At 70.1% G+C, this 57,671-nt stretch carries 40 protein-coding genes and 3 pseudogenes (1 of these 43 running past the window's edge); 25 read left to right on the top strand and 18 right to left on the bottom strand.

The window, feature by feature from the left end:
- Nucleotides 1–329: the 3' portion of a L,D-transpeptidase family protein gene (locus AB0L45_RS21895; RefSeq protein ID WP_365842321.1), read on the top strand. The gene continues 406 nt to the left of window position 1, outside the view; only the last 329 of its 735 coding nucleotides appear in the window; its start codon lies off the left edge, out of view; the stop codon is at nt 327–329.
- Between the two features lie 93 nt (nt 330–422).
- On the opposite strand, the gene AB0L45_RS21890 is transcribed toward AB0L45_RS21895, so the two are convergent.
- The 3 genes from AB0L45_RS21890 to AB0L45_RS21880 all read right to left on the bottom strand — a co-directional run bounded on the left by AB0L45_RS21890 (nt 423) and on the right by AB0L45_RS21880 (nt 6,035).
- Nucleotides 423–1,907, bottom strand: a complete 1,485-nt coding sequence (locus tag AB0L45_RS21890) for a Gfo/Idh/MocA family oxidoreductase (RefSeq protein ID WP_365842319.1) — start codon at nt 1,905–1,907, stop codon at nt 423–425.
- A gap of 632 nt (nt 1,908–2,539) precedes the next feature.
- On the bottom strand, nt 2,540–5,497 hold the full coding sequence (locus AB0L45_RS21885) for an FAD-binding and (Fe-S)-binding domain-containing protein (RefSeq protein WP_365842317.1): 2,958 nt from the start codon (nt 5,495–5,497) through the stop codon (nt 2,540–2,542).
- Between the two features lie 76 nt (nt 5,498–5,573).
- Nucleotides 5,574–6,035, bottom strand: coding sequence for a MarR family transcriptional regulator (locus AB0L45_RS21880; RefSeq protein WP_365842315.1), 462 nt, complete (start codon nt 6,033–6,035; stop codon nt 5,574–5,576).
- A 96-nt stretch (nt 6,036–6,131) separates the two neighbouring features.
- On the opposite strand from AB0L45_RS21880, the gene AB0L45_RS21875 reads away from it, so the two are divergent.
- The 3 genes from AB0L45_RS21875 (at nt 6,132) to AB0L45_RS21865 (ending at nt 8,960) form a co-directional block, all read left to right on the top strand.
- On the top strand, nt 6,132–8,051 hold the full coding sequence (locus AB0L45_RS21875; RefSeq protein ID WP_365842313.1) for an ABC transporter ATP-binding protein: 1,920 nt from the start codon (nt 6,132–6,134) through the stop codon (nt 8,049–8,051).
- Nucleotides 8,052–8,133: 82 nt separating this feature from the next.
- Entirely contained in the window at nt 8,134–8,493 is a 360-nt protein-coding gene (locus tag AB0L45_RS21870; RefSeq protein ID WP_365842586.1) for a hypothetical protein, read from the top strand.
- Between the two features lie 44 nt (nt 8,494–8,537).
- Nucleotides 8,538–8,960 (top strand): ASCH domain-containing protein, encoded by a 423-nt coding sequence (locus tag AB0L45_RS21865; RefSeq protein WP_365842311.1) that lies wholly within the window; start codon nt 8,538–8,540, stop codon nt 8,958–8,960.
- Nucleotides 8,961–9,024: 64 nt separating this feature from the next.
- Here AB0L45_RS21865 and AB0L45_RS21860 read toward each other — a convergent pair whose 3' ends face one another.
- Nucleotides 9,025–10,200, bottom strand: a complete 1,176-nt coding sequence (locus AB0L45_RS21860; protein ID WP_365842309.1) for an SGNH/GDSL hydrolase family protein — start codon at nt 10,198–10,200, stop codon at nt 9,025–9,027.
- Between the two features lie 291 nt (nt 10,201–10,491).
- Here AB0L45_RS21860 and AB0L45_RS21855 point away from each other — a divergent pair, with 291 nt between their 5' ends.
- A complete protein-coding gene (locus AB0L45_RS21855) occupies nt 10,492–11,481 on the top strand; it encodes a hypothetical protein (RefSeq protein WP_365842307.1) in 990 nt (329 codons plus the stop codon).
- 60 nt (nt 11,482–11,541) lie between these two features.
- On the opposite strand, the gene AB0L45_RS21850 is transcribed toward AB0L45_RS21855, so the two are convergent.
- The 4 genes from AB0L45_RS21850 to AB0L45_RS21835 form a co-directional block, all read right to left on the bottom strand.
- The gene (locus AB0L45_RS21850) at nt 11,542–14,724 is read right to left on the bottom strand and encodes a glycoside hydrolase family 2 TIM barrel-domain containing protein (RefSeq protein WP_365842305.1); all 3,183 of its coding nucleotides are present in this window, start codon (nt 14,722–14,724) and stop codon (nt 11,542–11,544) included.
- A gap of 118 nt (nt 14,725–14,842) precedes the next feature.
- On the bottom strand, nt 14,843–15,487 hold the full coding sequence (locus AB0L45_RS21845) for an LUD domain-containing protein (RefSeq protein WP_365842303.1): 645 nt from the start codon (nt 15,485–15,487) through the stop codon (nt 14,843–14,845).
- On the bottom strand, nt 15,484–16,959 hold the full coding sequence (locus AB0L45_RS21840; protein WP_365842301.1) for a lactate utilization protein B: 1,476 nt from the start codon (nt 16,957–16,959) through the stop codon (nt 15,484–15,486). Before AB0L45_RS21840 ends, AB0L45_RS21845 begins: the two co-directional genes overlap by 4 nt.
- Complete coding sequence (locus AB0L45_RS21835) at nt 16,956–17,750, bottom strand: (Fe-S)-binding protein (RefSeq protein ID WP_365842299.1); 795 nt, start codon at nt 17,748–17,750, stop codon at nt 16,956–16,958. Before AB0L45_RS21835 ends, AB0L45_RS21840 begins: the two co-directional genes overlap by 4 nt.
- 122 nt (nt 17,751–17,872) lie before the next feature.
- Between AB0L45_RS21835 and AB0L45_RS21830 the strand changes: the two genes are divergently transcribed.
- Nucleotides 17,873–18,073 carry a hypothetical protein gene (locus tag AB0L45_RS21830; RefSeq protein WP_365842297.1) on the top strand — a complete coding sequence of 67 codons (201 nt, stop codon included), beginning with the start codon at nt 17,873–17,875 and terminating at the stop codon, nt 18,071–18,073.
- A gap of 353 nt (nt 18,074–18,426) precedes the next feature.
- The gene (locus AB0L45_RS21825) at nt 18,427–19,689 is read left to right on the top strand and encodes an MFS transporter (protein WP_365842295.1); all 1,263 of its coding nucleotides are present in this window, start codon (nt 18,427–18,429) and stop codon (nt 19,687–19,689) included.
- A gap of 42 nt (nt 19,690–19,731) precedes the next feature.
- Here the strand turns inward: AB0L45_RS21825 and AB0L45_RS21820 are convergent, their stop codons facing one another.
- Entirely contained in the window at nt 19,732–23,061 is a 3,330-nt protein-coding gene (locus tag AB0L45_RS21820) for a hypothetical protein (protein WP_365842293.1), read from the bottom strand.
- Nucleotides 23,062–23,574: 513 nt separating this feature from the next.
- On the opposite strand from AB0L45_RS21820, the gene AB0L45_RS21815 reads away from it, so the two are divergent.
- From AB0L45_RS21815 to AB0L45_RS21790, 6 genes and pseudogenes are all read left to right on the top strand, one after another.
- Entirely contained in the window at nt 23,575–23,910 is a 336-nt protein-coding gene (locus AB0L45_RS21815) for a metalloregulator ArsR/SmtB family transcription factor (protein WP_365842291.1), read from the top strand.
- 2 nt (nt 23,911–23,912) lie between these two features.
- Nucleotides 23,913–24,613, top strand: a pseudogene (locus AB0L45_RS21810) (cation transporter).
- A gap of 173 nt (nt 24,614–24,786) precedes the next feature.
- Nucleotides 24,787–26,049, top strand: coding sequence for a hypothetical protein (locus AB0L45_RS21805; protein ID WP_365842289.1), 1,263 nt, complete (start codon nt 24,787–24,789; stop codon nt 26,047–26,049).
- A gap of 453 nt (nt 26,050–26,502) precedes the next feature.
- Nucleotides 26,503–27,666, top strand: coding sequence for a hypothetical protein (locus AB0L45_RS21800; protein ID WP_365842287.1), 1,164 nt, complete (start codon nt 26,503–26,505; stop codon nt 27,664–27,666).
- A complete protein-coding gene (locus AB0L45_RS21795) occupies nt 27,663–31,010 on the top strand; it encodes a hypothetical protein (RefSeq protein ID WP_365842285.1) in 3,348 nt (1,115 codons plus the stop codon). The genes AB0L45_RS21800 and AB0L45_RS21795 overlap by 4 nt, the downstream gene beginning before the upstream one ends.
- Nucleotides 31,004–33,667, top strand: coding sequence for an RNaseH domain-containing protein (locus tag AB0L45_RS21790; protein ID WP_365842283.1), 2,664 nt, complete (start codon nt 31,004–31,006; stop codon nt 33,665–33,667). Before AB0L45_RS21795 ends, AB0L45_RS21790 begins: the two co-directional genes overlap by 7 nt.
- Nucleotides 33,668–34,139: 472 nt before the next feature.
- Here the strand turns inward: AB0L45_RS21790 and AB0L45_RS21785 are convergent, their stop codons facing one another.
- Together AB0L45_RS21785 and AB0L45_RS21780 are read right to left on the bottom strand one after the other, a co-directional pair.
- Nucleotides 34,140–34,502, bottom strand: coding sequence for a tyrosine-type recombinase/integrase (locus AB0L45_RS21785; RefSeq protein ID WP_365842281.1), 363 nt, complete (start codon nt 34,500–34,502; stop codon nt 34,140–34,142).
- Nucleotides 34,403–35,263, bottom strand: a complete 861-nt coding sequence (locus AB0L45_RS21780; RefSeq protein ID WP_365842279.1) for a site-specific integrase — start codon at nt 35,261–35,263, stop codon at nt 34,403–34,405. The genes AB0L45_RS21785 and AB0L45_RS21780 overlap by 100 nt, the downstream gene beginning before the upstream one ends.
- Nucleotides 35,264–35,379: 116 nt before the next feature.
- Here AB0L45_RS21780 and AB0L45_RS21775 point away from each other — a divergent pair.
- Nucleotides 35,380–36,582: pseudogene (locus tag AB0L45_RS21775) on the top strand (MFS transporter); the annotation flags it as partial.
- A gap of 91 nt (nt 36,583–36,673) precedes the next feature.
- Here the strand turns inward: AB0L45_RS21775 and AB0L45_RS21770 are convergent.
- The 4 genes from AB0L45_RS21770 to AB0L45_RS21755 all read right to left on the bottom strand — a co-directional run bounded on the left by AB0L45_RS21770 (nt 36,674) and on the right by AB0L45_RS21755 (nt 40,556).
- Nucleotides 36,674–37,717 (bottom strand): methyltransferase, encoded by a 1,044-nt coding sequence (locus AB0L45_RS21770; RefSeq protein WP_365842277.1) that lies wholly within the window; start codon nt 37,715–37,717, stop codon nt 36,674–36,676.
- 224 nt (nt 37,718–37,941) lie between these two features.
- Nucleotides 37,942–38,403: a hypothetical protein gene (locus tag AB0L45_RS21765; protein ID WP_365842275.1), complete on the bottom strand. Its 462-nt coding sequence runs from the start codon at nt 38,401–38,403 to the stop codon at nt 37,942–37,944.
- A gap of 18 nt (nt 38,404–38,421) precedes the next feature.
- Entirely contained in the window at nt 38,422–39,741 is a 1,320-nt protein-coding gene (locus tag AB0L45_RS21760) for a DUF1996 domain-containing protein (RefSeq protein ID WP_365842273.1), read from the bottom strand.
- A gap of 98 nt (nt 39,742–39,839) precedes the next feature.
- Nucleotides 39,840–40,556: a DUF4142 domain-containing protein gene (locus tag AB0L45_RS21755; protein WP_365842271.1), complete on the bottom strand. Its 717-nt coding sequence runs from the start codon at nt 40,554–40,556 to the stop codon at nt 39,840–39,842.
- A gap of 334 nt (nt 40,557–40,890) precedes the next feature.
- Between AB0L45_RS21755 and AB0L45_RS21750 the strand changes: the two genes are divergently transcribed.
- Nucleotides 40,891–41,574 carry a hypothetical protein gene (locus AB0L45_RS21750; protein ID WP_365842269.1) on the top strand — a complete coding sequence of 228 codons (684 nt, stop codon included), beginning with the start codon at nt 40,891–40,893 and terminating at the stop codon, nt 41,572–41,574.
- A 113-nt stretch (nt 41,575–41,687) separates the two neighbouring features.
- Here AB0L45_RS21750 and AB0L45_RS21745 read toward each other — a convergent pair whose 3' ends face one another.
- Nucleotides 41,688–42,545 (bottom strand): maleylpyruvate isomerase family mycothiol-dependent enzyme, encoded by an 858-nt coding sequence (locus AB0L45_RS21745; protein WP_365842267.1) that lies wholly within the window; start codon nt 42,543–42,545, stop codon nt 41,688–41,690.
- 351 nt (nt 42,546–42,896) lie between these two features.
- Here AB0L45_RS21745 and AB0L45_RS21740 point away from each other — a divergent pair, with 351 nt between their 5' ends.
- The 5 genes from AB0L45_RS21740 (at nt 42,897) to AB0L45_RS21720 (ending at nt 50,693) form a co-directional block, all read left to right on the top strand.
- Nucleotides 42,897–43,793 carry an oxygenase MpaB family protein gene (locus tag AB0L45_RS21740; RefSeq protein WP_365842265.1) on the top strand — a complete coding sequence of 299 codons (897 nt, stop codon included), beginning with the start codon at nt 42,897–42,899 and terminating at the stop codon, nt 43,791–43,793.
- 128 nt (nt 43,794–43,921) lie between these two features.
- A complete protein-coding gene (locus AB0L45_RS21735) occupies nt 43,922–46,825 on the top strand; it encodes a non-ribosomal peptide synthetase (protein WP_365842263.1) in 2,904 nt (967 codons plus the stop codon).
- A 94-nt stretch (nt 46,826–46,919) separates the two neighbouring features.
- The gene (locus AB0L45_RS21730) at nt 46,920–47,846 is read left to right on the top strand and encodes an NAD(P)-dependent oxidoreductase (protein ID WP_365842584.1); all 927 of its coding nucleotides are present in this window, start codon (nt 46,920–46,922) and stop codon (nt 47,844–47,846) included.
- Nucleotides 47,847–47,872: 26 nt separating this feature from the next.
- Nucleotides 47,873–49,420, top strand: a complete 1,548-nt coding sequence (locus AB0L45_RS21725) for a methyltransferase (protein WP_365842261.1) — start codon at nt 47,873–47,875, stop codon at nt 49,418–49,420.
- 73 nt (nt 49,421–49,493) lie between these two features.
- Entirely contained in the window at nt 49,494–50,693 is a 1,200-nt protein-coding gene (locus AB0L45_RS21720; protein WP_365842259.1) for an FAD-dependent monooxygenase, read from the top strand.
- Between the two features lie 104 nt (nt 50,694–50,797).
- Here AB0L45_RS21720 and AB0L45_RS21715 read toward each other — a convergent pair whose 3' ends face one another.
- Nucleotides 50,798–51,340: a winged helix-turn-helix domain-containing protein gene (locus AB0L45_RS21715; RefSeq protein WP_365842257.1), complete on the bottom strand. Its 543-nt coding sequence runs from the start codon at nt 51,338–51,340 to the stop codon at nt 50,798–50,800.
- A gap of 57 nt (nt 51,341–51,397) precedes the next feature.
- Here AB0L45_RS21715 and AB0L45_RS21710 point away from each other — a divergent pair, with 57 nt between their 5' ends.
- The 3 genes from AB0L45_RS21710 (at nt 51,398) to AB0L45_RS21700 (ending at nt 54,085) form a co-directional block, all read left to right on the top strand.
- Nucleotides 51,398–52,303 carry a S41 family peptidase gene (locus AB0L45_RS21710; RefSeq protein WP_365842255.1) on the top strand — a complete coding sequence of 302 codons (906 nt, stop codon included), beginning with the start codon at nt 51,398–51,400 and terminating at the stop codon, nt 52,301–52,303.
- 232 nt (nt 52,304–52,535) lie between these two features.
- Nucleotides 52,536–53,423, top strand: a complete 888-nt coding sequence (locus tag AB0L45_RS21705) for a LysR family transcriptional regulator (protein WP_365842253.1) — start codon at nt 52,536–52,538, stop codon at nt 53,421–53,423.
- Nucleotides 53,424–53,455: 32 nt separating this feature from the next.
- Nucleotides 53,456–54,085 carry a LysE family transporter gene (locus AB0L45_RS21700; protein ID WP_365842251.1) on the top strand — a complete coding sequence of 210 codons (630 nt, stop codon included), beginning with the start codon at nt 53,456–53,458 and terminating at the stop codon, nt 54,083–54,085.
- A 104-nt stretch (nt 54,086–54,189) separates the two neighbouring features.
- Here the strand turns inward: AB0L45_RS21700 and AB0L45_RS21695 are convergent, their stop codons facing one another.
- Complete coding sequence (locus AB0L45_RS21695; RefSeq protein WP_365842249.1) at nt 54,190–55,524, bottom strand: alpha/beta hydrolase; 1,335 nt, start codon at nt 55,522–55,524, stop codon at nt 54,190–54,192.
- A 68-nt stretch (nt 55,525–55,592) separates the two neighbouring features.
- Here AB0L45_RS21695 and AB0L45_RS21690 point away from each other — a divergent pair, with 68 nt between their 5' ends.
- Both AB0L45_RS21690 and AB0L45_RS21685 read left to right on the top strand, forming a co-directional pair.
- Complete coding sequence (locus tag AB0L45_RS21690) at nt 55,593–56,192, top strand: TetR-like C-terminal domain-containing protein (protein WP_365842247.1); 600 nt, start codon at nt 55,593–55,595, stop codon at nt 56,190–56,192.
- Between the two features lie 44 nt (nt 56,193–56,236).
- A pseudogene (locus tag AB0L45_RS21685) lies at nt 56,237–57,132 on the top strand (aminoglycoside phosphotransferase family protein).
- The last annotated feature ends 539 nt before the right edge of the window (nt 57,133–57,671 follow it).

The following is a 57,671-nucleotide window of genomic DNA, read 5'->3' as shown; positions in this document are numbered from 1 at the left end:
GCGTGCTGCCCGACCCGGGCGCGAAGCTGCCGTACACCCATTCGTCGGCGTTCACCCCGCCGCCGTACTGGGAGAAGAAGACCCGGCACGACTTCGACCACGTCATCGCGATCGACTACAACCGGGTCAAGGGCACCACGCCCCTGGACCCGACCCGGCCGCAGGGTCGGGAGAAGGGCGGCGGCATCTGGCTGCACCTGGACCACGGCAGCGGCACGTCCGGCTGCGTGAGCATCTCCAAGGCGGGGATGGTCGCACTGCTGCGCACGCTCGACCCGCGGTCCCACCCCGTCATCGTCATGGGGGACACCGCACACCTCACGGCCTGAAACACCCGCTGCCGGGGCCGGACAGCACGTCACCTCGCGGGCCCGACCCCGCCCGGGGCCGGACGGCACACCACCCCGCCCGGCCCCGCTCCGTCACTCCGTCGGCTTCGGCGAGTCCACGCCCTGCCGCGACTTGCGCCACAGCCCCCGGGTGAAGTCCGGGATCTCCTGCGGCTCGCCCTTCGCCTTGATGGAGGCATGGCTCAGCGGTACGGGCGCGCTCCACGTCGCGGCGTCGTACACGTCGAAGTCCGGTACCAGCCCGAGGTGGAAGCACTGCATCAGCCGGTACAGCATGATGTAGTCCATGCCGCCGTGGCCGCCGGGCGGGTTGGCGTGCTCCTTCCACAGCCAGTGGTCCCACTCCGCGTACGCGCTGAAGTCCCCCCACTCGTCGTTGGTCTGGTCGGGCTCGATGTAGATCCGCTCCGGGTAGTCCTCGAAGACGCCCTTGGTGCCGCCGAGGCTGTTGATACGGCTGTACGGGTGCGGCGTGGACACGTCGTGCTCCAGCCGCAGCACCCGGCCCTTGGCGGTCTGGATGAGGCTGAAGGTGCGGTCGCTCTCGATGTACGTCTCCCGCCAGCTCGGGTCGCCCGGCGGCATGTGCGCCTCGCGGTACTCGGCGAGACCCAGCGCGGGGGTGCCGAAGCTGGATATCCGGACCACGCGGTCGCCGCGGTTGATGTCCATGTAGTTGGCGATCGGCCCGAAGCCGTGGGTGGGGTAGAGGTCGCCGCGCAGCCGGGTGTGCCACAGCCGCCGCCACGGGCCCTCGTAGTACGTCGGGTCGAACATGAGCTGGCGCAGGTCGTGGTTGTACGCCCCCGCGGCGTGCAGCAGCCTGCCGAAGCGGCCCGCGTGCGCCATCCGCAGGACGCGCATCTCGTTGCGGCCGTAACAGCAGTTCTCCACCTGCATGCAGTGGCGGCGGGTGCGCTCGGAGAGATCGACCAGGTCCCAGAGGTCGCGGAGATTCATGGCCACCGGGCACTCGACGCCGACGTGTTTGCCGCCGAGCAGCGCCGCCTTGGCCATCTCGAAGTGCCAGTCCCAGGGGGTGGCGACGTAGACGAAGTCGAGGTCGCCGCGCTCGCAGAGGTTCTCGAAGTCGTGGTCGCCCTTGGTGTAGACGGCCGGGGCCGGCTGTCCGGCCGCGGTGATGAGCTGTACCGCCTTCGCCGCCTTGTCCTTGACCGGGTCGCAGATTGCCACCACGCGCACGCCGGGGATGGCGAGGTAGAGGGGCAGCATGCCCATCCCGCGGTTGCCCAGGCCGATCATGCCGATCCGTACCGTGCTGCGTCTTTCGAACGGCACGCCGATCATGGTCTTGCGCCGGCCCTTCGGGTCCGCTGCCGCCTGTCCGGTGGCGGCCGTCGCCGCCGCGGCTCCCTGGCCGGTGCCGGCCGCGGCGGCGCTGCCCGTGCCCAGCGCGCCGATGCCGAGGCCGGCTCCCGCCGCTCCGGCGGTCCACAGGACGGAACGCCTGGTGGGTCCGGCTTCCTCGGGGCCCTGGCCGTCCTCGTGTCCGTGGTTCTCGTGGGGCTCGTGGCTCTGCGATCGTGCCTCGTTCATCGGTCCTCCAAAGGAACGGATGGTGCGTGGCGGAAGCGTGAACCTCGCTGAGGACCTTGACGGTTGTGCGGCTGGATGCACAAGAGGGCAGCCCGGTCTGATCTTTTGTACGGGAAGGGTGGGGCTGTCGGTCCGGACCATCAGCCGGACGACCCGCTTCCGGCGCACAGCGCCGGAGATGCTGGGACTCAAGGCGGGACCGACCGCTCGACGGGTCTTCCCGTTCCGGGCGCGAGCGCCCCGGTCCGTGCGGTTCCCGCCTCCCGGGCGCGGGTATGCCCCTGCCCGGGGAGGAGCGATCACGTTCGATTCGCCCCGTAGGCCGTCACCTCTCGGCCATACTTCAGCTATACCCCCTGCTCCAGGGCGAGAAGCGCCGAACGCCGTGGTTCCCGTTCCCCGAGCGCGGGTATCCCCCTACCGGGGGGATGATCACGTTCGATTTACCCCGTAGGCCGCCACATCCTGGCCGCGCCGCCCGCCGCGCCGCCGGTCACACCCCGGCCGCCCCCTGCCCCCCGCAGTCAACCCCTGCCCCTCCGCAGTCAACCCCTGTCAACCCCTGCCAACCCCTCAACCAAACCCTCACCCCCCACCTGCACCCCCCACCTACACCCCCACTCCACCCCCACCTACACCCCCACCCGCGTAACCCGCTCCAAAGCCAGCAGCGCCGAGTAGTAACCCCGGCCGCCGGTCGCGTGGTCCATTCCGACCTCGCACATCCGGTTCGCCGACAGGTGGGCGTCGAAGTGACGGGACGTCACCTCTGCCGCCTCCTTGGCGGTCGCCGCCTCCGTCAGCTCCTTGTGCAGCATGCCGCGGTCGCCCGCGAAGGCGCAGCAGCCCGCGTCGTCCGGCACGACCACCTCCGTGGCGCACGCCTCGGCGACCGCGCGCAACTGCGCCTCGTCGCCCAGGTGCCGCATGGAGCAGGTCGGGTGCAGCACGGCGGAACCGACCGTACGCAGCACCTCCAGGTGCGGCAGCAGTTCCTCGGCGGCCCACACCACCGAGTCGACCACGGTCAGCTCGGCGTGCAGCTCCCGGTTGTCCGGGGTCAGGTACGGCACGACCTCGTGGGCGATGCCCAGCGTGCACGAGGACGCGTCCACGACCAGCGGCAGCCGCCCGCCCGCGGTCCAGCCCCAGGCCGCCTCCACGATGCGGTTGGCCATCACCGCGTTGCCCGCGTCGTAGCCCTTGGAGTGCCAGATGGTGGCGCAGCAGGTGCCGGTCACGTCGTCGGGGATCCACACCGGTTTGCCCGCACGCGCGGACACCACCACGACCGCCTCGGGCAGGGAGGGCCCGTCGAAGCCGTCCGGTTCCCCGAAGATGCGGTTGACGCACGCCGGGTAGTAGACCGCGGCGGCGCCCACCCGCCGGGTGGCGGGCAGCTTGCGGGCCGCGGCGCCGGGGATCTGCGGCAGCCACTCGGGTACGAGATCGGGGCGTACGGCCTTGCGGGCCGCGCCGGTCAGGGACGTCAGCAGCCGGTCGGCGCGCCCCTCGCCGATCCGGTCGCCGATCTTCGCGGCAGCGGCCACCGCCAGCCGCGCCGACCGTTCCACCGCCTTGAAGTGCCGGGCCGTCAGGGCCGCCGCGCGTTCCTCGGCGGGGGAGTGGCGCCGGTGCCGGAAGTCCTTCATCATCGCGCCGGTGTCGATACCGACCGGGCAGGCCAGCTTGCAGGTCGAGTCGCCCGCGCAGGTGTCCACCGCGTCGTAGCCGTACGCGTCCAGCAGGGCGTCGGTGACCGGCGACGCCGGAGCCTGGCGCATCATCTCGCGGCGCAGCACGATGCGCTGGCGCGGCGTCGTGGTCAGGTCCTGGCTGGGGCAGGTCGGCTCGCAGAAGCCGCATTCGATGCAGGGGTCGGCGACCGCCTCGACCTGCGGGATGGTCTTCAGGCCGCGCAGGTGTGCCTTCGGGTCGCGGTCGAGCAGGACGCGCGGGGCCAGGATGCCGTGCGGGTCCACGGTCTGCTTGATCCGCCACATCAGCTCCGTGGCGCGCGGGCCCCACTCCAGTTCCAGGAAGGGCGCGATGTTCCGGCCGGTGGCGTGCTCGGCCTTCAGGGAGCCGTCGAAGCGCTCGACGGTCAGCGCGCAGAACGCGTCCATGAAGGCGGCGTAGCGCTCCACGTCGGCGGGACGGGCGGCGTCGAAGGCGAGCAGGAAGTGCAGGTTGCCGTGGGCGGCGTGGCCCGCGACCGCCGCGTCGAAGCCGTGCCGGTCCTGGAGTTCGAGCAGCGCCGTGCACGCCTCGGCGAGCCGGGACGGCGGTACGGCGAAGTCCTCGGTGATCAGTGTCGTACCGGACGGGCGGGAACCGCCGACCGCGGTGACGAACGCCTTGCGGGCCTTCCAGTACCCGGCGACGACCGCGGCGTCGCGGGTGAACGCGTTGGTGACGGACGCGACCGGCGCGACCAGCTCCAGTCCCGCCAGCACCTTCCGCGCGGCGTCCTCCTGTGCCTCCCGCGCCGCCTCGTCGGGCGCCCGGAACTCGACCAGCAGCGCGGTGGTCGTCTTCGGCAGCTCCGCCCAGTCGGCCGGCACCCCGGACACGCTCACCGAGGCGCGCAGCGTGTTCCCGTCCATCAGCTCGACGGCGATCGCACCCGCCTCGTTGAACAGCGGCACGGCGGCCGCCGCGGCGCTCAGGGTCGGGAAGAACAGCAGGGCGGTGGAGGTGTACCGGTTCAGCGGCAGCGTCTCGAAGACGGTCTCGGCGATGAAGCCGAGGGTGCCCTGGGAGCCCACCGCCAGCCCGCGCAGGATCTCGACGGGTGTGGTGCCGTCCAGGAAGGCGTCCAGGCGGTAACCGTTGGTGTTCTTGATCTCGTACTTGGCGCGGATCCTGGCCACCAGCTCCGGGTCCGCCTCGATCTCCGCCTTGAGCTCCAGCAGCCCGCGGCACAGTGCGGGTTCGGCGTGTGCCAGTTCCTCGTCCGCGGCCGGGTCGCCGGTGTCCACGATCGTCCCGGAGGGCAGGACGAGCGTGACCGAGGCGAGCGTCCGGTAGGAGTTGCGGGTGGTGCCCGCCGTCATGCCGGACGCGTTGTTGGCGACCACGCCGCCGAGCGTGCAGGCGATGGCGCTGGCCGGGTCCGGGCCGAGCAGCCGGCCGTACCGGGCGAGCGCGGCGTTGGCCCGTACGACCGTGGTGCCGGGCCGGATGCGGGCCCGGGCGCCGTCGTCCAGCACCTCGACGCCCGCCCAGTGCCGGCGCACGTCCACCAGGATGTCCTCGCCCTGCGCCTGTCCGTTGAGCGAGGTGCCGGCCGCCCGGAAGACGACGTCGCGGCCCTTGCCGTGGGCGTAGGAGAACACCGCGGAGATGTCGTCGACGTCCTCGGCCAGCACGACGACCTGCGGGACGAAGCGGTACGGGCTCGCGTCGGAGGCGTACCGGACCAGGTCGGAGACCTGGTGCAGCACCTTGTCCGGGCCGAGCAGCGCCGTCAGGTCGTCGCGCAGCCGCTCCGGCGTGCCGGACGCCTGCCGGTCGGTCACCCGGTCGTGGTACGGGCCTTCGGCGGCGGCCGGCCGCAGGGCCTCCGGCTCGGGTTCCAGCAGGGGCATGACGACGTACCTCCGGTCCGCTCGGCTCGCTCGGACGGCCGCTCCGGTGTCCGGAACGGCCACCCCGGCCAGTGTTTCAGCAGTGGGTGGCCGCCCCGTCGACGAGGGTGGACAACAGGCCGCCGAGCACGTCCCGCTCCTTCGCGGTCAGTGGGGCCAGGATGTCCCGTGCGGCGGCCCGGCGCGCGCCGCGCAACGCGCGCAGCGTCGAACGGCCGGTGTCGGTCAGCTCGATCCGTACGACCCGGCGGTTGGCGGGGTCGGGCACCCGGCGGACCGCGCCCTTCGCCTCCAGTGCGTCGACCAGCGTGGTCACCGCCCGCGGCACGACCTCCAGGCGCGCGGCCAGGTCGGCCATGCGGGGCGGCGCCTGGTCGGGGTAGTGGTCCACGATGCGCAGCAGCCGGGTCTGCGCGGGGGTCAGGGCGATGTCGAGGTCTTCCATGTGCCGCTGCTGCGCGCGGTGCATACGGCGGGTGAGCCGTACCAGCTGCTCCGCCAGGTCGGGTTCGGTGGTGGCCGGGTCGGGGGAGGACATGACCGGAGGATATCAGGACCATGTTCATTGTGAGTATAGGTAACAATGAACTATGCTCGGCGGGACCACGTTCCCGTACCGCCTCCGAAGGAGCCCATGCGCCCCGACGAACCCGAGTGGACCCCACCGCCCCGGGATCCGGCCCAGCCGGCCCAGGTGCGGCGCATCCTCGCCCTCTTCCGCCCCTACCGCGGCCGGCTGGCCACGGTCGGCCTGCTGGTGGCCGCCTCCTCCCTGGTCTCGGTCGCCTCCCCGTTCCTGCTCCGCGCCGTCCTGGACGTGGCGATCCCCCAGGGGCGGACCGGCCTGCTGACCCTGCTCGCCGCCGGTATGATCGTCACCGCCGTGCTGACCAGCGTCTTCGGCGTCCTGCAGACCCTGATCTCGACCACCGTCGGCCAGCGCGTCATGCACGACCTGCGCACCTCCGTCTACGCCAAGCTCCAGCGGATGCCGCTGGCGTTCTTCACCCGCACCCGCACCGGCGAGGTGCAGTCCCGCATCGCCAACGACATCGGCGGCATGCAGGCCACCGTCACCTCCACCGCGACCTCCCTGGTCTCCAACCTCACCTCCGTGGTCGCCACCGTCGTCGCCATGCTCGCCCTCGACTGGCGGCTGACCCTGGTCTCCCTGCTGCTGCTCCCGCTCTTCGTGTGGATCAGCCGCCGGGTCGGCAACGAGCGCAAACGGATCACCACCGCGCGGCAGAAGCAGATGGCCGCGATGTCCGCGATGGTCACCGAGTCGCTGTCGGTCAGCGGCATCCTGCTCGGCCGCACCATGGGCCGCGCCGACTCCCTCACGGCGAACTTCGCCACCGAGTCCGAGAAACTGGTCGGCCTGGAGGTCCGCGCCAACATGGCCGGACGCTGGCGGATGGCCACCATCGGCATCGTCATGGCCGCCATGCCCGCCGTCATCTACTGGTCGGCCGGACTCGTCCTCCAGCTCGGCGGCCCGGCCTTCTCCATCGGCACCCTCGTCGCCTTCGTCACCCTCCAGCAGGGCCTGCTGCGCCCCACCGTCTCGCTGCTGTCCACCGGCGTGCAGATGCAGACCTCCGTCGCACTCTTCCAGCGGATCTTCGAATACCTCGATCTGCCGGTCGCCATCACCGAGCCGGCGCGTCCGGTACGCCTGGCCGAGCCGCAGGGCGAGGTCCGCTTCGAGCACGTGACGTTCGCCTACGAGAATCCGGAACAGCAGTCCGGCGATCCGGAACAGCAGTCCGGCAAACCGGAACAGCGGCACGGCGATCCGGAACAGCAGAACGGTGCCGCGCCCGCCCCGGCGACCCTGCGCGACATCGACCTGACCGTCCCCGCCGGCAGCAGCCTGGCCGTCGTCGGGCCGACCGGCAGCGGCAAGAGCACCCTGAGCTACCTGGTGCCGCGGCTGTACGACGTGACGGCCGGCCGGGTCACGCTGGACGGCACCGACGTCCGCGACCTGGACTTCGACTCCCTGGCCCGCGCCGTCGGCGTGGTCTCCCAGGAGACGTACCTCTTCCACGCCTCCGTCGCCGACAACCTCCGCTTCGCCAAGCCGGACGCCACCGACGAGGAGATCGAGCGCGCCGCCCGCGCCGCCCAGATCCACGACCACATCGCGGGCCTCCCGGACGGCTACGACACCCTCGTGGGCGAACGCGGCCACCGCTTCTCCGGCGGCGAGAAGCAGCGCCTGGCCATCGCCCGGACGATCCTGCGCGACCCGCCCGTCCTCGTTCTCGACGAGGCCACCAGCGCGCTGGACACCCGTACCGAACACGCGGTGCAGCAGGCCATCGACGCGCTCTCCAAGGGGCGTACGACGATCACCATCGCGCACCGCCTGTCCACCATCCGCGACGCCGACCAGATCGTCGTGCTCGACGGCGGGCGGATCGCCGAGCGCGGCACCCACGGCGAACTCCTCGCCGCCGGCGGCCGCTACGCCTCCCTGGTCAAGCGTGACGCACACCTCGCCACCGACGGTGAGCAGCCGCTGTCCGCCGACCTGACCCACGGGTAAGGTCGGTGCCGACCGCACCGGACCGACCCTGGGAGCGCCCGTGGCAGCCGCCGACCGCACCGCAGACCGTTCCGCCTTGACGATGGCCCGGATGCTCGGCGGCATGGGGGCGCTCCACTTCCTTGCCCCCAAGCCGTTCGACGCGATCGTGCCCCGCGCGCTGCCGGGCTCCCCGCGCACCTGGACGTACGTCAGCGGTGCCGCGGAACTCGCCGTGGCCGCCGCGGTCGCCCTGCCGCGCACCCGCCGGGCCGGCGCGCTGGCCGCCGCGGGGCTGTTCGCCGCCGTCTTCCCCGCCAACATCAAGATGGCCCGCGACTGGCGCCACCGCCCCGCGCTCCTGAAGGCCGTCGCGTACGGCCGTCTGCCGCTGCAACTGCCCATGGTCGCCTGGGCGCTGCACACCGCACGCGCCGCCGGGCAGCGGGACGGCCGCCCCTGAAAAGCACGGGCGTCCCGCGCCGCCGCCCCCTTAGGGTGAGCCGCATGTCTGCCCACGAAGACCTGCCGCCCTTCGAGTTCGCCTTCCCCGGCCCGCTGCGGGACCGGCTCGTCGCCGCCGTCCTCTCCGGCGCCAAGACCACCACGACGGGCCTGCTGGCGGACTACGAGCACGAGGGCGACCCGCTGCCACGCGCCGGTGAGCGCTACCAGGTCCCCGACTCCGACGGCCGCCCCGTCGCCGTCATCGAGGTGACGGAGGTACGGGTGCTGCGGCTGGCCGACGTGGACCTGCGGCACGCCGTGGACGAGGGCGAGGGCAACGAGACCGTCGCGGACTGGCGGGCCGACCACGAGAGCTACTGGCACGGCCCGGAGATGCGCGCGGCGCTCGGCGACCCGGACTTCCGCGTCGACGACGACACGCAGGTCGTGGCCGAACGCTTCCGGGTCGTCGAGCGCCTGTAGGCGGGCCGGGCTGACCGCGGGGCTCCAAGGGGACGCCCGGTGCGCAGCGGGACGCCGGCGGTGCTCAGAGGGACGCCAGGTCCACCGCCGCGGCCATCGCCCGGTACCCGGCGTCGCCGGGGTGCTTGTGGTCGCCGCTGTCGTACGCGGGCAGCAGCGCTTCGGGGCGCGACGGATCGGCCAGCGCCGCCGCGAAGTCGGCGACCGCGTCGAACGCGCCGGAGGTACGGATCCAGGTGTTGATCTCGCGGCGCTTCGCCTCGGCTTGCGGGGTGTGGTACTCGGCGCCCTGGAACGGCATGATCGTTCCGCCGATGACCCGAATCCCGGCCGCGTGCGCCTGCGCGACCAGGTCGCGGTAACCGTCGACGAGCTGCGCGGCGGACAGCTGCGGGTTCGGCCGGTACGTCGGGAAGTCCGCCCCGTCCACCTCGCTGAACCCGATGTCGTTCAGGCCGACGAGCACGATCACCGTCCGTACCCCGGGCTTGTCCAGGACGTCCCGGCGGAAGCGCGCGCCGGCCCGTTCGCCGTACCAGGGCGCGTCGTTGAGCAGCAGGTTCCCGCCGATGCCGGCGTTGAGCACCGGGCGGGCCAGGCCCGCGGCGGCCAGCCGTGCGGCGAGCGCGTCCGGGTAGCGGCGGGCCGCGTCGGTGGTCGAGGCGAAGCCGTCGGTGATCGAGTCGCCGAACGCCACCACGGTGTCCTGCCGGGCCGGGCCGCCCGCCAGCTCGACATCGGCGAGGAAGTACCAGGACACCGAGGTGTCGCTGAAGACCGCCGGATCGGCAGCCGCCAGCTGGTCTCCCGCGGCGCGGTACGCGGTGGTGAACGCCTGGGCGTGGAAGGTCGCCGGGCCCGTCGGCCGGGCGAAGTACAGGCTCACCGTCAGCCGGTCGAACGGCGCCACGCGCAGCTCGGCCGCGTCGCTCCACACCTCGCCGCCCGCCGGGATCCGGACGGACGTGGCGCCCCCGAAGGTCAGCCGGCGCGTCGTCCCGTCCTGGACGGCGGCGCCCTGGTCCGTACGGGCGAGGGTGGCGCCGCCGACCTCCAGAGGAGCGCTGCCGAAGCGGTGGGAGAGGCGGATGCGGGCCGCCGTGCCGGAGCCGGTGAGCCGGACGACCTGACGTACCGTCTGGTCCGCGAAACCCTCCTCGGCCCAGTTCTTGTCGAAGCCGGTGCTGGGGCGCTGTACGGCGGTGCTCCAGCCGGCGTTCCACACGATGTCCTCGCTCATGGTGATCACGCTCTTCTCTCGTCGTTGCGGTGATCACGAGTCTGCTGAGCGCGCGGCAGGACACCCAGCCCTCCAGGAGGCGTACGCATCCGGTGCCTACCCACGCGAGGGTCACCCTGCGGGTCCGGCCGGGCCCCGCCCGGCGGTCGAAGTTGGCGCAATCCTGATCGCGCGGAGTCAGGAAGCGCGCCGAGTGGAGTTTCACCCGATCAGACCCGGCAAGGCGAACGGCACATACCCCACCAGAGATCACCCTGACCCCTGACACCCCTACGGACCCACGGAGGCGACGTGCTCGACAGCGCACCCGGACCGGGCCGCCGCAGCGCCCTGGCCACCACCGCCGCGGCCGGCCTCGGCCTCCTCACCGCCTGCGCCGGAGCGGCGGACCGCGGCACGGCGCCGCCCCGGGCGGCACCGCCCGACACCTCCGGCACCCCCGGCAACCGGTCGGGCAGCCCCTCGCCCAAGCCGACCAGGAAGCGGCCCCAGCTGCCGCGCGGCGGCCGCGAACTGTTCCCCCGCCACCAGCTCGCGGGCTACTGCGGCCTGCCCGGAGCCGCCGCGCTCGGCCGCCTCGGCACCGGCGACCTCGACCAGCGCGCCCGCGAGATCGAGAAACTCGCGCAGACCTACGCCGCCGACCGCGAACCGCTGCCCGTCCTGGAACTGCTGGCGACGGTCGCCAACTCCAGCGCCGGCCCCGACGGGACGTACCGCTCCCGCACCTCCGCCGACACCGTCCGCCGTTTCCACGAGGCGGCACGCAAGCACCGCGCGCTGCTGTTCCTGAACATCCAGCCGGGCCGGGCCTCGGCCCTCGGCGAGGTCAAGGCGCTGCACGAGTGGCTGGTGCACCCGGACGTGGGCGTCGCCCTGGACCCCGAATGGGAGATGGGCCCGGATGAGAAACCGGGCGACACCTACGGCAGCACCGACGGCCGCGAACTCACCGAGATCGCCCGCTACCTCTCCGGCCTGGTCCGCGAGCACGACCTGCCCGAGAAGGCGTTCGTCTTCCACCAGGTGGCCACCTCGGTCGTCGAGGACCAGGACGCGTTCCGGCCGCAGCCCGGCGTCGCCGCGATCAAGTGCGCCGACGGCATCGGTTCGCCGGGACTCAAGCGCGGCACCTGGGGCCAGCTGGTCAGAAACCTGCCCACGGGCCTGCACACCGGCTTCAAGCTCTTCTACGACGAGGACACCGAGGCCAGCCGCCTGATGACCCACCAGGAGGTCCTGGCGCTGCGGCCGCGCCCCGAATACGTCCTCTACGAGTGACGGCGGGCCGGCCCGCGTGCCCCCGCTCCGCGACCGACACCCGGAGCGGGGGCACCGGCGTCACACCGGCCGCAGCCGGTAGCCGTAGCGGTAGACCCGGTCGGCACGCAGCAGGTACTTCGCCAGCGGCGGAGCGCCCCACGAGTCGTTCCCGCCGACGCCCGACTGCCGGTGGTTGACACCGAGGACCGTCTCGGGGCGCCGCTTCAGCTCGTACGGATGCTCGTGCCGCTCGCTCTCCAGGTCGGACGGCGCGTGGTGCAGGGCGCTCAGCTCCAGCAGCGGCGCCCCGTCGCCGGGTTCCGCGCGTACGGCCAGCCCCGTACCGTCGCGGCCGGTGAGCGAGGCGCTGCGGACGTCGGTCACGTTGCCGGTCTGCTGCGGCCGGACGTAGTTGCCCAGCTGGGCGTCGACGCTGCTGCGGTAGCGCCCGACGAACGCCGCCGTGCGCCGGTCCCAGTAGTTCTCGTGCGGTCCGCGCCCGTACCAGCTGAACGTCTCCAGCCCGGCCGGTACGGTCAGCAGCGCGCCCACCATGGGCAGGTCGGGCAGCCCGGCGCCCGGCGTCAGGGTGTGCCGGATCCGCACCTCGCCGTCGCCGCGCACGGTGAGGACGGTGTCCCACCGGGAGGCGGCGGGCGTGGTGGGCAGGGTGGCCGAGACCTCGATGGTCACCTCGGAGGCGGACGGCTGCGCGGCCGCCACCCGCGTCACGGTGCGCCCGGCGCCCGCCCCGCGCCAGGTGCGCAGGGAGTTCTGCGCGCCCCGGCCGATGTCGTTGTCGGTGGGCCCGCGCCAGAAGTTGGGCACCGGCCCGGCGGTCAGCAGCGCCCGTCCGCGGTGGCGGTAGGCGGACAGGGTGCCGCTCGCCTTGTCGAGGACGAGTTCGAGGTCGCGCCCGCTCACGGTGACGGCGCGGTCCGTCTCGGTCAGGCGCAGGGGCGGCAGTCCGGCGGGGGAGGGCTCGGCGGGTGCGGGGGCGTGCCAGGGCAGCGCGAACTGTTCGGCGGCGACGCTGTGGCCCGCGTCGGCCCAGGCGGTGGCGTGCCGCAGGACGAAGGAGAGGTTGAGCCAGTACTCGGCGCCGGGCACGGGCCGTCCGGGCCGCCGGAAGGGGATCCGCACGGTCGCGTCCCGGCCCGGCGCGGCGGCCGGCGCGGGGAGGCTGCCGTGCTGGAGCCGTTCGCCGTCCCGGGTGACCTCCCAGCGCAGCTCGTAGGCGTCCAGGCCGAGGAAGAGCTGCCGGTTGGTGATCCGTACCGTGCCCGCGGTGAGATCGGCGGCGGCTGCCCGGACGGCCTGGTAGACCTTCTTGACCTCGTGGATGGCCGGGTGCGGCACGCGGTCGGCGGCGACGATGCCGTTGCAGCTGAAGTTCCAGTCGGTGGGGTAGCCGGGGTGCCAGTCGCCACCGTAGGACAGGTAGGTGCGCTGCGGGTCGCCGGGGACGGGCAGGCGGATGGCCTGGTCGACGAAGTCCCAGATGAAGCCGCCGTGCAGGTTGGGGTGGCGCTCGAAGACGTCCCAGTACTCCTGGAGGTTGCCCGTGCTGTTGCCCATGGAGTGCGCGTACTCGCACAGGATGAACGGCTTCGGGTTGCCGGACTTCCCGTACCGCTCCACCTCGTCCGGTGTGCTGTACATGCGGCTCTCGATGTCGGCGACCGCGTTCATGCCCTCGTAGTGCACCGGCCGGGACGGGTCACGGCGGCGCGTCCAGTCCGCCATCGCCACGAAGTTGAGCCCCTGGCCCGCCTCGTTGCCCAGCGACCAGACCACGACGGACGGGTGGTTCTTGTCCCGCTCGACCATCGACCGCATCCGGTCCAGGCACGCCCCGGTCCACGCGGGGAGGCTGCCGGGCAGCCAGTCACGGACGCCGTGCGACTCCAGATTGGCCTCGCCGATCACGTACAGGCCGTACTCGTCACACAGCTCCAGCCAGCGCGGGTCGGCGGGGTAGTGGGAGGTGCGGACGGCGTTGATGTTGTGCTGCTTCATGATGCGGATGTCCTGGAGCATCCGCTCCTCGGGCACGGCCTGCCCGTGGTCGGGGTCGGTCTCGTGCCGGTTGACGCCCCGGAAGACGACGGGCTGCCCGTTGACGGTGAGCTTGCCGGGCCCGTACGCGACGGAGCGGAAGCCGACCCGGGTGCTCTGTACGTCGACGGTGCGGCCCGCCGGGTCGGTGAGGGTCAGGACGAGCGTGTAGAGGTGCGGGACCTCGGCGGACCACAGGTCCGGGGCCCGTACGGTGGCCTTCGGCGTGACCGTGGCGTCCGGCCCGCCGGTGAAGCGGACCGTCGCGGTGAGCGGCTCCGGCAGCGCCGGCCGCCCGCCCCCGTCGTACAGCTCCGCTCTGAGCCGGTGCTCGCCCGCCGCTGCCGCGCCCCGGTTGCGTACCGTCGCGGCCACGGTCAGCTCCGCGTCGCGGTGGGCGGCGTCCAGGCCGGTGCGGATGTGCAGGTCCTGGAGGTGCACCGGCGCGACGGAGTACAGGTACACCTCACGGAAGATCCCGGACAGGTCGATCATGTCCTGGTCCTCCAGCCAGCTGCCGTCGGACCACCGGTAGACCTCGACGGCCAGCACGTTGGTGCCGGGGCGCAGCCGCTCGGTGATGTCGAACTCGGCCGGTGTGTAACTGTCCTCGCTGTAACCGACCCGCTCGCCGTTGACCCACACGAAGAACGCCGACTTCACGCCCTGGAAGGAGAGCAGGGTGCGGCGGCCGTCCCAGGTCCCGGGCACGGTGAAGGCGCGCCGGTAGGAGCCGACGGGGTTGAAGCCGTGCGGGACGTGCGGCGGCCGGGGGTCCTCGTAGCCGATCCACGGGTACGTGACGTTGAGGTAGATCGGCTCCGGGTAGCCCTCGATCTCCCAGTTGGAGGGCACGGTGATGTGGTCCCAGCCGCTGTCGTCGTACCGGGGCGCGAAGAAGTCGCGGGGCCGCTCGTCGGGGTTCTTCGACCAGTGGAAGCGCCAGCGGCCGTTGAGCGAGCGGTGGTACGGGGAGGCGCGGAACCGCCCCGTGCGCGCCGCGCGGGCGTTCGCGTACGGGACGAGGCGGGCGCGGGCCGGTTCGCGGTTGACCTGGAAGAGGTGCGGGGCGGCGTCCCACTCGGTGCCGGCGGGCGCGGCGGTGGCGGCGAATGACCGTTTCTGCGCGGCGAACGCGGCCCATCCGGCCAGGGCGGCGCCGGTGGCGAGGAACGACCGGCGGTCGATGCGGCGTACGTTCACGAGAGGGCTCCGAACGTAAGGCAACAGGAAGCGTCAGGGTCGAACAGCGGTGGCGTGCATGACAAGGCATCCGCACGCCACTTCCCGCCGCCCCGCCCCGGCCGTGCGCCTCAGGCTCTCAGTCCGAGAGCAGCACCACCTCCAGCTTCCGCGGCCCGTGCACCCCCTCCACCCGGTCCAGCTCGATGTCACTGGTCGCCGACGGGCCGGAGATCCATGTCAACGGCCGGGTCGGGTCCAGCCGTTCGAGCGCCTGCGGCACCGAGTCGACGACCTGGTCCGGAACGCGCACGACGCAGATGTGATGGTCGGGAATGAGCGAGATCCGGCGGCGCCCCTGGCCGGGCGAGCCGTCCAGCACGATCGTCCCGGTCTCGGCGATCGCCACCGCGCAACCGGTGACGACACTGTCCACCGCGTCCAGCTGCTGCGCGGTGCTCGCCGCCTGGTCGGGGATGCGGGTGGGGTCCGCCGCTGCCATCCACCGCGGGTCCAGCCCCGGCGGCACCAACACCGTCTGCGAGCCGTGGGAGGCCAGCAGACGCATGATCAGCATGTCCACGTCGTCCGAGCGGCCATGATGGACCACCGCCCGGTACTCCGCGAGATGCTCCGCCAGCAGCGCCACCCGCTCCTCGGCCGTACGCTCACCGTGGACGCGCAGGTAGTCGCGCGGTACCGGCGGATCCTCGTACCCCTCACCGCGCGGCACGTCCGCCAGCGCCCGGCGCACCCGCGCCAGCACCACATCCCGGCTGCTCACTTCGCCCGCTCCTCTCCCCGCGTACGCCGCCACCAGTCCCGGAAGGACTCGGCCGGCACCGGCGGCAGGTCCCGGGTGTCCGTCCAGGCGCGCCCCGGGCCCGGCAGCCGGCGCGGATGCAGCCGTCGGGTACGGGCCGCCAGCCGCTGGCCCGCACGCAGCGCCCCCGGATGGTCGAAGGCGAAACCCGTGGCCCGCATCGCCGCCCGCTCCGCCGCGTGCCCCTTGGCCGGTTTGAGTACGGTCTTCACTCCGCGCCGCGTCACCCGGCCGCCCTGCACCACCCGTTCCCGCAGGTGCACCAGCACCTCGGGGATGTCGATGGCGACCGGGCACACCTCGTAGCAGGCGCCGCACAGCGACGACGCGTACGGCAGCGAGGCGTCCAGCTCACTCGCCGTACCGCGCAGCTGCGGGGTGAGGATCGCGCCGATCGGGCCGGGGTAGGCCGAGCCGTACGCGTGCCCGCCGGCCCGCTCGTACACCGGGCACACGTTCAGACAGGCCGAGCAGCGGATGCAGCGCAGGGCCTGGCGGCCGACCGTGTCGGCGAGGGTGTCGGTGCGCCCGTTGTCGAGGAGTACCAGGTGGAAGACGCGCGGGCCGTCCCCGTCGGTCGTCCCGGTCCACATCGAGGTGTACGGATTCATCCGCTCGGCCGTCGAGGAGCGGGGCAGCAGCTGGAGGAAGATCTCCAGGTCCTGCCAGGTCGGCACCACCTTCTCGATGCCGACGACGGAGATCAGCGTCTCCGGCAGCGTCAGGCACATCCGGCCGTTGCCCTCGGACTCCACGACCACCAGCGTCCCGGTGTCGGCCACCATGAAGTTCGCGCCCGAGACGCCGACCTTCGCGTTCAGGAACTTCTCGCGCAGGTGCAGCCGCGCCGCCTCCGCCAGCTCGGCCGGCGCGTCCGAGAGGCCGTCCGGCGCCGGACGGCCCCAGCGGCCCATCCGCTCGCGGAAGATGTCCCGGATCTCGCCCCGGTTGCGGTGGATCGCGGGCACCAGGATGTGCGACGGCAGGTCGTCGCCGAGCTGCACGATCAGCTCCGCCAGGTCCGTCTCGTACGCGCTGATGCCCGCTTCGGCCAGCGCCGCGTTCAGCCCGGTCTCCTGCGTCGCCATCGACTTGACCTTGACGACCTCGCGCTCGCCGGTCTCCCGCACCAGCCGGGCGACGATGGCGTTGGCCTCGGCGGCGTCCGCCGCCCAGTGCACCTGCCCGCCGGCGGCCGTCACCGACTCCTCCAGCTGCTCCAGGTAATGGTCCAGGTGGCGCAGCGTACGGTCCTTGACGGCGGCGCCCGCGGCCCGCAGCCGCGCCCAGTCGTCCAGCTCCGCCACCGCCCTGGCCCGCTTGTCGCGGATGGTGTGGGTGGCGTGGCGCAGGTTGCCGCGCAGCCGGGCGTCCTGGGTGGAGGCCGCGGCGGCCGTGGGGAACGCGGGCATGCCGAGATACGTGCCGCTCACCGCGGGCTCCCTTCCTTGGCGGGGGTGTGGGCGGGGTGCCGGGCGTCGGCCTCCGTGGCGGCCAGGATCTCCGCGATGTGCACCGGCCGGGCCGCCGCACCCTGCCGTTTGAGCGTGCCGCCGATGTGCATCAGGCAGGAGTTGTCGACCGTGCAGACCGCCTCCGCGCCCGTCTCCCGGACCGCCCGCGCCTTGTCGGCGCCCATCGCGGCCGACACCGCCGGGTTCTTCACCGCGAAGGTGCCGCCGAAGCCGCAGCACTCCTCGGCGCCCGGCAGCTCCCGCAGCTCCAGCCCCCGTACGTGCTCCAGCAGCCGGCGCGGCCGGTCGCCCAGGCCCAGCATCCGCAGGCCGTGACAGGTGGGGTGGTAGGTGACGGTGTGCGGGTAGTACGCGCCCACGTCCGTCACCTTCAGCACGTCCACCAGGAACTCGGTCAGCTCGTACGTCTTCGGCACGGCGCCGGCAGCGGCCCGCGCCAGCTCCCGGTCGCCGCGCCCCTCGTGCGCGGCCCGCGCCGCGATCCGCGGGAAGTTGTCGCGCACCATCGCCGCGCACGACCCGGAGGGGGTGACCACGTAGTCGTAAGCGGCGAAGGCACGGTCGAAGCGGCGCACCAGCGGCTCCGTCAGATGCCGGTAACCGGTGTTGAACTGCGGCTGGCCGCAGCAGCTCTGCTGCTCCGGGAATCCCACCTCGACCCCGAGGCGTTCCAGCAGCGTGATCACTGCCCGGCCGGTGTCCGGGTAGAGCGTGTCGTTGATGCAGGTGACGAACAGTGCTACACGCACGTTTCCTTCTCCTTTCGGCTGCCGTGACCCCTGGCCGCGGGCCGCCTCACCGGTACATGATCACCTGTCGGCTCATCCTGCCCCAGCGGCGGGCGGAGGAGAAGGACCCGGAGCGGAGGACCATGACACGTGCGGAGCAGGCCGAGGGCATCACGGAGGACGGGGCGGCGCCGGACCGCGCGCCGCGGGAGGTGTCGCAGCTGCGGCAGCTGGCCGCGGCGTCGGTCGGCAACGCCGTGGAGTGGTACGACTGGTTCCCCTGCACGGACGCGCAGGCAGCCTACTTGAGCGCCCCGGACCTGCATCAACGCAGGTCGGCGTAGTTGTATGAGCACTCACTCATGTGCAGGTGTGGCTGGGTGTCGCCGCGTCTGGCCGGATCGATGCTGACTGCTTGCTGACTTACCTGACGGGTAGTCAGGTGCGCTGTGAGTGTCTGAGGTGAGTCGTTGCGAGGGCGCAGGTTCTCGCTCTTGATGCCAGGCGGTCTCGATGAGGCGGTCGCCGGTGAAGGTTCATCCGTGGCGCGTAGCGCTACGACTTCTGGAGAGGTTGGCGTGGCGTAATCGCCGTGCCCATAGACGGGGAGATTCGGATCATGACAGCTTCCAGAAAAGGGCCCGCGTCCGAGAATGGGTCAGTTGCTGCTACTGATGAGGCGTCCCGTGCGGGTGCTATGACCCCTCCGGCGCGTCCTGTGCGGCAGTTGTTCGCCGCCTCGGTCGGCAATGCGGTCGAATGGTATGATTGGTATGCATATACCTTTCTTGCCACGTACATCGCCGCGCAGATCTTCCCCAAGAGCGCGTCGAACTCGCTGGTGCCGCTGCTGTCGACGTTCGCGGTCTTCGCGGTGGGGTTCTTCATGCGGCCCGTCGGCGGGCTGCTGATGGGTGCGGTCGCCGACCGGCGTGGGCGGCGTGCGGCGTTGACGGTGACCATTTTGCTGATGGGCGGCAGCAGCCTGCTGGTCGGACTGACGCCGACGTACGCCGCCGCCGGCGTCCTCGCGCCCGTTATCCTCGTCCTCGCTCGGCTGCTGCAAGGGCTGTCGGTAGGCGGTGAGTTCGCCGCGTCGACCACGTTCCTCGTGGAGTCGGCCGGGCCCGGCCGGCGCGGACTCTTCTCCAGCTTCCAGTACGTCTCGACGACCATCGGACAGCTCGTCGCGTCCGGCATTGCGGCGCTGCTCGTCGGGAATCTCACGCCCGCGACCATGGACAGCTGGGGCTGGCGGGTGCCGTTCGTGCTGGGCGCGGTCCTGAGTCTCGTGGGCTTCTGGATCCGGCGCGGCGCGCAAGAGACGCGCAGCGAAGAGCAGGCGAAGGCACCCCGCCCCGGCCTCTTCGAGGCGCTGCGCCGCCATCCGCGCGAGTCGCTGCTGATCTGCGGGATCACCGCGGGCGGCACGCTCGCGTACTACACGTGGACCTCGTACCTGCCCACGTACGCCGAACTCAACGCCGGGGTGGCGAAGTCGGACGCACTGCTGGCCGGCACCCTCTCGCTCACCTTCTTCGCCGTGCTCCAGCCCCTCGCGGGCCTCGCGTCCGACCGCTTCGGTCGCAAGCCGCTGCTGCTGATGTTCGGGCTCGGCTTCGCGCTGCTGAGCGTGCCGCTGCTGCGCGCGCTCGACGACTTCTTCGCCACGCTGCTGCTCGTGCAGTGCGCGGGCATGATCCTGCTGAGCGGCTTCACGGCCATCTCGGCGGCCGTGAACGCGGAGACCTTCCCGGCCCGGGTGCGCGCCGCGGGCATCGGCTTCCCCTACTCCCTGACCGTCGCCCTCTTCGGCGGCACGGCCCCCTACATCGGCACCCTGTTCAAGGACCTGGGACAAGCCGGCCTCTTCCCCGTGTACGTGGCCGTGCTGTGTCTGGTCTCCTCCGCCGTCTACTTCCGACTGCCGGAGACCGCCCACCGGCCGCTGGAGCGGTGAGGGCGCGGGGCACCGGGACCAAGCCTCCCCTGGCGTGCCGGATTATCTCCGGTTGTTGATGTGGCGGATAGTGTTGACTGCTGTGCCTCCGAAAGTGGAGTGATCGCGATAACGAGCGAGCAAGGGGAGGGACGAGTGGTCCCCTACACGGGCGAGCAGGCGCAAGACAGTGGTGGTGCGGTCGGAATTTTTGGGGTGCGGGAGGAGTGAGGTGAGGCGATCCGGGGCGTGCAACCCATGGTGAAGAACGGTGCGGGCTTGGGAGGGGAAGGCATCGATGATGCGTCCGAGCGCGCTCGCGCGGAAATCTCGGGCAAACATGGCAGCGTACTGGAACTGCTGGAGAGGATCTACGGCAGCGTCCAGGAGAGTAGTGGTGAGCTGCTCCCACATCTGTAGGCAGGTTGTGTACTGCTCATCTGTAGTGAGGCCGGGGCGGTGAAGCCAGAACAGGATCCTTCCGTAACAACGCCATGCGTCGGCGTCTGCCCCTTGGTGATTGTTCAGGAGCGGGGGAGGGGAGGACAAGTGAGCCGCACAGCCTTCGATGCCGAGCAGGTAGCAGCTGACGGCATCCTGGATGAAGGGTCCATCATCTAGGCGCGAGGCCCAGTACTGCAGGGCCGGCAGTGCGGACGGGGCTTTCGCGCGCACGAGCTCTTTGAGGACGACGTCCGTGAAGAGGGTGGCGTCGCCCTCCTGCACCGCGAGGGTCAGCAGGGCGTGGCGCGAGGCGGGCTCAAGTGCGTCGATCGCTTCGATGAAGGGCGCGGAGATCACCTCCTCGAACTGACTGTTCACGATCCTTCTGGCCGAGGTATGGGCTTCGGGACGCTGGGGATGGGCGAGGAGATGGGTGATCTCCTCGGCGATGTCGTCGACCGCGTAGGGTGAGGTGAGCTGACCGTAGCTGTGTAGGACCTCGACAAGCGTCGTGGAAACCCACGCGTCCCTCGTATGCACGCCCTTCAGCCGCTCGATAATTTGGCTCTCCGTCTCCTCGTCCGCAATGTTGCGGATGCCTCGGAGCAGGTCGAGGGCTGCGAATTGCAGATGATGGGCGCCAGTGGCCCACGCCCGGCTGAACAATGCCGGCGCGAGGGCAGCTGTCCGGGCGTCGTCAGTCCAGCGCAACAGAATGCACAGCAGCGTGGTCAGCGCGACGTCGTCAGCCCTCAACGACGCAATCCATGTCCGGAGGCTGGTAGCTGCTACAGGCTCGTGGCGATTGTATCCACCCTTCGGCCAAGCCAGCCGGGCCGCGTGTGTGATCACCGCTGCGGGAAGTGATGTGCCGCTGGCAGGGACGATCGGTCCGCTCAAGGACGCGGCGATCAGTCCCGCCAGGTGAGAGGGTGGGAAGCCCTCTTCCGTGCCGCGCCGGAAGGCATGGTCGGTCTCCTGCATGAGTCGGCTTAGTGGCTCCAGCAGGCGCCCGTCGCGGGCGGTCGTTCCGATGGCCTCGAACATCGCATGCTCGTATTCGCTCCAGCGGCGACTCGGCTCGATGGCGTATCTGATGTCGGAGGCCCACGTGACCGTGCTCACGGCCATCGCTTCGACTGCCTCTTCCAGGCAGCGTCGGGCCTCTGCCAGCACCACTTGGTCGGCTATTGGCCCCAATCGCCCGAGCAGCGCCTCGGTGAGCACCCCGGCGTCGGCCAGCCCCGGCAGCAGACCGCACACCACATCCGGGTCATTGTGCAGCGCGATGGCCCAGGCTGCCAGCTCACGGTGATGCGGCCGCCGAAGCTCACCGGACAGCTCTGCCACGCTCGCGCGTGACCACATTAGAGCCTCGGCAGAGAGCAGCTGGGCGTACCACTCATGCCGGAACTCGACCCGCTGATGTCGGACGCGTACCACAGGCGACCTCAATGCCTCGTCCACCACGCCCCCGGCCGCACCGAGCCCAACCAATACTTGAGCAGCGCTGCGCTGGGCTTCTGCCAGTGGTAACCGTCCCGTGAGTCGTTCGTCCATCAGCATTGCCCAGCGGTGCAGCACCTGCCGCAGGGCCGTAGGCTGCAACGCCTCCTGTAGTTGCTCGCTTATGTAGGCGTCCAAGAGGGCGGCCCGGCCAGCGCCGGGCGGCAGAAGCTGTGACAACTGCGCTGCCAAAGAAAGCTCGAAGGCGGTGCTGAACGCCTTGCACTCGTCTTCGACGCCCTCAGCCGCCTCGGGACGTACTCCGTAGGTCTGCAATAGCGCAGCGCGTTGCTCTGGGTCCGGATCGACCGTTCTCAGCCGTACACCGCGGATCACCGCAGGCACGTGGACGAACTCGTGGCTGGTGGACACCACTGTCGCCTCGGTGCGGCGACACCACGCACTGACCTGCTGCATCAGCCGATCCTGGAACCGGCTGGGACATTCGTTGATCGCGTCCACCAGCAGAGCCACGGGGAGCCGACTCGAACGGGCAGCCTCTACAAGAGAGTCCACCGTGTGCGAAGTGAATGGGGCCACGCTTTCGTCCAGGCTGTCCTCCAGTCTGCCCTGGTACACGCCGGCTCGCAGCAGGATCGGCAGCCAACCAACCTGAGCCAGCCCTAGAGCAGTGTGGGCCAGGGTGTGGCTCTTGCCCGTTCCTGAGCCACCGGCCACCTGGACATGACGCCCAGGCCGTAGCCAGATCGAGAATTCGGTCGACGACAACCTCTCTGGCCCGTCCTGATTCTGCAGCGTCAGCGCAACCAGTTCGTGCAAATCCCCGGTCAAGTACGCACCAAGGTGGGCCAGGTAATCCTCCAGTACCTGGCCCGCGGGCGCACTGCTGCTGTCGGCCTCCGGTTCTTGGCCGGGCAAGGGGCGACAGAACACTCGCATCGTTTCCGCGCCGAAGAACCGCCGCACGAGGTCCGGCAACTCAAACAGCATGTCGGACAACTGCTGTCGGCCCCACAGCTCGATGACAAAGTCCTGATGCTGCTCGCGTAGCCGTGTCAGTTCCAGGTCGACCTTGGTGTCGCGGACATCAGCAGTGGTGACGACTACGAGACGCTGAGCACCAAACGGCCGGCTTCCATCGGCATACACAGCCACAGCCCTACGGAGATCAGCAGCAGTGAACTTCTCATACCTCTTGGCCTGATACACCGCGGCGGGCTGGGAGGCGAAAAAGGCCACGACGTCGACGCCGTCCTGGGCTTGGCCGCTACGCCCGAAGGGCCGGGCCTCAAGAGCATGGTCGGCCTGGACCGCCAACGCGACTATCAGATGCTCAAGAGTTTCCCAGGAAAGTTCGTGCGTACGAAGCAGCAACGGCGCCGTATCCGTCAAGGGTGACGGCGCCGGCACTGCCGGGTCCTGTTCCAAGCCGTCTGGCTTAAGGGCAGCATCACCGTCACCGACATTGTTCGCGTTCGACACTGTGCCCCCCCGTGCCAGATCCGCGGGAGACCCCTCCGCGGCCTCCCGCCAGTGCTTTCCGTAGGCTCCGGAGACGTTCCGCGATGTACGTCGCCAGACTGCTCAACCTACTGCACTCGCCCTGGAGATGTGCGTTTGCCTGAGGTGATACCCAGGTCGCGGAAGATCTGTTCTAGGGATCGTGATCACGTGACGGCCCTTGGTTGCCGCAACGGGCATGGGCCTGCCAGCCGTCAGCGCGTAGGCGCTTCGTCAGCTGGAGTGATCATCGAAGTCCAGCATCACTCCCTCCCGGGCCGTTCAGCCTCAGTACCGGCCCCATGGCGATCGAGGTCACGGACCACGCCGAAAGGAGTCCTCGGCGGGGCCTTGGGGAAAGTCTTCAGGCACCAGCACGGGTGCTGTCGCGGTGGGCGCGCCGGCGCCGCTCTGGGGTGCCCACCCGCCTCTTGTCGTGGGCCGGAAGAACAGTTCAGCATTTCGTGGATTCAGGGAAGCGTGCACCCCTGTAGGGTGTTGACCATCGCTCCAGAGGCCGAGGCGCTTGCACGCTTCGGTCGCGCGCTCGCTGACCCCATCCGTTGCCAGTTGCTCCTGGCGTTGCGGAACGCCCCGGCCTATCCGTCCGATTTGGCCGAGAGGATCGGGACCTCCCGCACGAGGTTGTCGAATCACCTGGCCTGCCTGCGCGACTGCGGCCTGGTTGTCGGGGCCCCTCACGGGCGCCGCACTCGTTATGAGCTCGCCGACGTCCGCCTCGGTCATGCGCTGGACGACCTGCGGGCCGCGGTCATCGCCGTTGAGTCCGACCGCACATGTGCCGACGCGGAGACGAAGGGCTGCTGCTGACCATGGCCTCACTATCCCTCGGCCCGTCCCCGGCCCGGTGCGATGTTCTGGCGAGACGAATACGGCTGTTGGTCGCCGTGACGATCGCCTACAACGTCATCGAGGCACTCGTTGCCCTCATTGCCGGCTCACACGCCTCATCCACCGCCCTGATCGGCTTCGGCCTGGACTCCGTCATCGAGGTCTCCTCGGCTGCTGCCGTAGCCTGGCAGTTCTCCGCCGGCGACCACGCCGTACGTGAAGCCCGTGAGAAGACCACCCCGCGGATCATCGCGGTCTCCTTCCTCGCGCTCGGCACTTACGTCACCGTCGACTCCGTGAGGACGCTGGCCGGCGCCGACGCGGCCGACCCATCCGTCCCCGGCATCGTGCTGTCCGCCCTGTCGCTGGCGATCATGCCGTTCCTGTCCGCCGCCCAGCGGCGAGCCGGTCGCGAACTGGGCTCCGCGACCGCCGTCGCTGACTCCAAGCAGACCCTGCTGCGCACCTACCTCTCCGCGGTCCTGCTGGCTGGGCTGCTGGTCAATCTGCTGACTGGGCCTGGGCCGACCCGATCGCTGCGCTGGTGATCGCCGCTGTCGCCGTCAAGGAAGGCCGCGACGCCTGGCGCGGAGACGCCTGCTGTGGCCATTTGCCTAGCGTCTCCTCCGGCCCCGCAGCCGCTGCCTGCGGCTGCCGGCCCGGCTGTACCTGCTGTAACTGACCACCGACGGATTCGCCCTCATCGCCCGTTAACGCGGGCTCGTATCCCGCAGAAAACTCCCATGGTCAAGCGAGCTTCTGCCGGCGTCGCGATTCGCGCAAACCGAGGCCGGTGTGCTGCAGCCTCGCTTCGGCGCTCTGTTGAATGTCAGTGGTGGTTCCTATGGTAGAGAAATGGCGAATGGGGTGTGGCACACCGGATACGGCATAGAGATCAATCTGTCCCTGCCTGACCTTGGTCACCCGGACCGCCCGGATCTGCTCCGGGAGATCACCGCGAGCGTCGCCGAGCGTGACCCGCAGTTGCTTGAGTGTCTCGCGCATCATGAAGGGCGCGAGTGCCTGTCGGAGTCGGGCGGTAAGCCCCCGTGGATGTTCGTGCGGCGAGGACGAGTCGGCGGCCGCCGACCACTGGTCGCTTCGCACCTTCCGATCACGCACAGAGCGACGCCGGCGGAGAGCGCGCAGCACAAGGCCACGAAGGAAAGGATCGTCGAGACGGCGTCGAGGTCCGGCCTCGGTGCCGTGGCCGAAGCGTCGACCGCGAACCGTCGGACCATCTCCGACGCTCTCGTCACCGGCCCCGGGGGAAGACGGATCGGCTGGGAGATCCAGTACCACCACCTCAGCCCCAGCAGTGTGCACCGCCGGTCCGTTAACGCCGTGCAGCACCAGATCACGCCGCTCTGGGTGGCGAAGGACCGTACGGCTTCCCTCATCGATCGGGCACCATGGGCCCGTGTGGACGACATGCCGTGGAGGGACATCGCCGGGGGCAAGGAGATGGTGATCCGAGGCGGCTATCGCTACCTCCAGGTCTGGAAGTGCGTGACCAGCTGTGACCGCCACTGTCCGGTCAACGAGGGCGCCGGTCACTGCGGAAATGTCCATGCCGAGTGGTTCCTGCCCGCGCTCTGTCAGCCGGAGAAGAAGCCGGTGCACCTCGAAGACCTCGTGGTGTCGAGCGCCACGGGCGAAAGCGTCCCGGTCTACGTGCCCAACCGTGGCAACGGCCGGGCCGGCCGCCATATGTGGGTGCCGGCGGCTGACTGCGAGCGCTGGCAGGCATTGGTCGGCGAGAAGGTGCCCCTTCCTCTCGCGCCGGTGCAGGAGGAAGACGACGAGATCACCTTCGCCGAGCAGGAGATCGACCGGATGTGCCGCGCCGGTGAGGAGGGACAGTTCGGCAGCGACGCCCGGCCCATCCGGGATATGGGTCAGCCGACGGGTGGTGTCACGCTTCCTCGGATGCCGGTGCAGCATTCTCGGACGTCGACGCTGATCACTTTCGTGGAGCGGGCCGCAGCCTCTGCCGCCCTGGGCTGCCCGCCATGGGAGTTGGGGCCGTGTGCCGAGTGCGGCCAGCTGATGCGACGGTACGGGCGGAACGCGGCGATGTTCTGTGCGGTCTGCCGCGCCGTGCTCAACGGGCGGTGACGGTGCGCGCTCTTACCAGTCCTCGTCGAGTCGTTGGCCCACCGCAGCTGGACGTTGCTTGATCGAACGCAAGCAGGTGATCGGCGGGCAGCCAACGCAAGGCCGGGACCGACCGACCCCGGTAGTCTCCAGCCGACTGACCTGCTGACACCGAGCAGGCCCGCGACAGCCGGCCGTTCCAGGGGGAACGATGCTCTGGGGCAACCGCACTGCGCCCCTTCGACGAGGCGAGGGTGGACCGCATGGGAAGGAAGCCACCCGAGCGAGTGAAACCCTGATTCGCTTTCTAGGCCCCGGCTAGACGCAAATGGCCTGATCAGAATGGGTGGGTCAGTCCCGGATATCTGACGCGCCGACTCAGGTGCTTGCGATCGAGTCTTCAGGACTCCGACATCATCACTTCCGTCACACAGAGCTCTCTGTCAAGAACACTCAGTAAAGTGAGATGGAGGAGTGACGGTGCTTGATGCCGTTATGAGCCGACGCCGGACCATGCTGGTCAGCGCTACGATCCGCCTCGGATACGCGTGGATGGTCCGACGCCAAGAAGCCAGGGCCTGGCGCGAAGTCATGAGTATGACCGGGGTGGTCAACTCCATCCTCGGTACTGGCCGTGAGGCCTTGACACCGGCCGAACTCGTCGACCAGCTTTCACGGCACCCACTGCGGCGAATCGCTCCGGAAGTCTTTGAGGACGACCCGCTTGGTCGAGTCACGGTCCTGGAGTGGGGCGAGATCAGCGACGACGTCTACTTCGACGGATGCTCGGCGATCGTCGAGCTGCTCGAGAAAGGCGATCGTGGTCGTGGCTGGATGCCCACGTGGACGTGGCTGCAACACGAGATCATCCAGAACGAAGCGTTCCTGGGACTTAAAGTCGGCGCGAGCAACGTGGATTACGTGGTCCGCCGACGGTTCCCGATCGAGCATCCAGCCGGCGAACGGGAGACTATCGCGGACCAGTGCAGTGATGCGGGGATTCTGCCTCCGGTCCGCTACGTTCCCCTCCCGCCGGACCGTGCCTATCAAGGGCGGTACTGGTGGCCGTGCCCGGAGTGCCGCTGGCCCATGCGGGTCAACGGGACAGCGGTGCGCTGCAGCTACCGGGCCCACAACGCCGCCTACTCCTTCCGTAACCTGGTCAGAGGCCAGCCTCCCAAGCTCCGTCCGCGTGATGACACGGTGCGCAGACAGCCCGCCGCCAAGAACGTGTGTGCCGAGGGCCCTCGTCAGACGGTGTGTGTCGAGTTCCCGGTATGGCGCTACATCGTCGTTCCCGGCATCGAGGAACTCAGGCTGTACAAGCGCTGGAACGGCAAGCCGCCCCTGAGCGTTGAGCTATGGCCTCGCCAGGACGCCTACGACATCAAGTTCGCCATCGACGAGCCGGGCTGGGCACTGGCAATCGACCTCAAGGACGTTGCCAGTGCCTCCGCCCTGGCAGATGAGGTTGTCAGAAAACCGCTTGCAGCGAAGACCATCGTCCTCCCGGACCACCGCGGCACGGCGCAGCGCGCGGAACTGCAAGATCTCCTGCCCGACTACACGGTGCTGATGGTCGAGGACGTGAACCGGATCGTGAAGAAGAAGCTTGCTGAGGCGAGGAGCGCCCGATGATCGACGTACGCGAACGCAACGGTCTCGGAAGGGGGCAGTTCCGACTCCTTTCACGCCTCGTCGCCTGCGCCTGTGCCTGCGCACAGGCGTACTTCCCAGAGGGCAGGGCGGGCACCACGCTGACGGCCGCCCACTTTTTGCTCACCGGCAAGTACGACACCTGGTCGGCCTTCGCCTCGCTGCCCCTGGACGATCAACGTCGCCTCAGTCGACTGCTGGCCCATAGGGCGAACCCCCTCGCGAACGACACCGCATTTCGCGAGTACGCCGGCAGCAGCTTTTTCGAGAGGAACGTGCCCGGTTTCCGGTTGCATGAGAGCGGTGAACATGTGGTCGCGCATCACGGTCTTGAGCCCCGTGCCTGCGCTGACCAGCTGCTGAAAGAGATGGATGATATCCGGGCGGCTCAGCTGATCACCAGCCCGATCGCGAAGCCCGGTGAGTACACCCACACACTGCGGGTGCCCATGGCAGGCCGACAGAGCGCACCCGTGCTCGCCTACTACACCTTCGAAGAGCACCAGGCGCCGCCACAACCGTCACCGGTACGGCTGCCCATCGCTCCGGGACTCGCGGAGGCCGCGCTCAAAATTGAGCCTTTCCTGCAACTCAACACAGAACTCGATGAGGTGACAGGTAAGGCATTCCGGGCTGAGACCCTCACCCCGTTCTTCGAGAATATGCGAACTGCACGGGGGGAGGCAGTCAAGCGCATCCTAAGACTGCAGGCGGGGCCGACAAGCGTGCTGAGCGCCCCCACGGGCTCGGGTAAGAGCGTGCTGCTGCGGAGCTACGCGACCTGGGCTGTACAAGAGGGTCACACAGTGGCCTTGGTCGTCGATACCAATGCCAATGCCCTGAAGCTCGCCCATGCGATCGAACAGGATCTGGAGGAGTGGGGTGTGCGAAAACGGCTGGGGGCCGAGGCATCAACGGTGGTAGTCCCGCTAATGTCGCCGAACAGCCTGATGCGAGAACTGGATCGAGCGGTCAAGGGTGCCCAAGACCCGGAGTACGTCGACTGGGTCTTCGCCCGGATCGGCTATTCCTGTCAACTGCCTGCATGCGCCTCGGTGGACGAGGCAGTTGACACATGGGTGCCCGGCGGAGAGCCCTGCACGAAGCTGACCCCCGTACGTCCAGAGCGAGGCGAACCCTACCGGAGTATGCCGGCCCCGAGGATCTGCCCCTTCCGCCAGGGTTGTGGCAAGTTCCGCCTGGCCCGACAGGCAAGTTCCGCGCAGATCATCGTCACCACGCACACCAACCTCTACGAGGGACGCATGCACATCCCCCTGGAGACCGACGACGGGGTGGTGGACGAAAAGAACAGCGTGGAGAAGTTCCTCATGACACGCGCCCAGGTCATCCTGATCGATGAGCTCGACGCCTTCCAATCGACAGTGATGGACCGCTCCGGGCGGGGGCTGACACTGGCATGGGGCGATCGTGGGCACGATCGCCCACTCCTGGAGACGGACACCCAGCTCGTCAGCGCCTTCAACCGGCTGCCCGCAGCTCTGGAAGAGCGGGCACGCTCCAACGTGTCGGAGTGCAGGCGCCTGGCCGAGACCTACACCATGCACCTGGCACGAGGAGACCTCACCCTGAGCGAGCAACTCCCGGACGACCCGCACCACAAACCACGCAAACACCGAGGCGGCCGTCGGTGGATCGTTCCCCAACGCTGGGACGGGTGGCTGGGCAGACACCTCGCCGCGTTCCTTGCCGACGACGTCGCCCAAGTGTCCACCACCCCCGAACCACAGCAACCCGCAGGCGCCGCCGTGCTGCTGGAATCCGTGTACGACAACAAGATCGCCACCCACCTCCTGCCCGCGCATGTCCGCGAATTCGCGCAAACAGTGCGCTCGATCACCACCGCCGCTGACGCTGCCGGGATTTTGGAAAACGCCCGCGGGGAGCTGTTCGAGATGCTGGCCTCCTGGATCCCCGCGCCGAAGACCCGAGCCGCTGTGATCGACCGGCTGGTACGCAGAATGTTCCTCGTTCCCCTGAGGGACATGCTGTACAGCTTCGTCCACGATGCCCCACAGTTGGCGCTCGCTGGCGTCCCGGCGGCAGAGGAGATTGCCCAGGCCCTGGGCGGTTACGAAAATTGGAGGGCCATCCCGCACGGACCGCTCGGGCGACTGGTGTTCGCCTTCACCGAGGACCACAACCCTAAGTCCCCACACGAGACCAAGCTCAGTGCTGCCGCGTTCGGCGGTGACCCGCACCGCTACATCACCTCGCTGGGGCAGACCACCGCGCTCGCTCACTCGGGGCACCCGAGAGTCGTCCTCGGCTTGTCGGCGACCGCCTATACGCCAGGCGCACACCGGCACCACATCCACACCCGGCCCCAGTTCATCGTGCCGGACGAAGGCTCATCGGTTGTGATCGACGCCCGCGCCATTCCCGACCTGACCGGCGAAATGATCCGGATCTCGGGGCTGACCGGTAAGAAGAGACGTGAGGCCACGAGAGAGCTCGGCATGAAACTGTGGAGCGAGCTCTCCCGGGAACTCGAAGGGCTCGCCGCAGACGACCTCCCTGGTATTCAGGACGCGATCCTGCTCGCCACGACCTCCTATCAGAGCTGCCGAGACCTGGCCGAAGGGATGCGCGCCGCCGGCGCACCGCCGGGCCTGATCGCGGTAGCAGTACGACCTGACACGAACACCGAGATGATGCCTGAGCCGACAGCCGAGGACCGGCCTTGGATCGAGATCGCTGGCGACCAGTTGGAAGACTTCGGCGCACTCGCGCACGCCCGCATTCTCATCGCCCCACTCAAGCGAGCTGAGCGCAGCCTCAACATCCTTACCCCCGGCGAGCGCCGCTCCCGGATCGGCTCCATCTGGCTCGCGGTACGCCCGATGTCGATCGTCGACGACCCCGACGAGCTGCTCGCTCACGTGGGAGCCAGAGCCCTCGACGATCAATACCTCGACGACCAGCCCTGGCGCGCACTTGCACGATCCAAACAGGTCTCTGGCCAGTACTTCGACGAACTGCTCAGCAGCGAGCGCTATTTCAGCGCGCTGCCCCGCCGGGCCAAAAAAGCCATCGCGGCCGAGCTCATCGCCTCCATCATCCAGCTGGTCGGACGCGCCCGCCGTGGTGGCACACCCGGCCGGATCCGGCTCGTCGACTACGCCTTTCTGGACCCGAAGGGCAACTCCGACCTACCCAATCTCATCCGGCAGCTCCGTGGTGACTGGGGTCGCTCCGGTGAACTCGACACGCTGCTCACCACGAACGGCGAGGCCCTACGAGCCTTCTTCAAGTTCGCCGACAACCACTCAGTCACTGCTGATTCCCTGGATACCGCATGCTGACTTCCTTGGCCTACCTCCTCGACCCCAAGCGTCTTGGCTCCGTCGTGCTCTACAAGCTGAGCGAGGACTTCGCTCAGGCATGGAGTGAGCTGCCCCGCTACCGAGACAACGACACCTCCAAGCCGATTCGGCCCGCCTACGCAGGACTCGCCACAGCACTCTCCGCTGTGACCAACCAACCCGTCGTGATCATGCCGGACACCATCGTGCCGCCCGATGACGACCTCGCCGTTCGCGCTGTCCTGGCCACCACCAAGCCCATCGCTCCACGTCTGCTCACACGGGCCATCCGCAGCTGGGAGCAGCTCATCCGCGGCGGCGTCGACGAAAACGCCCTCGCCCCGCTCCTGGCGCAGGGCGAGATGGTCAAGCCCAAACTCGACACCTTCATCCGCGACGCGGGCACCGGCCGACCGCGCGCGCCGCAGTGGTTCTACCGAGTCGCCGCATGGAACTTCGCCGCAACGCTCGCGCGCGCCCCGCTCCACCTGCCCGGCGGCGTGGCAGACGCGGGTCAGCGTCTCCACTGGCTCATGGACACCAGAGGCAGTCTGCTCGCGTGGAGCCATGTACTGGAAGGCAAGACCGAGAGGCCGGCACGGGTCGGCTACGCGATGCACAAACTCGACTTCCGGGTCATCACGCTCCCCGGCGAGCCTCGGGTCGGCATTCACGTGCTACCGACGTTCAGCAGGCTGGCCACCCACTGGGCCGGCACTCGCACCGCGTTCGTTCAACGCGGAAAGAACACCGTGCTTCGCCTTCCTGTCGGCCACCGCCGCACCGAGGAAGGTTGGGAACCCTACGCTCGCAACTTCGCGGCCCAGGTCGTCGCGGCCTGCAACCTTGAGGCGATCGAACTCGGCACCAACGAGACCCTGGCCAAGGTGAGTGGACCGGTGCGCGCCTTGGTTCCCGGCCCCACCGAGCATCCGCTGGGAAAGGGCACGGGCACTCGCTTCAACCTCCATCTGGCCAACCACGTCAAGGAGGCCACAACCAAGCTGAAGGCTGAGCAGGTCACATATAAACGAACGGACGTGGAGGTAGTCCGCCACACGAAGGGGCCAGTCCTACGGAAAGATCTCGATCACGCGCTGAGCGGCACCGGTCAGGACCGCGTGCGAATCCTCGCCTTGTACGACGCGGAGTACACACGCGAACGCATGATCGCTGCTCTAAGCCCGTACCTTGAGGAACTCGAACAAGCCAAGGAATGGGTCGACACCTGCGATCACCAGCTCACGGACAAGCTCTGGGTCCAATTTCGGCGCATGCCTGCTCTGGTCTCCCCGGTACCAGTCGATTGGGACCGCGAACTCGGCTTCCTCGCCCCCCTTGCGAAGACTGCGCTCACCGGCGTATGGGTCGAAACACTCTGGAATCCGAAGAAGCGTACCGCTCGCAAGAGCCAACAGTCCGACATCTATGATCCGAAGCGTGATCTCCGCCGGAACTTTCACCTGCGAGGCGTGGTCTCCCAGTTCATCGCTCAGCGTCCGCGCCCGAAACCGCCCAAGCCCGAAGGCGAAGACTGCCTGCCTAAGGACCTTGAGGCCGGTGCCGAGCTTCAGCCACCCGAAGCTGACGACGCCCCCGCGCCCGAGGAGGGTGAGGAGGTCAAGAAGCCGAAGCAGCGACGGCCCCGGCTGGACTATCCGGCGATCAACGGGTTGCGGGACCTGACGTTTCGCCTGGGCGCGGTGGACGGACGTCTCGCCGAGGGTGTCGCGCTCGATCACCCTGCGATTCTTGTCGGCCTACACCTGCGCCAGCAGCGGGTCAGCCAGAGGTTCGGCGCTGCCGACAAGACCCAGATGGTGGAGGTCCTCACGGCCCTGCACACCGATCCGGATCCGCGCCAGCCCTGGCGACTGGAGATGTACAGCCGCCGCGATCATGCCTGGCTACCGCTTCCGCAAGGAGAGGCTTCCTTCGGCGCCGGACCGATCGGTGTCGATCAGCACGCTCGCCACAAAGAAGGCGCTGCCCTTGTCCGTGAACACATTAATGCGGCGCTGCGGATTCTCCCGGGCCAGACACCCCTCATCATCTTCGTAGATACAGAGGCATGCCGGACCATCTGGCCAGGGTTGCAACATGCCCAATTTGGTGAAGGCACGCTTCCCAGCGAGGGGCTCGATGACAACGGACGCTCGGTTGCCGTGGTCAGCATTAACACGTCGTACGGCGAAGTACCCGCCCCCGTCGACCGCGCCGACGCCCGAGGTCGGCGCGACCCGGCTCGGCCACAAGCCCCCGACGACTGGCTGCACGAACGGACCACAGCCACAGGGGTGACCAGCTGGTACTTCGCCCAGAAGTCGCGCAGCTACGACGGCTTCGGCCAGTCCAGCATTAATGGCAGTACCTGCACCCGGTTCACGATCCCGAGCCATCTCAAAGAGACACTGCTGCGCAAGGACTGGCACAGCTTCACCGCTACTCAGATCACCGTGCCGAAGCCCGGCCAGCACAAGGCGAAGGATCTCGCCGCACTGGCCGCAGCACTGTGCCATCAGTCACTTGCCTGGGACGCCCGCACCCGCCATCCTGTACCACTCCACGTTGCTGGAGCGGTTGATCGAAACCATCCCGAATACCGTGGCGCCAGCTTCGAAGCCGAGGCCGACCAGCTCGGCGAGGAAGTTCCCTGATTGCTGAGCGCACCGCAATGTCGGTGGGCTGCTTCCGATCAGATGGACTCGGCTCGTGATATCGCATGTATCCGGCCACGCCAAATCGCACTCAGGGTGAAAACGTGTCTGCGGCCCGTAGATGGCGGGCGCAGTAGCGATAGTCGGGTGACTAGTAGTGGCCACTGAGTTCATGAGGTTAAAGAAACTGCGGAGTACCTGAACATGTTGGTGACATGGGTGTACCGAGAAGCGCCGAAGTTGGGGATGGCGCCCTACAAGTTCGGTCGGGGTCGCAACGCCAAGGTTCAGTTCAAGCTTTCCGAGGTGAAAGCCTGGGCTATGCAGCAACGGCTGGAGTGACCACCCCGGCTGCGGACGGGGACGTGTGCAGTGGAAGCCGGGCCTGGCCCTCTTGTGGAAGCTGCCGATGCGATGACATCAGCGGCCCGACAAGAGGGCCAGGTCCGCTCGGTTTCGGGGAAGGTGGCTTTCAGGCGGTGAGGGCGTGGAGGTCCTGGTCGAGGAGCTTCGCCGCACGGCCGATCGAGGCCGGCATCAGGTGACGGTAGATCCGGAACGTTACTTCGATGTTCTTGTGGCCCATCCACTCGGCAACGTCTGTGATGGGGATGTTGTGTGCCAGGCAGTTCGCGGCGAAGAACTGTCGGTGACCGTAAATCGTCATGCCTTCAGGAATGTCCATATCCTTGCGAGCCAGCTTCTGGTACCAGATGTTATTGATCGTGCTGTGGTTTATGTGCTTGGCGCGAGTACCTTGGAGTACGTAGCCGTCCTCGGTGGTGCCGTGCCTCTCGACGAAGCACTCGATTGCCTCACGGACGCTCGCCGGCAAGGGAACTTCGCGGAACTCGCCGGGCTTCCTGTGCTTGAGCTTTCGAGCTTCTTGGAGCGGTGGTGGACCTGCTCCGTTACGCGGTAGGCATCGTTCGCCACGATGTTGTTCACGTTCAGAGCGGGAGCTTCGCCGTTGCGCAGACCGCAGCCGGCCATCATGTCGATGAACATCGAGAAGCGGTCGTTGTCGGCCGCCGTTTTGATGCCGGTGATCTGTTCCATGGTGGGAACGACCGCACGCTCTGCCTCGTACCGTGGTGCATCCACGCCCTGGAGCGGATGTTCTTCTATCACGCCCTTACGGTGGGCGTCAAGAAGCAGCGTCTTCAGTAGCACGTACACCTTGAACTGGGTGGAATCCGGTGTGCCGAGACGCTCCATTGTCGTGAGGAACTTCTCCACGACCATGGCGGTGAAGGTCTCCACCCGTCGTGAACCCAGTCCGGGCATCAAATGGTTGCGGGCGAGGTGCTCGTAGTCGTACGTCGTGCCGTGTGAGAGCCGTCGCTGTCGACCCATGTAGTCGTCGACGAACTCCTCGAACCGCATCTGTCCGTAGTGTCGGATCAGCTCGGCTTTAGAGGCGGGGGTGTTGGCCCTACGTGCGTGAAGAGCGAGGAGCCGTTCCTTGGCGGCGTCCTGGGTGCGGAAGCCGGTTTCCTCGCGCTGCCTGCCGCCTGCGTCGCGGTACCGAATGAAATAGGGGTGCTGGCAGCGGGTGGGCTGGTTGCAGTCGCACTTCTTGGCGAAGGCGCCCATGCCACGGGCGAGCTGCTTGGGCGGGGAAGGCAATGTACAGACCTCGGGCTCGTGCTGACTTTTTGCTGACTCAGCGCCCGTGATTATGGTTCTGACCAGCGGCCCCACCAAATGGCGAGTGGTACGACTGGTACGCGTACTCCTTCCTGGCCGTCTACATCGCCGACCGGGTCTTCCCCCGGGGCACCGGCAACTCACTGGTACCGCTGCTGTCCACCTTCGCGGTGTTCGCGGTGGGCTTCTTCATGCGCCCGGTCGGCGGACTGCTGATGGGCGCGGTCGCCGACCGCCGGGGCCGCCGGGCCGCGCTGACCCTGACGATCCTGCTGATGGGCGGCGGCAGCCTGCTCGTCGCCGTCACCCCCACCTACGCGGCCACCGGCGTGTTCGCGCCGATCGTGCTCGTCGTCGCCCGGCTGGTGCAGGGGCTCTCGGTCGGCGGAGAGTTCGCCGCCTCCACGACCTTCCTGGTGGAGTCGGCCGGGCCCGGCCGGCGCGGGCTGTTCTCCAGCTTCCAGTACGTCTCCACCACCGCCGGCCAGCTGCTCGCCTCCGGCACCGCCGCCCTCCTGGCGGGCACGCTGAGCGACGGCCAGATGGGGCAGTGGGGCTGGCGCCTGGTCTTCCTGATCGGCGCGGTGTTCAGCCTGCTCGGCCTGTGGATCCGCAGCGGGGCACGGGAGACGCGCAGCGCGGCGCAGCAGGCAGCCGCCCGCCCGGGCCTGTTCGAGGCGCTGCGCCGCTACCCGCGCCAGTCCCTGCTGATCTGCGGCATCACCGCGGGCGGCACCCTCGCGTACTACACCTGGACCACCTACCTGCCCACCTACGCGCAGGTCAACGTGGGCTTCGACAAGGGCCAAGCGCTCACCGTCGGCACCCTGTCGCTGCTGTTCTTCGCCCTGCTCCAGCCGCTCGGCGGCCTCCTGTCGGACCGCGTCGGCCGCAAGCCGCTGCTGCTCGGCTTCGCGCTGGGCTTCGCGGTGCTCGCCGTACCGCTGCTGCACCTGGTGACCGACGCGTTCTGGTCGCTGCTGCTGGTGCAGTGCGCGGGCATGGTGCTGCTGACCGGCTACACCGCGGTGGCCGCCGCCGTGAACGCCGAGGTCTTCCCGGCCCGCGTCCGCGCCGCGGGCATCGGCTTCCCGTACTCGCTGACCGTGGCGCTCTTCGGCGGCACCGCGCCGTACGTGGGCACCTGGTTCAAGCAGGCCGGCCACGCGGACCTCTTCCCCTGGTACGTCTCCGCGCTCTGCCTGATCTCCTTCGTCGTCTATCTGACCCTGCCGGAGACCGCCAAGCAGAAGCTGGACACCTGAGAGCCGGTGTCCGGGCCGCGGTGTGCGCACGGGCCGCCGCGGTCCGTGCGCACACCGCGGACGGCCCGTACGCCGCATCACGACGCGAGCGTCACTTGCGGGCGACGATCGCCGCGTTGGCACCGGGCGCCTCGAACGGCACCTTGCGGACCTCCGAGAAACCCGCGTCGCTCAGCCAGGAGCCGTACTCCGCCGCCGTGTAATTGCGGCCGCCCTCGGTCTCGACCAGCATGTTCAGGCTCATCAGGGCGGCCGGGGCGGGCCCGGTCAGATCGTCGTCGACCATCAGCTCGCTGATCACCAGGGTGCCGCCGGGCGGCAGCGCCGCGCAGCACTTGTCCAGCAGCATGCGGTTGGTGGCCTCGTCCCAGTCGTGCAGGATCATCGACAGCACGATGACGTCGTGTCCGCCGGGCAGGTCGGGCTCGGCGAGGAAGTCGCCGGGGTGGGCGCCGATCCGGTCGTCGAGCCCGGCGTCGGCGATGTTGCGTTCCGCGACCGGGCACACCTTCGGCAAGTCGTACACCGTCGCCTTCAGTCCGGGGTGCCGCCGGCACAGCTCGATGGCGTACGCGCCGGAGCCGCCGCCCACGTCCAGCAGCCGCGTACCGGCGGACAGGTCCACCACCTCGCCGAGCCGCCGCGCGGTCCACGACGACAGCGCGTGCATCGCCTCCCAGAAGACCGACAGCAGCCCCGGGTCCTCGGTGTCGAACAGATGCGGCTGCTTGTCCGGATCCCAGGTGGTGGGCCGGTTGGTGCGCACGGCCTCGCCGAGCCGGCCCCAGCCGGGGTACAGCCGCTGGTCCAGCATCCGCAGCCAGCCGCTGAAGTCGTACGGGCGGCCGGGCACCAGATAGGTGTCGGTCAGCGGCGAGTTGACGAAGCGGCCGTCCCCCCGGCGCTCCAGCAGGTCCAGCGCCGCGCAGCCGGTCAGCAGCATCCCCGCGGGCCGTACACCGATCTCCAGCTCCTCGGCGCACTCCTCGACCGTGCCGCCGCCCAGCCGGTCGAGCACCCCGAACAGCCCCAGCTCCTCGGCGGTCGCCAGCGTCTTGAACGCCCAGAACCCGGTGGCTAACTGCATCAGCGGCAGCGGGGACGCGGTCGGCGCGACGGGGTGCGGGGATGCCATGAGATGCCTCCAGCAATCGATACGGGGGTGATACGGGGACGTACGGGGATCGCACGGAAGTTTACGGACGCGAACATACGTCCGTGCCCGTGATCACTACCACCGTCGGGAGGCTGTCACACACGGAAAACGGGCCCCGAAGCCGGTGCCCGGGGCGCAGCGGAAGGGCACCGTCCCGCCCTGGCGCGGACGGGACGGTGCGGTCGGGGTGTGGACACCGGCTTTCAGGGGGAGTGGCCGTGCCCGGCGCCCGATTCGACGGTGCCGCCCAGCCTGTCCCGCAGCGGCAGCAGCGCGCTCCGGGAAGGGCCGGTGACCGACCAGCGGGTGCCGACGAGGTAGCTGCCCCCGTACGCCTGGGCCTCGGTCAGCCAGGCGCGCTTCGTGGCGTCGCTGCTGAAGGTCAGGATGCGGAAGACGCCGGCGCGGGTGGTGCAGCCGCCTTCCCGCAGCTCCTGGGCGTCGATGATGACGTCGGCGCGGCAGCCCAGGGCGGCGGCGATCTGCGTCAGGGAAGCCGGGGGACCTGGTGTGGTGGCTGGGGCGGAGGGGTGGGGGGTGTGCCGGGCGGGTGGTGCGGCGGCCGGGGCGGAGCCGCCGCCGGTGAACCCGGCGGTCACGACCAGCGCACAGGCCAGGCCACCTGCCGCGAGGAGGGGAAGCGCCGGGCCGGACGGGAACCTCATGGGTGAATTCCCTCGCTCTCAGCGGCAGTCGCGGCCGGAATTGATGCAGTCCACGGCCGTACGCATCAGCCGCTCCGGCATCAGGTTGATGACATCACCGTGGTCCGTCACCGGATTGTGCAGCTGGTCGGGGAAACTGTCCACCGCGTACAGCGTCCCCGGCGCGATGGAGTAGGTCAGCCGCTGCACCAGCCGGGGAATGGCCCGGAATCCGTCGCGGCACCGTCCGTTCCCGTCCGGGAAGACCACGTGCGTACGGTGATTGGCGCTGTCGGTGTTGCGCCCGTCCCAGCAACTGGGAAACACCAGCGACCGGACGACATTGCTCCCCTGGGGACAGAGCGGGTACTTGTTCCTGAGCTGCCGGTCCTCGAAACCGGTGCAGCTCCACGAGGCTTTCGCGTTGGCCGGCCCGTTCGTCAGGGCTTTCGCGTCGCCGGTCAGATTGCGCAGGAACGGCGGCATGGCGGACACCTGCTCCGCCCCGTTCCCGTCGAAGGTCAGGGACACTTCGGCGGGGCGCAGGATCGTGCCCACATTGCCGTCCTGCCCGCCGCCGGGCGCGTCGGCGTCCTGTTCCCGTGCATGGTCCCGCAGCCGCAGCACCGGCCAGTAATACGTGGACCGGTCGCCGTTGCCGCAGGTCGTACCGGATCCGGCCAGCTTCCGGTCGGAGGAGAAGGCGTCCGTCGCCAGATTTCCGACGTAATCGTGCATGTGGTGGGCGCCGTTGCGCACGCCCGGTGCCACGATCAGGTTGTCGGGGTTGTGGTGCCCGTTCTCGTTGCGCCCGCATTCCGACCGGAAGGAACCGCCCCGCCCGCCCCGGTCTCCTCCGTCCCGGGTGTCCGGCCGTACGGATCTGATGTCGACGAAATCGCTGCGGAACGGGCCGTTGTCCGCGCTGTCTCCGTCCCGCGCACCCCGGGGAGCGTTCTGCGCGTTCTCCACGGTGGCGCTCTTCCCCGTCGCCCGGCACGCGCTCAGCCGGTCGAGCGCGTCGGGCCGGCCACCGGCCTGCCGCAGGGCGTCCGTGATGCGTCCGATGGTGGCCCGGCGGTCCCGCTCCAGCGTGCTCAGCACCCGGTCCTGGCCGCCAGGATCGGCCGACCACCGCTGGAAGGCCTGGGCGATCTGCGCCTCCAGCCGGCCGAGATCCCGGTTCACTTCGGGGGCCGCTTCCGGCGGGAGGCTGCGCAGCCGCTGCCCCACGTCCGGACAGCTGATCGTGCGGCCGGCCGACGTGGTGTCCGCGCCGCCGGTCCCGGCCGCGCCGGTGCCCGCCAGCGCCTGGGCGGCGATCACCGCCGTACCACCGCACGCGGCCAGTGCCGTCACGAGCAGCGCTCCGCTCCGCTTCGACAGGCGTGTCCTCTTGTGCGGACGCGCCGTCCGCGCCGGTATCCGTTGCTGCCGTTTCATGTCATCACTTCGCTTCACTTCGCGGGTGGCGGCGCCACCGTAGCTGTGCCGGACCCGCCGGACGGCGGCCCGTCGACGAGTGCGCCGAAGTCGACCAGTCCGGTCTGTTCCAGGGCCGTGATGTGATCGAGGACGACGGCATTGGCACGGGTGGCCAGGTCCCGGATCACGGAATTACGGGTTTGCGCCCGCACTTGGGCGACAAGAGAGAACACCTTGCCGTGGGCGCGGCGGGCCAGATTCGCGAACAGCCGCTCGTACGTGTCACCTTCGGCCGCGTCGAGCCGGCCGAGCCAGCTCTGCTGCTCGGGAGTGGGCCGGGCGGGGAGGGGGATCGCCAGCGCACGGGCCGCGTCGGCGGCGCGCTGATTGAGGTCGGTGTGCCCTTCCGCCAAATGCCGGCCCGCGTGCTGCACGGCCGGCCGCTTTCCGCGCTGCAACGCCTGCCGGCCGGCGGGGAGTTCCCACAGCCCGGCCTGCCGTACCTTTCTGACGAAATCCCGGTCGAGCGGTGACAGCGGACCCGACGGTGTGTCCCACACCCCGAGCCCGTCGTCCTGCGCGGCGGGAACGGAACCGCTCGCCGCGCTGCCGCTGCCCGCGAACAACTGCACCGGCAGCAAAATGGCCAGAGCTGTCAGGGAAAGCCCGGCGACGACCAGTCCGGTCCCCACCGAGAACCGCGACCGGACACTGCCGATCACCGAACGCCGCCGTCCGACGCTTCGCACAGTGCCTCCTTCTCCGGGGGACGGGAAAGAGGACGCTAATGCGGCACCGGGCCGCCTCCGCCGTATTGGCGCCGACCGGACAAAGAAACGCCACGGCGCTTGCCGCTTGCTAGGGTGCCGGGCCGCACCCGCCGAGCGCGGTGCCGGCCCGTACCCCTTTACGTGGTCCGGGCCCGTGAGCCCCGGGACGACACACCGGAAAATGTCCGGCAAACGGGTGATTTCATGTAGGGAGCGTCACCATCGGCAGCGGAGCGTCAATACCTTCAGCAAACACAGCAACGCTGCCGGTCAGCCGCGGCTGACCGCAGCCGTACATGAAGGAGACGTCCCCATGTCCGCACCGCGCCGCCTGCTGACCACGGCCTGTGTGACCGCGCTCGCCCTCACCGTGCCACTGGGCGGCAGCCTCTCGGCGGCCGCCGCTCCGCAGGGGCCGCGCCCGGTGCCCGCACCTCAGGGGGACCAGACCCGACTGGGCCACGGCAGCGGCGACTTCTGCCTGGCGCCCGGGGACGCCCGCGCCCTGGCCAAGGCACATGTACGGCTGAACGCCGTCCGCCCGGCCCGGCTGACCGGCAACCGTGAACGGCGGTGCGTCACCGCGCCGATCACCGGCGGTACGTTCAACCGCGGCCTGTCCAAGGGCGAACTGCGCTTCGACGGCGGCTTCGAGTTCACCCGCGGCGGCCGCTACCTGCGGGTCAACCACCTGATGGCGGACTTCGCCACCGGACGGGTCTCCGGTGACGTCCGGGGCACCCGGCCCGCCAGGGCCGCCTTCCTGGCGTTCACCCTGGACCGGAAGAACGTCCGGGTCTCCTCCGGCAAGGTCACCGCGCGCATCACCTTCACCCTCACCAGCCAGGGCGCCGCGTCCTTCAAGAGCGCGTTCGGCACCACCCCGGTCAAGGCGGGCGACCGTCTCTTCGAGGGCGCCGGCACGGCGGACATCCGCACGCCGCACCCGGCCGACACCCTCCGCCCGGCCCGGACGACGCTCGACGTCCACCAGTGACGGACCCCGGCCGCTGAACCACCGGCCGGGGCGGGCCCGCACGCCGTGAGCGGCTGTGCGGCCCGCCCCGGCCCCGCGTCCGGTTCCCCGTCCGCACCGGGAACCGGCGGCCGTCAGTGAATGACGGACACGATCCGGCAGACCGCCTCGGCCAGCCGGCGGTCGCCCTCGATACGGGCGCGGGCCGTCGCGGCGTCCGGCTGGAGGCCGCGGGTGCACAGCCGCCAGGCGGTCTCCGCGTCCAGCCGTACGAGCGCGGCGACGCGTCCGGTGCCGGGCTCGGCCAGGGACCAGCGAGGCCCGGTGGCGGTGGCGGTCCACGTGCCGCCGGCCGGGCCGTCGATCCGTACCTGGACCTGCGTGCCGACCGGCGCTTCGACCGTGCGCAGGGTGTGCGGCAGGGCCCGCAGGAAGGTGTCCAGGACCACGGACAGCGTGCACGGATCCGCATCGGTCTCCTGGCCGACCGCGTGCCGGATCTGCTGGCGGTGGGTCCAGAACTCGGTGAGTTCCCGGGCGCTGTCCAGCCACATGGGCGCCGGATCGGCACCGGCCCAGGAGACGCCCAGCGCCGGTGAGCCGGGACCGGCCGTCTCGAAGAACCGGACGACCTGCCCGCCGACCAGCTCCAGGGTGTCGGTGAGCGCGGCCGGGCTGATCCGGCGGCAGGCGTCCACCCACTCCTGGTTGCTCCGGTGGATGAACGCCTCCAGGGTCTCGCCCGGCGCGAAGCCGGGCCCCTCCCGGTGGCCGTCGCGGTCACGGGCGAGGCGCCCGTAACAGTCACCCAGGACATGGGCGGCCAGATCCCGTACGGTCCACCCCGGCACCGCCTGAGCGCGCCAGCCGGCCGGCGCCAGACCGCGCAGCATGCCGATCAACGCGGCGTGCTCGGCAGCGAAGTACGGGCGGGCGTCGATCGGTGGGCCGAGCCAGGAATGGTCCGCGTCGTCATTGCTCCGGTTGCTCATGGTGCGAGCCTGCCGACCGGCGGCCCGGTCGGCCACCGGATATCGGGCTCCGTCCGGTCGTGGCTGAACGCCGCACCGTTCCCGCCCGTACAACTCCTCGCGCCCGCACCGGAGTTTTCGTTCAGGCCCGCCCATGCCCGGCCCTGCCTGGCGATACCCGTCATCCCATGATCCGACATCGTATGAAGAGATCGATAGGCATATGACAAAGCCTATGACAGCGGCATTTGTCGGGGTAGTGTGGCCGCGCGTCACACATTTTGCCCCCCGGTTGAACGCTTTGCGGCCAGCGTCCGTACAGCATCGTGCGTACGTGACCTGGTCACCCCCCGCCCCTCCGGAAGGACAGGCATGACTGCTGATCCTGGCTTACCTGCCCGGTCCCCGAGACCGGCGGTCACCGCCCGCCCGCCACGCCCCGCCGTCCAGCCGCTCGGCCCGGAAGCGGTCGCCTGGCGGATCGGCGGTGACCGCCGCCTGCTGCTGCTCTCCGGGTTCCTGCTGCTCCTGCAAGGAGCGCACCCCGGCATCGGCGCCGCGACCCAAGAACACCCCAACCCCGTGGGCGCCGGCCCGTGGCAACGGCTCGACCAGCGGATGACCTCCGTGTTCACGCTGATCTTCGGCGGTCCGGCGGCCTTCGCCGAGGCCGGCCGGCTCCGCGAGAGCCACAAGGGCATCAAGGGCGTCGACGGCCACGGCAAGCGCTATCACGCGCTCAACCCGGAGGCGTACTGGTGGGTGCACGCCACCCTCTACCGGGCCCTCGTGCTCTCCCAGCAGTGGTTCGGGCGCCCACTGCACCCCGCCGACCAGCGCCTGCTGTACGCGGAATGGCGCCGCCTCGGACTGATCCTGGGCCTGCGTGAGCACCACATGCCGCCGACGCTGGACGGCTTCGACACATACTTCGCGACCATGGTCGACGAACGGCTCGGCGACAACCGCACGATGCGCGACCTGCTGAGCATCCTGGACGTGTCCGCCCTGCCACCGCCGAGCTGGTGGCGGCTGCCCCGGCGGGACTGGCAGCGCCTCTGCCGGACCGCCGAACCGATGGTGTACGCGCTGGTCGTCGGGTTCCTGCCCGAGCTGCTGCGCGACCGCCTCGGGCTGCGCTGGACGCGCGACGACGAGCGGCGGCTGCGCCGGTTCGCCGCGGTCGTCCGTACGACGGCGCCACTGGTGCCGGAGCGCTGGCGCCTGCACCCGGTCGCGTACCGGTTCAAGCGCTCGAAGCGTCCGTAACGCATCCGAGCGGCACCTGGAGAACTTCCGAACAGCCCCTTTGAGCCGGGCCTTCGGCGGAGCCTGCCGTGCGCCGGCATCCCCCCGGCCGCCGAGCCCCCGGCGAGTAGTCGGAAAGGACCACAGTCATGCGCGAATCACTGCCGCACACCGCGGACGAGAAGGCAGCGACGCCCGGCCCGTCCGGTACCGGACCCGGTGGCTGCCTGACGGACCTGCTGCTGAACGCCGCCGACCACGGCCCCGCCTCCGGTGTGCTCTGCCTCGCCGACGACGGAGCGGACACGGCCCCCCTGCTCACGTATCCCGAACTGCTCCAGGCGGCGAGCCGGATGACGGGCGCACTGCGGAGCGCCGGGCTGCGGCCCGGAGACCGGGTCGCGCTCCTCCTGGAGCGCGCCGAGGACTTCATACCCGCCTTCTGGGGCTGTGTACTGGGTGGTTACGTGCCCTGCCCGCTGGTGCCCCTGAGGACGGACACCGAACGGTGGGCCGCACAGCTGACGCATGTGAACACCCTGCTCGACGGGCCCCTGCTGGTGACCACCGCACGCCTGAAGGGTGAACTGCCCGCGGTCCCGGGGCTCGCGGTGGCCTGTGTGGAGGACCTGGCGTCGGCCGAGCCCGCGACGGACTTCCACCGCGCCGCCCCGGAGGACCTCGCGCTGCTCGTGCTCACCTCGGGCTCCACGGGCGCCGCCAAGGCCGTGATGCTGACGCACGGCAACCTGCTGGCGTCGATGCGGGGCAAGAACGGCCACCACGAACTGCGCTCCGGCGACACCACACTGAACTGGATATCCTTCGACCACGTCGCGGCGCTGCTGGAATGCCACCTGCTGCCGCTGTCCGTGGGCGCCACCCAGATCCACATCGGCCCGGAGGCGATCCTGGAGGACCCGCTGCGGTTCATCCGGCTGATCGACGCCCACCGCGTCACCGTCACCTTCACCCCCAACTTCCTGCTCGGGTACATCAACAGCGCGCTGGAACGGCCGCCGGCGGACTTCGCCCCCGACCTGAGCTGCCTGCGGCACATCGTGAGCGGCGGCGAGGCCGTCGTGTGCGCGACCGGGCTCACCTTCCTCGACCGGCTCGCGCCGTACGGCCTGTCCCGCGGCGCGGTGTGGCCCGCCTTCGGGATGACGGAGACCTGCGCCGGCAGCGTCTACTCCCGGGAGTTCCCCGCGGTGGACGCGGGGCAGGAGTTCGCGTCGCTGGGCACCGCGGTCAGGGGCCTGGAGCTGCGGACGGTCGACGACGATGACGTGCCGCTGACCGACGGCACGGCCGGTGAGCTGCAACTGCGCGGGCCGATGGTGTGCACCGGCTACTACAACAACGACGCGGCGACCCGGCAGGCGTTCACGGACGACGGCTGGTTCCGCACCGGTGACCTGGGCACACTGGCCGACGGCCGGCTGACGCTGGTGGGGCGCAGCAAGGACAGCATCATCGTCAACGGCGTCAACTACTTCAGCCACGACCTGGAGACGGTGCTGGAGCAGCTCGACGGTGTCGAGCCGTCGTACGTCGCCGCCTTCCCCACCCGCCGGCCCGGCAGCGACACCGAGCAGCTCGTCGTCGCCTTCGCGCCGTCGGCACCGCTCGACGCCCTCCTCCCGGGGGCCGAGGGCGCCGATGACCGTACGGAGGACGCGGACGACCGCACCGGGGCCGCCGGCGACCGTACGGAGCCCGCTGACGACCGAGCCGAGGCCGAGCTGCACCGCCTGCTCGTCGCGATCCGCGGCAGCATCGTCCTGCACTGGGGGTTCCGCCCGACGCTCCTGCTGCCGCTGCCGGCCGACGCCTTCCCCAAGACCAGCCTCGGCAAGATCCAGCGCGCGCTGCTGCGCAAGCGCCTGGAGAGCGGCGAGCTGTCGGCGTACGAACGGCAGGTCGCCGAGCTGACCGAACGCCGCACGGGGGGCCACACGGCACCGGAGGGCGACACCGAGACGACCCTGGCCAAGATCTACGCCGGGCTGTTCGACGCCGACCCGGACACCCTCAGCGCCACCGCGAGCTTCTTCGAACTCGGCGGCACCTCCCTGGACATCCTGCGCCTCAAGAGCCAGGTCGAGCGCACCTTCGGCATCGCGAACCTGCCGGTGCTGGACATCCTGCGCGCCCCTTCCGTCCGCGCCCTCGCCCAGCGGCTCGACGCCGGGCAGGCAGCAGGCCCCGCCGCGTACGACCCGCTCGTCCCGCTGCAGACCACCGGCAGCAAGACCCCGCTGTTCTGTGTGCATCCCGGCGTCGGCGAAGTGCTCGTCTTCGTCAACCTGGCCGCGTACTTCACCCAGGAGCGGCCGTTCTACGCGCTCCGGGCCCGCGGCTTCAACGCCGGCGAGAGCTACTTCACCGAGTTCGACGAGATGGTCCAGTGCTACGTGCGGGCCATCCGCGAGCGGCAGCCGCACGGCCCGTACGCCGTCGCCGGGTACTCCTACGGCGGAGCGGTGGCCTTCGAGATCGCGAAGACGCTGGAGGCACAGGGGGAGCGGGTCGACTTCGTCGGAATCTTCAACCTGCCGCCGCACATCAAGCCGCGCATGGAGGAGCTGGACTTCATCGAGGGCGCGGTCAACCTGGCCTTCTTCCTCGACCTGATCGACAAGGAGCAGTCCGAGCGGCTGCCCGCCGAGCTGCGGGCCCTGCCCGCCGGCCGCGACCCCCTCGAAGCGCTGCTCTCCTACGCGCCCGCCGGACGGCTGGCCGAACTCGACCTGGACCTGCCCGCGTTCGCCGCGTGGGCGGAACTGGCGCAGTCGCTGCTGTCCATGGGCCGTACGTACGAGCCCGGCGGCAGCGTGGAGCGGCTCACCGTCTTCTACGCCATCCCCATCCGCGGCACCAAGGAGGACTGGCTCAACCTCCAGCTCAAGAAGTGGGACGGTTTCAGCCGCAGCCCGGTGACGTACATCGACGTACCCGGCGAGCACTACACGCTGATGGGACACCAGCACGTCGCCGCCTTCCAGGACATCCTGCGCCGGGAACTGGACCAGGCGCTCGACGGCGACTGACCCCGGCCTGCGAGGCGCCGCCCGCCCCCGCCGTGCCCGGCGGAGAGCCCGGCGGCCCGTACGCGAACATGACTACAGCGAAGGAGAACCCGTGCTGACGGGAAAGAAGATCCTGATCACCGGGGCGACCGGACAGGTGGCGCGGCCGGTGGCCGAGTCGCTGGCCCGGGACAACGATGTCTGGTGCCTGGGCCGCTTCGGCGACACCGCGGCCGAGCGCGCCCTGACCGACCAGGGCATGCGCACCAGGCGCTGGGACATGAGCACCGACGGCCTCGACGGCCTGCCGGACGACTTCACCCACGTACTGCACTCGGCCGTGCACCGCGGCGACGGCAGCGACTTCGAGGACGCGGTGGCGATCAACTCGGTGGCCACCGGGCGCCTGATGACCCACTGCCGCCGCGCTGAATCGTTCCTCTTCATCTCCACCGGCGCGATCTACGCCTCCCAGGGCCTCGACCACCACTACACCGAGACCGACCCGCTGGGCGGCCGCGCGCCCTGGCTGCCCACCTACCCCGTGGGCAAGCTCGCCACCGAAGGCACCGTACGGGCCTTCGCCGCGACACTCGGCCTGCCCACCACCATCGCCCGCCTCAACGTGGCCTACGGGCCGTACGGCCACGGCGGCGTACCGGTCCTGCTGTACCGGCAGCTGCTGGCCGGCCGGCCCATCGAGATGCCGCCCGGCGGCCAGCACCTGTGCAGCCCGATCCACACCGACGACATCGCCCGCCAGGTGCCGCTCCTGTGGGACGCCGCCGGGGTGCCCGCCCAGGTCGTGAACTGGGGCGGCGACGAAGCCGTGGGCGTACGGGACCTCATGACGTACATCTCGGAACTCACCGGAGTACCGGCGAAGTTCACCGAGGCCGAGATCTCCCGCGAGACCAACGCCTTCGACAGCACCCGGCGGCGCGCCCTGATCGGCGACTGCCGCGTCGACTGGCGCACCGGCATCCGCCGCACCCTCGCGGCGCACTTCCCGGACACCGCACTCGCCACCCCGCAGCCGTGACCACAGTCCCTGGAGGAAGCGCAGCCATGCCCACGCACACCGAGACCATCCGCGCCGCCTACGCCGCGTTCCACCGCCGCGACCTCGACGGCGTCCTCGCCTTCTTCGCCACCGACATCCTCTGGACCCACCCCGACGGCATGGACGCCTACGGGCTCGGCGGCACCAAGAAGGGCCACCGCGAGGTCCGGGAGTTCATGGCCCGCGTACCGGGGGTGTTCAGCGAGATGCGCCCCGAACCGGAGGAGTTCATCGAGTCCGGGGACCGGGTCGCGGTCTTCGGGCGGCACCACATGCGGGGCGCGCGCAGCGGGGTGGGCGGCACCGTGAAGTTCGTGCACTCCTGGCGCATCGTCGACGGCAAGGCGACGCACTTCGAGGACTACTTCGATTCGACGCAGGTGCTCCAGCTGCTGGAAGCGCCGGCGGCCGCGGGTGACGAGCGGCCTGCCGCCGGCGATGCGACGGCCGGCCGGCCTACCACCGGCTCCCGCGACGCCGCCTCGGCCGGGTCCGCCGGTGACCCGGCCGGTGCCGCCGTCGCCCCGGTCGGTTCCGCTGCCGACCCGGTCGGTGACATCCTCCGGACCGGCCTCGGCTTCTGGAACTCCAAGGTGCTGATGTCCGCCTGCGAACTGGGCGTCTTCACCGAACTGGCCCGCGCCGGGCAGCCCCTGGACGCCGGCGAACTCCGTACCCGTATCGGAATACACCCGCGCGGCGCCCTCGACTTCTTCGACGCCCTGGTCTCGATGAACCTGCTCGACCGCGAAGCCGGCCGCTACCGCAACACGGCCACCGCCGACGCCGTCCTGGACAGCGGCAAACCCGAGCACTACGTAGGCGCCATCCTGGAGTTCATCAGCGAACACGACTACGCGCCCTGGGGACAGCTGACCGAGGCACTGCGCACCGGCGAGCCGCAGACCAACGTCCCCGAGGACGGCAGCGACCCCTTCGAGGAGCTGTACGCCGACCCGGAGCGGCTGCGCCGGTTCCAGCGGGCCATGACCAGCGGCTCCCTGCCGACGATCACGGCCCTGGCCGAAGCCTTCGACTGGTCGCGGCACCACAGCGTCGCCGACATCGGCTGCTCCGAAGGCGCCCTGCTCGCCCACGTCCTGCGCGCCCACCCCCACCTCAGCGGTACCGGCTTCGACCTGCCACCGGTCGGGCCCACCGTCGACGAGACGGTGGCCGCCGCCGGACTCGGCGACCGGATGACGTTCGTACCCGGCAGTTTCCTCACCGACGAACTGCCCCGCGCCGACGTCCTCGTCTTCAGCCAGATCCTGCACGACTGGGACCTGGACACCAAGCGGATGCTGCTGCGCAAGGCGTACGACGCGCTGCCCGACGGCGGTGCCGTGGTGATCGCCGACGCGCTGATCGACGACGAACGCCGGCACAACACCTTCGGCCTGCTGATGAGCCTGCACATGCTCGTGCAGAGCCCCGGCGGCTTCGACTACACGGGCGCGGACGGCATCGGCTGGCTCCGGGAGGCCGGCTTCCGCGACTGCCGGGTCCAGCCGCTGCCGGGGCCGCGCTCGCTGGTCGTGGGGGTCAAGTGACCGGCGGTCCGTACCGGCCGCACCGGCCGCGCCCGCCCCACCGCGCCCGCAGGCAGCACGAAGGAGCCAGACCATGACCACAGCCCTGATCGTCGGCGGCGGCATCGCCGGCCCCGCCACCGCGATGGCCCTGCACAAGGCGGGCATCCGGTCCGTCGTCCACGAGGCGTATGACGTCGGCGCGGACGAGGCCGGTGCCTTCGTCACCCTCATGGAGAACGGCCTGGACGCGCTGCGGGCCATCGACGCCCTGGAACCCGTGCTGGAACGTTCCTTCCCCGCCGCCGGTGTGGACTTCATGAGCAGTTCGGGCCGGGCGCTCGGCCACGTCACGCTGGGGGACGGACCGTCCGGCGACGCGACCCCGCGCACTCCGCGCACGCTGCGCCGCTCGGCGCTGTACCGCGTGCTGTACGAGGAAGCGGCCCGGCGCGGCATCCCCGTCGAACACGGCAAGCGGTTCACGGGCGCCACGGCCACCCCAGGCGGCCGGGTGACGGCCTCCTTCGCGGACGGCAGCACCGCCGAGGGGGACCTGCTGATCGGGGCCGACGGGCTGCGCTCCACCACCCGGCAGGTGATCGACCCCGACGCGCCCGGCCCCCGCTACACCGGCCTGAACACCGTCTTCGGCTACACCCGGGACAGCTCCGCCCCCGCCGCACCCGACGGATACCGCATGATTTACGGCAAGCGGTCCTTCGTCGGCTACACCACCGCACCCGACGGCGAGACCTGGTGGTTCGTCAACATGCCGGGCCCCGAACTCACCCGCGCCGACATCACCGGCACCACGAGCGACCAGTGGCGGGAACGCCTGCTGGCCCTCTTCGCCCAGGACACCACCCCCGCCGCCGACCTCGTCGCCGCCACCGGCCCGACCCTGATCAGCAGCAACACCTACGACCTGCCCCGGCTCCCCGTCTGGCAGAACGGGACGATGGTCGTCATCGGCGACGCCGCGCACGCGGCCGCACACGCCGGACAGGGCGGCTCCATGGCACTGGAGGACAGCGTGATCCTCGCCAAGTGCCTGCGCGACGTCCCCGGCATCCCGCAGGCGCTGAAGACGTACGAACACCTGCGCCGGGACCGCGTCGAACGCGTGGTGGCGCTGAGCGCCCGGATGGGGGACGACAAGATGCCGTCCCGCCTCAAGCGGGTACTGCGCGACGCCATGATGCCCCGCCTCCTGGAACGCGGCCGCCCGGGAACTCCCGGCTGGCTCGCCGGACACCGCATCGACTGGCAGGCGCCGGTGGGGGCGGCGTAAGAGGTCCTGGGCCCTGCCGTCACCTTCCCACCCGCACGCGACGGAGCGTGGCACGCTGCACCGCCCACCCTTCGGGCGGAACGACGGGAAGGCGGCGGCAGGGCTCAGACGGAACCGGTGGTGCCGGTCGGCAGAGCCTGCTGGTAGAGCGCCACCAGCACACCGTGCACGGGCTGGTCCTCGGACTGTTCCTCGGCCTCGTCGACCAGCGTGGCGAGGGCCTCGCCGAGTTCTCTTGCCTTCTCGGGGCTGAGACGCAGGTGGCGCAGTGACAGCTGGGTCTCGGCGGGTGAGCGGTCCAGCTCCTGGGCGACCGCGGCGAGCATCGCGGCGGTGCCTGCCGCTTGCGGTTCGGCGACGACCATGTGGCGGGCCGTTCGCTGGTAGTACTGCTCGGTGCCGCCGCGGACCCGGCGGGTCTCGGCGACATGGACCAGGCCCGCTTCGCGGAGCACTTTGAGGTGGTGGGCCACGTTGCCCTTCTTCGCGCCGAGCTGCGCCGCGAGCCGGCTGACGGTGGCAGGCCGCTGCCCCAGGGCGAAGAGCAACCGCTGACGCAACGGGTGGGCGAGCGCCGCGAACTGCTCAGGCGCGCCGATCTCCAGAACATCCTCGGGAGGTGGCAGGTGGGAAGGCTGATCGCGCATACCGAAAGTGTCTAAATTCTTTGACGCTTTCACAAGCGCGGTGCTCTACTCCCTGCCATGACGATTCCGACGAAGATCTCACCCGCCCCTGTCATCGACGAGACGGTCCGGCTGCTGACCGAGCACTACGTGTTCCCCGAGACGGCCGAACAGCTCGCCGGCCTGCTGCAACGACGCCTCGCCGAAGGCGCCTACGACGTTGACGACACCGAGGAGCTAGCCCGTCTGGTCACCACGGACCTGCAGTCCGTCAACGGCGACCGGCACCTGAGACTCAAGCACCACGCCGACCCGGTCTCCCCGGAGCGGGGAGCGGCCACCTGGGACGCCATGCGCCGCGACTTCGACACCTCGCTGGGCGGTGCGCCCCGGGTGGAGTTGCTCGACGGAGGGGTCGCCGTGGTGGAGCTGGCGCCGATGCTGTTTCCGCTGGAGTGGGCCGCCGAACCCCTGAGCGCCGCGCTCACCCTGGCCTCCCGCGCCCAGGCACTGATCGTGGACCTGCGCGCCAACCGGGGCGGCGCTCCGGACACGGTCGCCTTCGTCTGCAGCTATCTCCTTGACGAACGTACCCACCTCAACACCATGTACTGGCACGGCGACGAGCGCAGCGAACAGTCCTGGAGCCTGCCACACGTTCCCGGCGCGCGCTTCGGCGGCAGCAAACCGTTGTACGTACTGTCCAGTGGCAGCACCTTCTCCGCCGCTGAGGAGCTGGCGTACAACCTCCAGCAGCTCGGCCGCGCCGTCGTCGTCGGCGAGCGCACCCGCGGCGGCGCGCATCCGTGCCAGGGCTGGACCGTGCACCCCCACCTGGAAGCCACCGTCCCCGTCGGCCGCGCCGTCAACCCCGCCTCCGGTACGAACTGGGAAGGCACCGGTGTGCAGCCGGACGTTCCTTGCGCCGCTGCCGACTCCCTGGATCATGCGCATGCGCTGGCTCTTGGTCGACTGGCCGGCTGATCCGGTTCGGCCGGCCTTGTTCGGGCGACCTGGTTCGGCTGCCCCGGTCCGATTGATCTGGTTCGGCCGACCTGGTTCGACTGCCCCGGTCCGGTTGATCCGGTTCAACTGGCCTGGTTCGACCGCCCCGGTTCAACTGGCCTGGTTCGGCTGCCCCGGCCCGACTGATTCGGTTGAACTGCCCCGGGCCCAAGGCGAAATGCCGAGGCCAGGCCGCTTATGCTTCCGAGGCATGACCATCGAGCTGCGGCACCTGCGCGCCTTCCTCGCCATCGCCGACGAGGGCAACGTCACCCGCGCCGCCGCCCGCCTCCACCTCGGCCAGCCCGCGCTCTCCCGTACGCTGCGGCAGCTGGAGAACCACCTGGGCGCCCGGCTCGTGGACCGCTCCACCCACCACCTCGAACTGACCGCCGCGGGCCACACGTTCCGCGGCAAGGCCCGCGCCGCCCTCGCCGCCGTCGAGACCGCACTCGACCCCGCGGGGCTGCGTGGCTGGCCGCTGCGCCTGAGCCACACCTGGGCGGCGCTCGGCGACCACACCGTCCCGCTGCTGCGCCGCTGGGACGAGACCCATCCCGACACCCCGCTGGAACTGCTCCGGATCGACGACCGTGCGGCGGGCCTCACCCAGGGCAAGGCCGACGCGGCCCTCCTGCGCGGTGCCGTCACCTCACCTGGACACCGGCTCCGTACGGAGCTGCTGGTGATGGAGGAGCGGGTGGTGGTCATGGCGGCGGACAGCCCGCTGGCCGCGCTGCCCCGTATCACCCTGGCGGACCTCACCCCGTACCCGATCGCCCTCAACACCGTCTCCGGCACCACGACGATGGACCTGTGGCCCCCGACCGCCCGGCCGGCCACGGCCATCGAGGTGACCAACACCGACGAGTGGCTCATGGCCATCGCCGCGGGACGCGCCGTGGGCATCTCCACATCGGCCACCCCGAGCAACCACATGCACCCCTCCCTGCTCTACCGCCCCCTCGCGGACGCACCCCCTGTCCCCGTCGTCCTGGCCTGGCCCGACAGTCCCGGTCACCCGGCGCTCCCAGACCTGCTGACCCTCACCCGCCGCATCCTCGCGGACGCAAGGGCGGGGGAGGCGGCAAGCGCGTAGATTGGCGGAGCGGCTGACTCGGGGTTCGGAAGATGACCGACGCGCTCCTGACCGGACTGCTCGCGGGCTACGGCATCGCCATGCCGGTCGGAGCCATGTCGGTGCTCATCGTGACGCTCTCCGCCCAGGTCTCGTGGCGGCACGGCACGGCGGCCGCGCTGGGGGTCGCGACCGCGGACGGGCTGTACGCGCTGGTCGCCGTGGTCGGGGGCGCGGCGTCCAGTCACGCGATCGCCTCGGTCACCCGTCCCCTGCGACTCGTCAGCGCGGCGGTCCTCGTCCTCATCGCCCTGCACGGCCTGGTGACCGCTGTGCGCACCCACCAGGCCCCGGCCGCCCGGCCGCCGGCCACCGGCAGGTCACCGTTGCGTACGTACACCGGCCTGGTCGGCCTGACGCTGCTCAACCCGGTGACGGTCGTCTACTTCGCCGCCCTGGTCGTCGGCCGGCCGGGGACCGCGCCCTCGCCGGCCGCCGGCGCGGTCTTCGTGGCCGCCGCCTTCGCCGCCTCGGTGAGCTGGCAGGTCCTGCTCGCCTCGGGCGGCGCCCTGCTCGGCCGGTTCCTCACCGGTGAGCGAGGGCGCTTGACGATGGCCGTCGCAGGCAACGGCGTGATCCTGCTGCTGGCCGCCCGTCTCACCTGGACGGCCTTGAGGGCCTGAGTGCTGACGGGGCGTGCCTTCGTCTTCATCTGTGGTCGTGTTCATCTGCGATCGTGTTCGTCTGTGATCGTATTCATTGGTGATGCGTTCAGCGGTGGTCGTGTTCATCGGTGGTCGCGCAGAAACGCAGGGATTTCGTCGCGGGTAGGGGAGTTCGGCAGGGGCGCCGGCTGGTCCTCAAGGAATGCGGTGATGACGGCGGCGGCCCGGTCGTTGTTGTCGTCGAGGCCGTTCCACATGTGGTGGCCGACTCCGGGCAGGTACTGCGTGCGTCGGACGGCGGGGTCATCGGCGAGGACGGCGGTCGCCCACTGACGGACCTGGGAAGAGCACTCGGCGATCATCAGCATCGCGGGGGTCCGGGAGTGCTTCAGCCGGGCGGCGATGGAGGGTGAGTCCTTGACCGTCTGCTGGATGCGGAGGCTGGCGGCGGGACTGAAGGAGAAGTTCCGTGGCGTGTCCTCGGTGGGGATGCGGTGCGCGTCGCGCGCGCAGTAGGCGGACGCGGTGTCGCTGCCGAGGTCGGCGGCGGTGAAGGCGTTGTCGCCTTCGGCCTGTCCGACCAGTCCGGTGTCAGGGGTGAGGAGCCCGAGTCGCATGAGGCCGAAGGCCACGCCGTACCGGGGGAGGTGCGTCGACCGCGGCCCGGCCATGGCGGGCGCGAGGCCGCGCGCGGACTCCCGGCCCTTGTGCCCGGCGAGGTGCGCGGTGGGGCCGTCCATGGGGCCGGGCTCGGCGATGATCGCCCGGTGCAGGCGTGCGGCGACGCTCGGGTCGGCCAGGGCCCGGGTGAGCACGGCCCCGCCTGCGGAGAATCCGAGGATGTCGACCTTGCCCTTGCCCAGGCGGTCGATGAAGGCGGCGAGGTCGTGGACCGATCTGGAGATCGTGTACTGGCCCATGGGCAGCGGGTCGCTCCGTCCGCCACCGGCCTGTTCGTAGGCGTAGACGTCGTAGCCCTGGTGTGCCAGGAGTTGCAGGAACCGGTGGTCGAGCACCGAGATGCCACGGACCGGTCCGCCGTTGAGGTACACGAACGGGACGGGATGCCGGGCGCCGGAGTTCGCGGGCGGGTAGTGGTACACCGCGACCCGGCTGCCGGTGGCCAGGCTCCAGTGCTGCGTGGTCACGAACGGCAGAGCGGGCGGGTACTGCCGGGCCGTCGGTACGGCCGGGACGCAGACCGCCGCCGTCAATGCGGCCGCGACGACCACCGGTAGGAACGGCACGAGGCGCGCCGGCCAAGGGCGGCGCCGGCCTCGCCACAGCGCGAGGGCGACCCCGGCCGCAAGGGTCGTCAGCCAGGCGGCGAGTCCGGAACCTGCCCCGTCCGTGAGGGCGATCAGTGCGAGAAAGACGATGACCAGCGTCGCGACGGCAGCCAGGGACAGCAGTAAGCGTCCGGTGACGCGGACGAGGCGTAGGGCGTACGTGGGCACGGCGAACCTCCGACAGTTTCAGAACGCTGTTTCAAAACGACGTTATCAGAGCAGGTAGGCTGCTGACCGTGGGTAGGCCGAGGACGAACGACGAAGCTGTCAAAGAGCGGCTTGTGGTGTGCGCGACCGAGATGCTCGCCACCCAGCCGCGGGAGTCGGTCACGGTCCGCGCCGTGGCCGCCGCTGCCGAGGCGTCGACGACGGCGGTGTACTCCCTGTTCGGCGGCAAGGACGGGCTGATCGGCGCGGTACGCGACAGAGCCGTCGCCGGCCTGTACCAGGACGTGTCCGCGGTACGGACCTCCGACGACCCGCTGGCCGACCTCTACGCGCTGGCCGTCGCCTACCGCCAGTGGGGATGCGGGAACCGCCACCTCTACACCGTGCTGTTCGGTGGTGTGCAGTCCTTCGACCCATCGGGGAAGGTCGGTGCCGGCGACCCGATCCGCCCCCTCCTCGCGGCGATCGAACGCGGCTTGGCGGCGTCCGTCCTCGCCGGCGAAGCAACGTCGATCGCCCTGTCGATCTGGGCCACCCTGCACGGGCTCGTAATCCTCGAACTGGCCGGAGCTCTCGACGCCACCACGGCCGATGCCGCATTCCACTCGACGGTCCACGCCACGCTGCGCGGATGGGCGACTCCCGCGGTGTTCCGCGGCCTTCGCTGAACGGCGCGGCCGACCCGCCTGCCGCCTCAGTACTGTGGCTTCGCATGACCGACACCGAGATCGAGATCACCGCAGACCTGGTCCGCGACCTGTTGCAGGAGCAGCATCCCGACCTTGCGGGGCTGGCCCTCCGCGAGGTGGCGGGCGGCTGGGGCAATCAGATGTGGCGCCTGGGGGAGGAGTTGGCCGTGCGCGTGCAGCGCATGGACCCCACCCCGGAGCTTCAGCTCAAGGAACGGCGGTGGCTGCCCGTGCTGGCCCCGCGCCTTCCGCTCCCGGTGCCGACCCCGGTGCGGTTCGGCGAACCGTCCGAGCGCTTCCCCAAGCACTGGACCGTGATGACGTGGGTTCCCGGCGAGCCGCTGGACCACGCCTCGATCAGCCGCGGCGCCCACGCCGCCGACACGCTGGCGGGCTTCCTGCGGGCGCTCCATGTGGAGGCGCCCGCCGAGGCGCCGACCATCACGGACCGCGGTGCCCACCCCAGCCGTTACACGGACGGCTTCGAGCACTTCCTCCAGGCCGTTGCCCCCAACGGCATCGCGGCCGACGTCCGGGCCGTCTGGGACGACGCCGTCGCGGCCCCCGCCTGGGAGGGCCCGCCGGTGTGGGTGCACGGCGACCTCCACCCCGCGAACGTCGTCGTCTCGGACGGAACCCTCTCGGGCATCGTCGACTTCGGCGACATGTTCGCCGGCGACCCGGCGTGGGACCTCGCCGCCGCATGGCTGCTGCTCCCCGCGGGCACGGCCGCACGGTTCTTCGCCACGTACGCGAGCGCGGAGGAGGCGACGATCCGGCGCGCCCGCGGGCTGGCCGCGATGAGAGCCTCTTCCTGATGCTCATGGGACAGAACGGAGACCGGGGCCTCCCCGGCGGCAAGCCGAACTGGGGACCTGTAGGCCGGGTAGCACTTGACCGCGTTCTCAAGGGCGTTTGATGGGCCCTTCTCTGCACTTCGGCGCCGAGCGCGACGTCCTTGCCCCACTCGAACATCCGGTGGACACCGTGGCAGGCCAGCGCGCGGCAGGGGACACGTAGGGGGCCGTGGGCACCCTCGGGCGCTTCGCGGAGCTCGGAGTGCTGCTGGAAACCTTGTTACTGGAAGCCTCGTCACTCCTGTTCAGCGGGCTCGCGGTACTCGTCCTGTGGCCGGTCGGCCGGGGAGTCGTAGCGGACAGCGAGCGGACAACGGGCGGGCTCTTGCCGCAGGAGCCGTGCTTCGTTGATGTTGGGCGGCAGGAGGCGTGGCAGGAGGTGCGGCGGGGGCTGGCTTGCCTGGTTCCGGCAGCCGGCAGGGGACCGGCGCCGAATGGGTCGGTGCCGTGCTGTTGGTGTCAGGGCCCAGGCCGTTGCAGACGCCGGGGCAGCAGCAACGGCCCGGGTGGGGGAGGCGCCGGGGCGGGTCGCCACAGCCCGGCCGGCGGTTGCGGCGCGGCGCATGGGCCGGGGCGGGGGCCACCTGGCGCTGCCCTTCGC

Origin of the sequence: Streptomyces sp. NPDC052496 (genome assembly GCF_040679095.1) — a bacterium.
Lineage (GTDB): Bacteria > Actinomycetota > Actinomycetes > Streptomycetales > Streptomycetaceae > Streptomyces.
This window is presented reverse-complemented; position numbering and strand designations above follow the sequence as displayed.

What these genes read in the sequence shown, in the direction of transcription:
- AB0L45_RS21890 (WP_365842319.1), bottom strand. Translation starts at nt 1,907, where the DNA reads ATGAACGAGGCACGATCGCAGAGCCACGAGCCCCACGAGAACCACGGA.
- AB0L45_RS21885 (WP_365842317.1), bottom strand. Translation starts at nt 5,497, where the DNA reads ATGCCCCTGCTGGAACCCGAGCCGGAGGCCCTGCGGCCGGCCGCCGCC.
- AB0L45_RS21880 (WP_365842315.1), bottom strand. Translation starts at nt 6,035, where the DNA reads ATGTCCTCCCCCGACCCGGCCACCACCGAACCCGACCTGGCGGAGCAG.
- AB0L45_RS21875 (WP_365842313.1), top strand. Translation starts at nt 6,132, where the DNA reads ATGCGCCCCGACGAACCCGAGTGGACCCCACCGCCCCGGGATCCGGCC.
- AB0L45_RS21870 (WP_365842586.1), top strand. Translation starts at nt 8,134, where the DNA reads ATGGCCCGGATGCTCGGCGGCATGGGGGCGCTCCACTTCCTTGCCCCC.
- AB0L45_RS21865 (WP_365842311.1), top strand. Translation starts at nt 8,538, where the DNA reads ATGTCTGCCCACGAAGACCTGCCGCCCTTCGAGTTCGCCTTCCCCGGC.
- AB0L45_RS21860 (WP_365842309.1), bottom strand. Translation starts at nt 10,200, where the DNA reads ATGAGCGAGGACATCGTGTGGAACGCCGGCTGGAGCACCGCCGTACAG.
- AB0L45_RS21830 (WP_365842297.1), top strand. Translation starts at nt 17,873, where the DNA reads ATGACACGTGCGGAGCAGGCCGAGGGCATCACGGAGGACGGGGCGGCG.
- AB0L45_RS21825 (WP_365842295.1), top strand. Translation starts at nt 18,427, where the DNA reads ATGACCCCTCCGGCGCGTCCTGTGCGGCAGTTGTTCGCCGCCTCGGTC.
- AB0L45_RS21805 (WP_365842289.1), top strand. Translation starts at nt 24,787, where the DNA reads ATGGCGAATGGGGTGTGGCACACCGGATACGGCATAGAGATCAATCTG.
- AB0L45_RS21795 (WP_365842285.1), top strand. Translation starts at nt 27,663, where the DNA reads ATGATCGACGTACGCGAACGCAACGGTCTCGGAAGGGGGCAGTTCCGA.
- AB0L45_RS21790 (WP_365842283.1), top strand. Translation starts at nt 31,004, where the DNA reads ATGCTGACTTCCTTGGCCTACCTCCTCGACCCCAAGCGTCTTGGCTCC.
- AB0L45_RS21780 (WP_365842279.1), bottom strand. Translation starts at nt 35,263, where the DNA reads ATGGGCGCCTTCGCCAAGAAGTGCGACTGCAACCAGCCCACCCGCTGC.
- AB0L45_RS21770 (WP_365842277.1), bottom strand. Translation starts at nt 37,717, where the DNA reads ATGGCATCCCCGCACCCCGTCGCGCCGACCGCGTCCCCGCTGCCGCTG.
- AB0L45_RS21765 (WP_365842275.1), bottom strand. Translation starts at nt 38,403, where the DNA reads ATGAGGTTCCCGTCCGGCCCGGCGCTTCCCCTCCTCGCGGCAGGTGGC.
- AB0L45_RS21750 (WP_365842269.1), top strand. Translation starts at nt 40,891, where the DNA reads ATGTCCGCACCGCGCCGCCTGCTGACCACGGCCTGTGTGACCGCGCTC.
- AB0L45_RS21745 (WP_365842267.1), bottom strand. Translation starts at nt 42,545, where the DNA reads ATGAGCAACCGGAGCAATGACGACGCGGACCATTCCTGGCTCGGCCCA.
- AB0L45_RS21740 (WP_365842265.1), top strand. Translation starts at nt 42,897, where the DNA reads ATGACTGCTGATCCTGGCTTACCTGCCCGGTCCCCGAGACCGGCGGTC.
- AB0L45_RS21735 (WP_365842263.1), top strand. Translation starts at nt 43,922, where the DNA reads ATGCGCGAATCACTGCCGCACACCGCGGACGAGAAGGCAGCGACGCCC.
- AB0L45_RS21725 (WP_365842261.1), top strand. Translation starts at nt 47,873, where the DNA reads ATGCCCACGCACACCGAGACCATCCGCGCCGCCTACGCCGCGTTCCAC.
- AB0L45_RS21720 (WP_365842259.1), top strand. Translation starts at nt 49,494, where the DNA reads ATGACCACAGCCCTGATCGTCGGCGGCGGCATCGCCGGCCCCGCCACC.
- AB0L45_RS21715 (WP_365842257.1), bottom strand. Translation starts at nt 51,340, where the DNA reads ATGCGCGATCAGCCTTCCCACCTGCCACCTCCCGAGGATGTTCTGGAG.
- AB0L45_RS21710 (WP_365842255.1), top strand. Translation starts at nt 51,398, where the DNA reads ATGACGATTCCGACGAAGATCTCACCCGCCCCTGTCATCGACGAGACG.
- AB0L45_RS21705 (WP_365842253.1), top strand. Translation starts at nt 52,536, where the DNA reads ATGACCATCGAGCTGCGGCACCTGCGCGCCTTCCTCGCCATCGCCGAC.
- AB0L45_RS21700 (WP_365842251.1), top strand. Translation starts at nt 53,456, where the DNA reads ATGACCGACGCGCTCCTGACCGGACTGCTCGCGGGCTACGGCATCGCC.